The sequence below is a fragment of the Hyphomonas sp. genome (genome assembly GCF_018402285.1).
GTDB lineage: Bacteria > Pseudomonadota > Alphaproteobacteria > Caulobacterales > Hyphomonadaceae > Hyphomonas.
The window spans coordinates 111,577-166,973 of record NZ_JAGYJH010000006.1; the positions used below are offsets into that span (position 1 = coordinate 111,577).

A 55,397-nucleotide genomic window follows, 5' to 3' on the forward strand; every position below is an offset into this window, starting at 1 on the left:
CGAACCCAGCCTCGTCGTGAACTACACAGTTGATGGCGCGCCGGCTTCGGCGACCTACAGGGGCGGAGCTGAGGCCTTTGAGCAGGCCAAGGCCTTCATGGCGAGCCTGCCGGAGGGTACCAATGCCAGCCTGGCGGCGGTCCCGGCACCGACCTTCGCCTTCCGCCACCTGTCGCTGATCCTGACCTTCCTGTACTTCGGCTACTTCGCAGCCTTGTTCTTCATCGGCCTGACCGAGAAGCCGAAGGCACTTCCAGAATCGATCCATAAATCCGTGCTGAAGCGTAAGCCCAAGGAAATGGGCAACGCAGTGCCGGCTGAGTAAGATGCAAGCTGGGGAAAGAACGAAAATGAAAACCTTCCGCATCCTCGCTGCCGGCCTCGTTGGCCTCGCCTTTGCGGGCCTCGCCCATGCGGCGGGCGGCTCCAAACATCCGCATGGTCCTGAAGCTGGCTGGCCGTTCGAAGGCTTTACCGGCCAGTATGACAAGGCCTCTGTCCAGCGCGGCTATCAGGTTTACAAGCAGGTCTGCGCCAGCTGTCACGGCATGAAGCTGCTGAGCTATCGCAATCTGGGCGAGCCCGACGGCCCGTTCTACGATCCGGCCTTCCCAAATCCGAACGACAACCCGTTCGTGAAGGCGCTTGCGGCCGAAAACGAAGTCATGAACGCCACGCCCAACGATGCCGGCGAATTCGAGTTCCGCCCGGCAGTGCCGGCCGACCGTTTCCGCAGCCCGTTCCCGAATGATGCTGTGGCCCGGGCAGCCAATGGCGGCGCCCTGCCGCCAGACCTTTCGGTGATTGTCAAAGCGCGTCACTACGGCGCCGACTATATCTACAGCCTGATGACCGGATATCCGGATTTCTCACTTTATGAGGACCGGATCATCGAGGAAAATGGCGAGACGATCTATCAGACCGTCATCGACATGGCGAAGTTCGAAAAACTCGGCAGCTACAAGCCCGACCATGGGCCTGCGCACATGATCCAGCCTACCGGTCAGTATTACAACCCTTACATGGCCGGGGACGCGACGCCCAACTTCCTGGGCGATCCGCGTCACACGCCGCCAGGTGGTTTCCTGGCAATGGGGCCGCAGCTGCCAGACGGCCGCGTCGAGTATACCGACGGCACCGAAGCAACGACCTCTCAGATGGCCTATGATGTGGCCCAGTTTCTGGCGTGGTCGGCAGAACCCAAGCTCGAAGCGCGTAAGCGCACGGGCCTTGCCACGATGGTCTTCCTGCTGGTCCTCACAACGCTGCTCTGGTTCTCCTACAAGCAGATCTGGCGCAAGGTTGAGCACTAGTCTCTCCACCGCAGCATGACACCTTCGATAGCCATCCGCAGGGCCGCCCCTTCGGATGGCTTTCTCGTTGAGGGGCTGACCCGCCGCATTTGGACCGGCCGGGTGTTGGCTGAGTCCACCGTCTTCCGCGAAGCACCCGAAACCGACGCCGCTCAGATCACGAAAGGTGGGGCGGTCATACTGGAAATCGACGGCGTGCCTGCAGGTTCCGGCTGTTGGGTCGCCGTGCCCGGCCCGGCGGGGTTGGGACACTGGATGAAAGTCAAACGCATCGGCGTCCTTCCCGCCTTCGCTGGTCAGGGCTTGGGCGCGCTGATCCTGCAAGCTCTCGAAGAAATGGACCGGGAAGAGGCTAAGGCCGGCGCCCAGCTTGCCATCCGCCGCCTGATCGACTTCTGCGCCCGCCTTGGCTACGTCCTTGCAGGAGATGTCGAGCTGACAACCCACAACCCCCTCTCGCCCCCGCCCACCGGCATGCGAAAGTGGTTCAAAAAGACGTAGCAGAGGAGCGCGCATGAGCGGCTGGAAACTCGGGATCATCGGCGGCTCCGGCCTCTATGCGCTGGACGGTCTGGAAGACCGGCGCGAGTTCGAGATGACAACGCCTTGGGGAGCCCCCTCTGACACCCTCGTCTCCGGCCGCACAGGTGAGGTCGAACTGGTGTTTCTCCCCCGCCATGGCAGAGGCCACCGCCTCACGCCCACAGACGTGCCCTACCGCGCCAACATCGCCGCCCTGAAGATGGCTGGTGTTACCGACGTTCTCTCCATCTCCGCCTGCGGCTCGCTGCAGGAGCAATACGCGCCCGGCGATGTCGTGGCCGCCGACCAGTTCATCGATCGGACCGTCTTGCGCGAGAAGACCTTCTTCGGCGCCGGACTGGTCGGCCATGTCTCGATGGCCCATCCCGTCTGCGCCCGCCTTTCGGCGCTCGCGGCAGATGCCATGGAAGCGGCCGGCGGCACGGTTCATCGCGGCGGCACCTACCTCGCCATGGAAGGCCCGCAATTCTCCTCGCTCGCCGAAAGCCGGCTTTACCGCCAATGGGGCTGCGACGTGATCGGTATGACCAACATGCCCGAAGCCAAGCTTGCACGGGAAGCCGAGCTTCCCTACGCCACCCTGGCCATGGTCACCGATTATGACTGCTGGCGGGCCGATACAGAGGCCGTCACGGTCACCAATGTGCTCGAAATCATGGCGCAGAATACCGCGCTTGCCCGCCGTGCCATTCTTCAACTCGCCCATGGCTTAAGTGGAACGCCGCGTACGCCGTCACCGCAGGGCATTGAAACCTGTCTGGATTTTGCCCTCATTACCTCGCCAGACCTACGCGATCCTGTCATGATTGATAAGTTGCAGGCGATTGCAGGGCGCGCGCTCGGCGTTTAGAAGTTGGTAACGTCTGGTGAAAGCCAGGCGCGCGCTGGCCCCTTCCGGGCCCGTCGCAGGGGGACTCAGAATGAGCGAAGCACAATTTCAAACCTTTCTGACCGGCGGCCTGGCCCTGCTGATCGCGCTGATGACGCTGGTGGCGTGGAATCTCTGGCGAATGCGCCAGGAGGCCAGCGCCGGCGCAGCGTCGGCGCTGGGAGGCATCGCCCATGAATTGCGGGTCAACCTGCACCGTATGATCAGTGAGCTCTCGCAGGTCGCTCACCATCCGGGCATCGGACCGGACGTGATCCTCCCTGTGCGCAGTCCCCAGCTCGATGGCGTTACCGGCTCCCTGATCAATGCCAATCGCAACGGCATAGCCGTTATTGGGAATACCTATCAGGAAATCGAGGCCCGCAAGCTTGGCCTGCGGGCAGTCCTCGCTCAGGGCAGGGCGCCTGAGACCGAGCTGGACGACGCCATGGACGCTGCGATCAACGGCATTGCCGCGCTCTATATCTGGGAAGTCCACAAAGGCGCTCTGCCCGCCGAGATCGGCCGGGTGCGCAGCTGGTCGGTGCGTGAATGGATGAAGGACAAGAATTTCCGGGCGGAAGCTTTCCCGGGCATGCATCTGCGCGACGAAGTCGTCGAGCGGCTGCGCCTCTATGGTCTTGAGCTGACCCCGCGGCCGCTGACGCATACCGCGTGGGAGTACTACTCCATGCAGTATGATCGCCACGCCGATGAGCAAGGCCCGCTCGGACGCCGCCGCGTGGAGAAGGAAAAGCCCGAAGGCAAGGGCGGCCTCTTCGGCTTTGGCCGCAAGAAGGAAAAAAATGCTGCCGAGGCGGAACCGCCTGAACCCGAAGAAACCGCTGTCACGGCCTCTTACGAGGAAGATAATGCTCAGGAGACGCTCCCTCCGGGCAATGAATACGCCGCTGCGGACGGTTCCGAAGAGGTGGCAGCTTATGACGCGGCCAAAGAGACCGATGAAGCCAATGACGGTGCCGGCGTCGATGAGGCCGGCGATGACATTCGCGATGAAGAAGGCCCCGCCAATGACCCAAACGATCCTTCGCGTACCAACTAGACTTTCTGCGGCCCTTTTTGGCGCCGCCTTTCTCGTCCTGGCAGCGTGCGCATCATCCGGTGTCAGCCCGGCGGCGGAGGCTGCCGAAGAAGCCGCGATCCTGTCCCTGCTCGAGGCCCAGGATGTTGCTTGGAACGCGGGCGATATTGAAGGCTTCATGGCCGGTTACTGGCGCTCGCCGAACCTGCGCTTTGCTTCGGGCGGCAACATCACCCGCGGCTGGGATAAGACACTCGCCCGATACAAGGCCCGGTATGGCACAAGCTCAGAGATGGGCACGCTGACGACGTCAGATCATGAGATCGAGATCCTGTCCGCCGACGCCGCGATCGCTCATGGCAAATGGCACCTCGACTGGAAAGGAGAGCAGCCCTGGGGTCTCTATACTCTCGTCCTGCGCAAGGTGGACGGTGCGTGGGTGATTGTGTCTGACACGACCACATCTGCCGAGTAGATACTCCGAAAAGCGGAAGCCCCGCCTGGATTTCAGGTCCAGACGGGGCCCACAACCGGGGTATTCCCCGGCCGCCCTTTACCGAGCGGGCAGAAGAACAGTATCGATGGCGTGGATCACGCCGTTCGAAGCTTCGATGTCGGACAACGTCACTGCCGCGTTGTTTACCCGGACGCCGGATATCGGATCAGAGGCATCGATGGCGAGCGGACCGTTGAGGGTCTGCGCCGTCAGTTTCTGGTCTCCGATATCTGCGGTTGTCAGCTTTTGCCCGGAAATAACATGCATCCTGAGCAGACTGATCAACTGGTCCCGGTTCTCCGGCTTCAGGAGAGAGTCAACGGCCCCCGCAGGCATTTTTGCAAACGCGGCATCTGTCGGCGCGAACACAGTGAAGGGACCAGCCCCCTTGAGTTCTTCCTGCAGACCCGCAGAGTCAGCCGCTTCCAGAAGTGTGGCGAATGCGCCGGTCCGCTCTGCAGCTTCCAGCAGATCGCCGTCATCCTGCGCTGAAGAATACTGAGCTATCGGGATCAACGGACCTGCAAGCGATCCGCCAGCATATGCTGGCATCGAGACCATCAAGACAGCCATCGCGGCTGAAATACACATCTTCATATCTTTTTCCTTTCACGCAAACAGCGGGCCCTGTTTCAGGCCGGTGTATGAAACGGACGGAGAGAGGGCGGGATGGTTCCCGAACCTGTCCGGGCTTTAATCTGCGTTGTCAGCCTGCAGGCAGAAGCAGAGTGTCGATTGCCAGGACGACACCGTTCGAGGCCCGGATGTCCCGACCATCGACAACCATCGCATTTACCCAGACTACGGCAGAGGGATCCGTGCCATCAATTGCTGACCATTGGCCTTCTCGGCTATGATGGCTTCATCGGCGACAACTTGCATCCTGAGCAGAGCAATCAGCTCCGCCCGATTTTCAGGGCGCGTCAGGGTTTCCATGACGCCTGCGGTCAGCTTGGCAAAGGCCTCATCTGTTGGCGCAAAAGCAGTGTATTTGCCCGGCTGTCGCAGCCGTCGTCTGCGCCGGCCGCTTCCACAGCTGGGAGGAAAGTCGAGAATTTTCCTGCTCCAACGGCTTTGCCGAGCAGGGTATCAGAAGTATTCGGATCAAGGGCGGCTAAGGCGCCGGACTGCCCAAGGCCAAACCCGGCAGTGACCGTTCCGGTTGAATCTGTTTCTGCCGGTGCTGGCAGGGCGATCAATAAGGCTGCACTGGTGGCAGCGAAAAATGATTTCATCCTCAATTCCTCCGACATGCCTCATCCGGGCTCGTTCTGTCTGAGGTGAAAACGGCGCGGCGTGGGAACCGTTCCCGAGGTCTCAAAGACCCTCCATGGAGGCGATGGGGCCTCGCCGGGTTGCAAAAAATGCCCGGGCGCAAAGGCCCGGGCAAAGTCAGGGGTAGGATGGAGGGGTATTGAGGCGCTGCGCGATCAGCTTGCGGGCAGAAGCACCGTGTCGATCACGTGAATGATGCCATTGGAGGCCCTGATGTCTGCCGTGATAACGGTCGCGCCATTGACGCGGACGCCGTCGGTTCCATCGATCGAAACCGTGCCATTGAGTGTTTCGGCGTCCAGCATTTTCCCGGCGAGGTCGTTGGACTTAACTTTACCTGCGATCACGTGCAGCTTCAGGATGCCTGCGAGCGCGTCCCTGTTCTCTGGCAGAAGAAGCGACTCAACCGTGCCGGCCGGAAGTTTGGCAAAGGCTTCGTCGGTGGGCGCGAACACGGTCAGCGGACCTTCGCCCTTCAGAGCGTCAACCAGGCCAGCGGCCTCGGCAGCTGCCAGCAGCGTCGAGAAGCTTCCCGCGGCGGCTGCGGTTTCAACGATGTCGGAGGTAGGCTTAACGTAGTCGCCCTTTGCGGATTCAGCCTTTTCGGCTTTCTCACTCTTGTCGCCATGATGGCCGGCTGTGGCGGGCAGGGCGATCAGAAGCGCGGCAGCGGCCGCGGTAACGAGCATTTTCATGAGTCTGTCCTGTCTGTCTGAACATGCGCTGCCAGTATGGGCAGCTGATATCCTCTACGACATGAAATACGATATGGTTTGTATCATGACCGATCTTTAATGAACCGGTGCCCGGAACCACAGAAGCATCTGTCCGTAATCACGGGACATTTCACGGGCTTGTCAGAAACGCTCTCTGTCCAAAGCCCGCAATTGGCTGTTATAACTTGGTTTGCTCATGAGCCTTTGGATGACACTCCTCGAAAGTGGCCGGCGCCTGTTCGACCATGGACCTGACCCCGATCCGGCGCCGGGCCCTGAAGCCTGCGCGCCTGATGCCAATGATGTCGGGTTCACGGCAGCCGTTGTCGGCCTTGGCGCCAAGATGGCGATGGCTGACGGCCAGGTCACCGACCGGGAGATCATGGTGTTCGCCCGCGTCTTCCGTGCCCCGCCCGAGGAGGCAGAGAACGTCCGGCGGGTGTTCAATCTCGCCCGCCAGACAGTGAAGGGCTACGAATCCTATGCCCGGCGCATCGGGCGGCGCTACAGCCACCGACCATGCCTGCTGGAGGGCGTTCTCGATGGCCTCTTCCAGATCGCGGGGGCAGACGGCGTCGTAACCCAGCCGGAGCTGCAATACCTGCGCACGGTATCTGAAGCCTTCGGTTTCAGCGAGGCGACGTTCCGGCGCATTCGCGCCAGCCATCTCGGCCCAGACCGGGACGACCCCTACCACGTGCTCGGCGTGGCCCATGATGCAGAGTTCACAGACATCCGCCTGGCCTACCGGCGCCTGATGGCGGACCATCATCCTGACCGGATCGTACAGATGGGGGCTCCGCGGGAGTTTGAAGGCAGCCTCCATGCCAAGGCGGCGGCGATAACGGCTGCCTACGCCAAGATCCGCGCCGAGCGCGGCCTGCTGGTGCGTCAGGATTAAGCCCCTTTGCGGCAAATGGTGCGAAGATTGCCTTGCCTGCGTTGACGCTCCGCCATCATCGCGCCATCTTAATGGGTGAAAGTGATCCTCATGGTACAGACACGCGCCCCTTCCGATCCGATGACCAGCCTGATCTCCGCCCTTCGCGGGGCGGTTGCCCTGACCGCACAATTGCTCGCCGGCTTGATGCTGGTGCTGGTGGCAGGCCTCGTTGCTCTGGTCACCGCGATTGCCGGGATCACGCTCGCGGCAGCGGCCATCGCGATGCGCCTTTCTGCGTCGCGCAAGATGCGCCCGGCAAACAGCCCGGCGGTAACTGAAGTTGGCATTACCCTTGAAGCCCGCCCAACGCCGCGCGGCTGGACGGTAGAATAGTAAAAACAGATTGACACAACAAGGTGTCAATGAATTATCAGCATCGAAGCGTTCCGGAGAACGTTCTGATGAACGACCAGGCTGAACAGGTAATACTTGTAGATGAGGCGGACAGGGCTTTCAGCCCTGGCGGTAAGCTGCAAACTCACGAGCAAGGCCTCCTGCATCGAGCGTTCTCGGTATTCGTTTTCAATCACGCGGGAGAATGCCTGATCCAGAAGCGGGCATCGGGCAAATATCACTCCGCCGGCAAATGGGCCAACAGTTGCTGTGGCCATCCAAGGCCAGGCGAACCCACAGGCAAGGCTGCTGCGCGGCGGCTCACAGAGGAAACCGGACTTAAGGTGCCGCTCGTCTATGGTTTCAAGAGCAGGTATATCGCCAAGCTCGACAATCAGATGATTGAAAATGAGATCCCGCATCTGTTCTTTGGCCGCAGTTCTCAATCCCCCAGCCCAACCCTGAAGAAATCGAAGAGATAGAGTGGGTTACGCTCGAGGAACTTGAGCGGGATGCCCGCCTGAGACCGGATAGGTACGCTATCTGGCTACGCCACTATATGGATCGGCATTCGGTCGCGCTCCGTCTCTGGAGAGACCGGACTTTATTGGCCGCCTGATTCTTGGCGGCAAGACGGAATGAGCTATCTTCCCTCATAACAGGGTAAGAAAAGGAGGAACTAAATGCGCCAAACATTGCGTACACTGGCAGTCCCGGTACTGGGCGGCCTGGCAATCATTCTCGCTGCTTGTGGCGGGTCTGACACAAGCGCCCCGGCACCGGCACCTGCGACTGCGCCGGAAGAAGCAGCTCCCGCAGAGCCTGCGCCCGCAGAAACGCCACCTGCCGAACCGGCAGCAGAGGTCACAGCTGAGCCGACCGAAGCCTCAGCTCCGGCTGATCCGGCTGCTACAGGCTATGCGGCCTATACCGGCGATCCGGCGAAAGGAAAGCGTGTGTTCGCGCAGTGCATGACCTGCCATGCCGTGCAGGAAGGCCGGAACAATGTCGGCCCGTCGCTGTATCAGATTGTCGGCCGGGAATCGGGCACCATTCCCGGGTTCAAATATTCTTCAGCCAACGCCGAATCCAATGTCGTCTGGACCGAGGAAAATCTGTTTGAATACCTTGAAAATCCGCAGGCATACATTCCTGGCACCATCATGGTGTTTCCGGGTTTGCGCAATCCGCAGGACCGCGCAGACGTGATTGCCTATCTCAAGAACCCCACCTGATCACCTGAAACGCTCAATGAGCGCAAATTAAAGCCGCCTGATCCTGTCAGGCGGCTTTTATTGTATTCGAAGTTGACATACGCTGGTGTCAACCTGTGTTGATGCGAGGCCTGCTTGTGACTTTATTTCCCTTTGCGGCCATCGTGGGCCAGCAGGACCTGAAGGACGCGCTCATGATGGCCGCCATCGAGCCTTCCATCGGGGGCGTGCTGGCGCTGGGTGACCGGGGTACGGGGAAGTCCACCGCGATCCGTGCGCTGGCCGAACTACTGCCGGAAATCGACATAGTGAAGGGGTGCCGGTTCAACTGCGCGCCGGACTCGAGCGCCGGAATGTGCGAGGCATGTTCAAAGCCCGGAAGGCGCGCGACGCGGCGGGTCACGGCGCCGGTAGTGGACTTGCCTCTGGGCGCGACAGAAGACCGTGTGACCGGCGCTCTGGATCTTGAGCGCGCGCTTGCGCATGGTGAGAAGCAGTTTGAGCCTGGCCTTCTCGCGCGTGCTCACAGGGGCTTTCTTTACATCGACGAAGTCAATCTGCTCGATGACCATCTCGTGGACCTGCTCCTGGATGTCGCGGCCTCCGGTGAGAATGTTGTCGAACGCGAAGGGCTCAGCATCCGGCATCCTTCCCGCTTTGTGCTGGTAGGCAGCGGAAATCCTGAGGAGGGGGACCTGCGCCCTCAGCTACTGGACCGGTTTGGTCTTTGTGTAGACGTGCGCACGACATCGGAAATGAAAGAACGTATCGAGATTGTCCGGCGCCGCGATGCGTATGAGCGCAACCCGGATAACTTTATCGAAGTCTGGGCGGATGCAACGGGCGAGCTTCGGGAGCAGATCACCCGGGCGCGCGCCCTAATGGGTTGCATAGAAGTGCCCGAAGCGATCCTGGAAAAGGCTGTCGAGCTTTGTTGCAAACTCGGGGCGGACGGTCTGCGGGGAGAGTTGACGCTGCTGCGCGCAGCCCGGGCGCGGGCGGCGCTCGATGGGGCAGAAACTGTTTCGGAGGAAATGCTGAAGTCGGTGGCCGTTTCCGCGCTGCGCCACAGGTTGCGGAAGGATCCGCTGGACGACACGGATGCTTCGGTGCGTGTCGAACGCGCGATGGCGGAAGTTCTTGTCTCATGATACTGCCCGGCCACCTCGATGAAGCAAAAGGACTATGCCGGGAAACACTTGCCTCACTGCAAACAGAAGCTGCCCGCAAGGCTGACCTTATGCTGGCGCTGGCCTCGCTGCTGCCGTCGCGAACTGGCGGCCTCATCGTCGATGGGGCCTCTCCAGATGCGGCGGCGCAACTCAGCCAAAAGCTTTCCGGCTGGACAAGCACCAAAGCCCGCGCCAGGCGCCTGCCGGTTGGTATATCGGATGACGGGCTTTCTGGCGGCCTGGACCTGGCGGCGACGCTTGCGGCAGGGCGCCCGATAACACAGACAGGTATACTTTCTGCCGCAGACGGAGGATGTATCGTCATTCCGATGGCGGAGCGATTACCGCGGCGAACGGCTGCCCAGATTTCGCGCGCCGTGGATTGTGCTGGCATTTCGATTGAACGCGAAGGCATTTCGCTGAGCGCGCCAGCGCGGTTTGTCCTCCTCCTTCTCTCGGACACAGCTGATGAGAGCGAAAGCGTTCCTGATATTCTGGCGACACGCATTGCCTTCCGGCTGCAAGGTGCGTTCCTTCCGCCGCTGTGGGTGTCAACGATCGATGATGTCAGCCTTGGCAAAGCCCGGCAGGCTCTGGTGAATGTGGAATTGCCGGAGCGCTGCATCGAGGCGATGGCAACAGCCTGCGATACGCTGGGCATTTCCGATCTGCGTGTTCTGGACTTTGCCTGTGCCAGCATGCGGGGCATTGCCGCGCTTGCGGGTGCGTCCTGCGTGCAGGACGAACACGCTCAGCTTGCCGCAAGCCTCGTCCTCGGTCCTCGCGTAATGATGGTTGCCGATCCAGAAGACAGGGAACCGCCACCACCACCACCAGAAGCCGACCAGAAAGACAATGGCGGCGACGATCAACCGATGGATGATCTGGCAGAAATCATGATCTCCGCCGCCCGCTATGCGGCGCAAATTGATGCAGACGTGAAAAGACAAAAGAATCGCAGACGGATCAAAGGTGAGGTGGCGAGCGGAAAGTCCGGCGACATGATCGATTCATGGCAACGCGGATCTCGGATAGACGCCCGCGCCGGTGATCCTCGGCGGCAGGGACGGTTGGACCTCATCGCCACTTTGCGTGCCGCAGCGCCCTGGCAAAAGATCAGGCCCCGCAGGGAAGGGGGCGCAACGATTTCGATCCGGGCGACCGACTTCCGTCTGAAACGTTTCCGGCACAGATCCGAAGCTGTCGTCATTTTCGCGGTTGACGCTTCGGGATCTGCCGCCATGAACCGTCTCGCAGAAGCCAAGGGCGCCATCGAGTTTCTTTTGAGCGGTTGTTATGCGCGCCGCGAATCCGTAGCGGTTTTGGCTTTTCGCCGTCAGTCTGCTGAAGTCCTGCTTCCACCGACCCGGTCATTAACGCGTGTCAAGCGATCCCTTGCGGGCCTCCCCGGGGGCGGGGGGACACCCCTCGCTGCAGGTATTTCGGCGGCGCAGATTTTGAGCGAACAGGAACTGCGCCGCCGGCGAAGCCCCTACATCGTTTTTCTGTCTGATGGACAGGCCAATGTGGGGCTCGACGGCGCCAGTGGCCGCGAGGGCGCCTCGGCGGATGCCAACCGGATGGCGCGCCGCCTGAAAGGAGCGCATCTGCCCATTCTCTTTCTTGATACGTCGCGACGTCCCAATGCAGATGCCCGGCGGCTGAGCGAGGAAATGGGAGCGCTCTACCGCCCTCTGCCATTTGCGGACGGAAAGTCAGTTTCCGACACAGTCCGAAACGTATTGCTGAGTTGAGGGGAATGATATGACCCGATCTCTTGACTGGCTGAAAGAGGGGCCTGGCTGGCCTAATCGGGCGTTCAGCCGGTTTGTGGACGCCGGTAGCTGCCGGTGGCATGTCCAGCAGGCGGGCGCGGGGCCAAAGGTGCTTCTTATTCATGGGACCGGCGCCTCAACACATTCCTGGGCGGGTCTTTTCCCGGCGCTTGCCGGCAGTTGCGATGTCCTGGCCGCAGATCTGCCCGGGCACGCTTTCACCCGATCTGCCTCACCCGCAAACAGTTCACTTCCCGGAATGGCGGCTTCTCTTAAGGAGTTGCTCAGCCACACCGGCTTCCACCCCGATCATATCGTAGGGCATTCTGCAGGCGCCGCGATCGCCATTCGCCTTGCCGCAACAATGAACAGGCCGCCCAGAGCCATAGTGGGTCTCAATGGCGCTTTGCGGCCACTGCCCGGGATTGCCGGTCTGGCCGGGCCGATGATTGCGAAAGCCGTAACCATCAGCCCACTGATGGTATCTGCAATCTCAAGGAGCGCGCGTGATCAGGAGAGAGTCGCCCGCCTGATCCGGTCAACCGGGTCTGAGCCGTCAAGTCCGTATCTTGAAATCTATACGCGCCTGTTCGCCTCACCCTACCACGTGCGCGGCGCGATGCGCATGATGGCAAACTGGGACGTGTCGAGGATAGAATCAGACATCGACCGCGCCAATTGCCCGCTCGTGTTGATCACAGGTGATCGCGATCACGCAGTTTCCCCGACAGAAGCTGTGGCCTTGGCGCGCCGCGCGTCAAATGTTCAGCACGTTCCGCTTCGGGGTCTGGGACATCTCGCCCATGAGGAAGACCCCGAATTGCTTGCTGCCAAGATTCTCGCTGTTTTGGAGAGCTGCGACAGCAAACGGATGAAAGCGCACGTATGATCACTCTGCCCGAAAGCCACGGACAACGCTTTCATCTCAGCAATGAAGTGCATGCCCGCCCGCCGGAACCCCTCAGCGGGTCCGTGAAGCTGTCCTGCATCGCCCTTACGACGGGCTGGCCGTATTCGGACAAGGATCAGGAAGTTGTCGCGGAACTGACCCGCCGCTATGGCGCGACACCGCCCGGTCCGGGCGTCAAGCATTACAGTGTCGATTTGAAGGATTTTCGCCTGATCTGGGAGCGGCATACGGAGTTTACCCGATATACCTTCATTGTGCCGGCCAGAAACGGCGACGCGTTTTCGCCTTCAGCGATCAGCGCCGCACCAGCCGACTGGATCAAGTCTCTGCCGGGAGAGTTGATTGTTGCGACACATGCCGCGCTCCTTCCGGGCGATGGCGACATCCCGGCGACCGGCGCCCTTTCCGAGCAGTATTTCAGCTCGAATGCACTGATCGGCGCAGCCATTGCAGGGGACGCAGGCATCACCATCACTGATTTTCGTTTGCATGCAGACGGGTTCTCCAGGTTTCTGCTTCTGAACAGGACAATGACCCCCTGGCATGCGGGCCGTATCGTGCAGCGCCTTCTGGAGATCGAAACCTATCGCATCATGGCCCTGCTGGCTTTGCCGGTTGCGCAATCACTTGTTCCGAAACTCTCGGCCTGGGAGGCAGAACTCTCCGAAATCACCGAAGCCATGACACTGGCCGGTGTGGACGATGAAGCCAAACTCCTCAACCGTCTTACGGCCCTGGAAGCGGCGATCGAGAAAAGCCACACACAGACCCAGTTCAGGTTTGGCGCCGCCGCCGCCTATTACGCTCTCGTGCAGCGCCGGATCGGCGAACTGAGGGAAGAGCGCCTGACGGACATGCAGACGTTTCACGAGTTTACCGAGCGCCGGCTCGCTCCAGCAATGGAAACCTGCATTTCCATATCGCGCCGCCAGTCTGCACTTTCGGAGCGCGTCGACCGCGCCGCTCAGCTTCTCTCGGCCAAGGTGGACAAGGCCCTGCAGCTGCAGAACCGCCAGATCCTCGAAAGCATGAACACCCGCGCAGAACTACAGTTGCGGCTTCAACAGACCGTTGAGGGTCTCTCGGTGGCGGCGATTACTTATTACATGGTTGGAGTTGTTGGCTACTTCGCGGGCGGGCTGGCGGCGATCGGGATTGATGTTGATCCGAAGTTCGCGATGGGGCTCGCCGTACCTGTGGCGCTGGGTCTGGCGGTTTATGGCGTCTGGCGCACACGCAAGGAACTGGCTGGACATCGCGGCGCATCAGTAAGCAAGCCCTCGGGTTCTTCGTAATGGTTGGGCGCTTCAGCCGGAGAGACTATGTCTCAGGACGGGGGCGCCGGCGATGGGTAGGGGGTTAAGACGATCAATTTGGGAATGCGCTAATGAGAAGTGATGATACTGGCATAGGTTCTGCGGCGGCTCCGGAGGTCAATTCTGGGCGGCCACATGCTGTTGTCATTGGATCTGGTTTTGGTGGGCTGGCTTCAGCGATACGGCTTGCCGCCCGGGGCTACAGGGTCACCGTGCTTGAAAAGCTCGATGCGCCAGGTGGCAGGGCCTATACATTTCACCAGGATGGTTTCGTGTTTGATGCAGGCCCTACGATCCTGACAGCACCGCATTTGTTCCGGGAGCTCTGGGAGATCTGCGGTCGCAAATTTGAGGATGACATCGACCTCAGGCCAATCGATCCTTTCTATCGAATCCGGTTCAATGATGGCACTGCTTTTGAGGCGTGTGCGGATGAGGAACGGACGCGCGCTCAAATTGCCCGTCTGTGTCCAGAAGATCTGGAGGGGTATGAGCGTTTTAAAAAGGCCAGCGAAGAGATCTTTGCCGCAGCGTACACGCGCCTTGCCGAGGAGCCCTTTCATCGCCTGTCGACCCTTGTCAAGGCTGCGCCCGACATGATCCGCCTTGGGGGGATGCGTTCAGTCTACGCAAAGGTATCCGACTATTTCTCAGATGAAAGGCTCCGGATAGCTTTTTCCTTCCACCCTCTTTTCATTGGAGGCAATCCTTTTGCGGCGACCTCTTATTATTGTCTGATCTCGCATCTTGAACGTAAATGGGGCGTTCACTATGCGATCGGGGGCACAGGCGCGCTGGTGCGTGGTCTTGTGAAGCTGATAACTGAGCAGGGGAGCAAGCTGCGCTTCAACAGCGAGGTCGATGAGATTCTGACGCGGGAAGGCCATGTCGTCGGCATACGACTTATCAGCGGGGAAATCGTTTCCTGCGATCTCGTTGTATCAAACGCTGAAACAGGCTGGACGTATTCCAGGCTGCTTCGCAATACACCGCGCCGGGTCTGGACTGACCGAAAGGTTGCGGCAGCTGATTACTCGATGAGCTTGTTTGTCTGGTATTTCGGAACAAATCGCAGGTATGAGGACTGTCCCCATCACACGATTGTCCTGGGGCCGCGCTATGAAGGGCTGCTAAAGGATATTTTCAGGCGCAAGGTTCTGGCAGATGATTTCAGCCTGTACCTGCACAGGCCGACGGCCAGTGATCCATCATTGGCGCCAGAGGGTTGCGACAGTTTCTATGTCCTTTCGCCGGTGCCGAATCTCGACTCGCAGACTGACTGGGCCGTCAGTGCCGAGGAGTACCGAAACCAGATTGCAACCAGACTTGAGGAAGTCATGCTACCTGGGTTGAGGGACTCCATCGTGACTGAGCGGCTGATGACACCTGTCGATTTCAGGGAACGCCTTTTGTCCACAAAGGGGGCTGCTTTTGGCTTTGAGCCAAAACTTCTGCAAAGCGCGTGGTTCCGTCCGCATAATGTCAGTTCTGATGTGAAAGGGCTCTACCTTACAGGTGCAGGCACACATCCTGGCGCTGGTGTTCCAAGTGTTCTTTCCTCAGCAAAGGTTGTCGACAGGCTGGTTCCTGATGCGGCCGGATGGTGCCGGCAGGGTGCAGTTTCCTGATTCCAGGATAAACTACTCCAGGTCTTCAAGAAGCCTGGCCGCAGCCAGTCGGCCCGAGAGGGTTGCCATCGGCACGCCGGGGCCGGGATGGGCAGAGCCTCCGGCAAGGTAGAGGCCTGGTATGGATGTCCTGCTTCCGGGGCGGGCGAAGCTCGCCATCGGACCATGATTTGCAAGCCCGTAAAGGGCGCCTCCCGTGGCCGGGAACAGGCTGTTGAAGCCTTGTGGTCCGGTCATTACTGCCTTATCGGCATTGGCCTCAAGGATCAGGCCATGGCGCTTCAACTGATCATGCAGTTTGTCTGATGCAGACAGCCGGTCCTGTATTTCGGCTGAGTGAATATCACCATCGGCCGGCGCGTTGATCAGAAGGAGAAGACGTTCTTCGCCCTCTGGCGTTGTCTCTTGGAGGCGATCTTGTGCGCAGATATAGACTGTCGGGAAGGGTGTGATCTCCCGGCGCCGGAACACCGCATCAAATTCATCAGCATAGTCATCCCCGAAGAGGACGTTGTGATAGGCAAGTGGCCATCCGGTGGTCCTGGCGCGCAGACACCAAGTCACAGCTGACAGGGACCGCTGGCGGGCAGGTACGGTGCGTATCGGTGGTTTGTCGTTCTTTTCAAAAAGGCCTGATCCAAGTGCGGATACATCACCATTGAACACTATTGCGTCAGCCTCCAGTTCTTCGCCTGATTTCAGCCGGACGGCGCTGACCCGCCCTGCTCGAAGGCGGATGGCGTCGACTTCCTCTCCAAAACGAAACTGAGCACCGCCTGCTTCTGCAAGGTTTCGGATGGCGGTGGCGAGGGATTTCATTCCCTTCGGCAGAAGCCAGACGCCGTCCTGTTCGACATGGGCAATCAGCATCAAGGTGGCGGGCGCCCTGAAGGGAGATGAACCGACATAGGTGGCATAGCGCCCGAAAAGCTGTCTCAGCCTTGGGTCCTTGAAGTGATGCGATACCCTTGACCAGTATGTCTCGAAAGGACGTGTGCGCCAAAGCGCGGTCAGGCTGCCGATCCGATGCAGAAGCGCGATCGGCGACGGTTTCTGAGCCGACATGAAGCTGTCCTTCAGTGTCGTGTAGATTTGGCGGCACTCAGTCATGAAGGCAAGGTATCCGGCTGCCTCCTGCGGGCCCGCAAAGCTGCGAATCGCTTCGGCAGAGGCCATGATATCCGTATGAAGATCAAGACAGGTTCCATCCGGCCAGGAGTGCCGGGCCAGAAGGGGTGCCCGGATCATCTTCAGCGCGCAGGCGAAATCCTGCCCGCCCCGGGCAAAAAGTTCTTCAAACACCCAGCGCATTGTGAACACGGTAGGGCCTGCATCGATCAGGTGGGCCCCCACTTGCACCTGACGCATCTTGCCTCCTTCGCAGGCCTCCTTTTCGATAACGGTGACATCCATGCCCGAGTGGGCAAGGTCGCTCGCCGCGGCAAGACCGGCTGCTCCCGCGCCGATCACCAGTACGCGCCGCCGGACCATCAATTCCGGGCTCGCGACCGGGAACTGCGGATGTGCGCCGTGACGGCTCTCTGATGGTAGAGAATAAGGCCGAGCCCCACCGCAAGAGGCAGGGACCACAACAAGGGAGACAGAGCCAATTCGGGCATCAAGCGTACTGCCCCAAAAGCAAAAAAAGCAGTGTACACGGATATACCGGTTCCCACGAGTGCCTTGATATGTTCCGTCAGCCATTCAGTCTGAGACGGATTACTTCGGAGCATGAACCAGAGATTGGTGGCAACGGTGGCCAGTCCGATGGTCGACATCCCCATCATCATGAATTGCCCCAGGACAAGGCCCTGCACCGCGCAGTTTATACTAGCGACCATCAGGATGATCTGAGACGCAAGGTGTGGCGCGGATCGGTTTCTGGCATGTCTCATGCGGTTTGCGATGCAGGCTTGGCCATATATGGCCAGGTTCAGGGTCAGGGCTGCCAAGTACAGCATCATCCATCCGAATATACCGCGAATCATATCCTGGTCTTTGAAGACTGTATGCATTTGAAGGTGAGGGTGCGTGGCGGTCGGAAATGCCAGCGTCATGGTTGCCATCATCGCTGCCAGGCTGGCTGTAGCGAGCATCAGGATCACGAATAAGCGTCCTGATATCCTGTGCAGACGCCCCCCCTTGCGTGCGACCACTGGAAGCCAGAAACATATCAGGCCAGGTGCGCCGGTGATGATATGGAGAGCAATAAGCGTTTCGAAGGCATGGTGAATAGGCATGGATATGCTATATGTCCGGCATATGGTTGGAACACAGGCGTAGGCGTTGTCTGGCAGAAAGATCCGTGACAGCGATCCGCCGCGTCCTCGGCCTCTCTGGCCTGTCGCCGCACTCCTGCGGACGCTTTGGCAGGGGGAGGGTAATCTTCTGTCCCTCTTGCCGGCATCGGCTTACCGCGTGGCGTCCGGACCGCTTGGATACTCTCGCCGCTCGATAATCCTCTTCAATGATCCGATTTCCGTGCGCCAGATCCTGGAAGACCGTGAGGCTGTTTTTCCCAAGAGTGATCTCATGGTTGGGGCGCTTGAGGCGTTGATTGGAGAGTCCATCTTTGTCAGCGATGGTGAGAAGTGGCGCCGGCAGCGCGCCATGATCGACCCGGCCTTTTCCCATATGCGACTTTCTCTTGCCTTCAGGGCAATGAGGGGGGCGCTGATGGATCATGAGCGCCACCTCGACGGGCTGGCTCGATCGGGAGAACCTTTTTCCCTTGACCTTGCATTGAGCCATCTGACTGCAGACATTATTTGCAGGACAGTTTTTTCCGTGTCTCTGGATTCGTCGGTTGCCCGGGACGTTTTCCACGATTTCCTCGTATTCGAGCGCCATGTGGCCCAGGTAGGGATACTCCGCCTTATAGTGGATCCGGCCTGGAAAAAGGTTCCTCAGAAGCCGGACGTTCTTGCTGCCTGTACCCGGATCCGCGGGCATCTGGGAGCGCTTATTGACCGGCATGACGGCTCTGATGACATTGCTGCTGCGGTCATGGCTGCGCGCGATAAGCAGACCGATAAAGGGTTCAGCCGGGAGGAACTCATCGACCAGCTGGGTGTGTTCTTTCTTGCCGGTCACGAGACGACGGCCAGCGCGCTGACCTGGGCCTTCTATATTCTCGCCACGCGTCCTGATATCATGCAGCGGCTGCGAGCGGAGACCGAAAAGGTTACTGAAGGGGGCGATGTGGCCTTCGAGCACACGCGCCGAATGCCCTATGCGCGCGCGGTTTTTCAAGAGACATTGCGGCTTTATCCGCCGATAACCTTCATTCCGCGGGTAGCTTTGCGAGAGACGTTCATCGGCGGGCGCCGGATAAGGCGGGGGGCCCTTGTCATGATCGCACCCTGGACGCTGCACAGGCACAAGGTCCACTGGCGCCATCCCGATCGTTTTGATCCTGAGCGTTTCCTCCCGGGCGGCGACTTTGAACGTTCCCCGGGAGCTTTCATCCCGTTTGGTGCCGGACCGCACACCTGTGTCGGGGCAGGCTTTGCGACGGCAGAAGCCATACTTATCCTGGCAAGCCTGGCGCGGCGTTTCGATTTCGATGTCAGCCGTGCAGGTCCAGTCCGCCCGGTTGCGAGGCTCACGACACGGCCCGCGCGCGAAATAATGTGCACCCTTGCCCGGCATCATAGCTGATCTTTGGCGCCGTTACTGTCGGCCGGGCCCATCTCGGTCCAGACGATGTCGCGGGTTGCTGCCGTTCCCAGCGATGTGCCCGTCAGGGCCTGGCGCAGGACCGGCCAGGAAAGCGGCGTAAAAAGCAGGAAGGGCAAGGGATCTGAAACCCGGAACAGGACGTCCTTAGATGTCAGGAAGGCTTTCAGGCGACGATAAAATTCGCCCGGTCTGAACACTGATCCGTAGACTTGGAGAAGGGCTGTATGTGCCTCCTGAAAGCGGCGGCTGGGGCGCAGCTCTACCTCGTTGCTTTGTTCGGGAAACATCACAAGCCTGGCCAGCGCGTCAGGATCTGCGAAGTGTATGCCGCTGGTGAGGCGCGGGTTGCACTCGATTGCCTGTGCGATGCCATTTTCATCCTCAATGAAGTCGAAGGAGATAAAGCCGGAATAATTCTCGGCCTCGACGAAGTGTTCTACCCAGCGCTGGGCATGGGGGCAGTCATCGACGCGTTCAAAGCAGACGCTGACGGTCCCGGAATGGATAAGTCCGGTATAAAGAACCGTCCTAAGAACCTTTCCATTGCGGGCGATGGTAAAGGAACTGACGTGCCGCCCGGGAAGTCGGGTCTGCACGATCATGCCCGGTGCGCGGTCGGCCGTCGTCAGGGGGCTTGCCTGACGCCTGAGGGAAATGCCGATGCCGGAGCAACCATGCTGTGGCTTAACGATATAGTCACTCCGCAGCGCCAGCGCGTCAGCCTCCGGTGTATGGCCTTCAAATGTTTCCGGAACGGCGAGGCCAAGCCGGGCCGCTTGGCGATTGAATAAAAGCTTGTCGTGCAGGCGAACAATCTGCTGGTGATCCGGGCCAAATATCACGCAATTTTCCGGCAGGCGTGATGCCAGCCTGGTTACATGCAGCGCTTCTTCGGATACTGGAACGAGTATATCGACCTTCTCGGCTCTGATGATTTTCTCAACTGCGTCAAGATAGGCTACAGGATCGGTGTTGGGCGCCGGGACCCGGAAGCAGCGCTCCACGCTCCTTGAGGCCCGGCACACATGCAGGGCGAAGGGTTCGGCGATAAGGACCCGTGCCCCGAGGCCGCCCAAAGCACGAGCCAGTTCGAGTGCCTTTGGCAGACGGCCGAGTGTCAGAAGAACTGTCTTGGTCACCCTGTTACACCGAGCGTCAAATGAAATAGACACTTTTTGTGTAAAGCAAAAAGTGCACTGAATCCAGATGGCCTGAAAGCTTCCTGGCCTGTCAGAGTAGTCCGCAAGCTATTTTGACGGAGTTCGTCAGGAACAGCTTGCGGACTTCTGGATGGACAGGCAATAGTGTCATCCCATGTGGACAGAACTGTCTTTATCCTCTGATCTTGCCCCGCCGTCCAAGTTTGACTTGGCCGAATCTGCCCGTCTGATCCGGGAAGGCTCAAAGAGCTTTCATGCGGCGTCCCTGATCCTTCCGTCGGAGGTTCGCCAGGCAGCGCGCGCCCTCTACGCCTTTTGCCGGGTCGCCGATGATCGGATCGATGAAGGCCGGGATCCGCATGCGGCCCTTTCCAGCCTTCGCCGCCGGCTTGCTTCAGCCTATTCGAGGCGGCCGGAGGACAGCCCCGTTGACCGGATGTTTGCCTGGGTCGTGAGTGAGTACGCCATTCCGCGCGCCATCCCCGAGGCTCTGCTTGAGGGGTTTGCCTGGGACGCGGACGGACGCGTCTACCAGTCATTCGACGATCTGAAGGCCTACGCCGTCCGGGTTGCCGGAACAGTCGGCGTCATGATGGCACTGGTCATGGGCGAGCGGCGGCCTGACGCGCTCGCCCGGGCCATCGATCTCGGCATTGGCATGCAGCTGACCAACATCGCGCGCGATGTCGGCGAGGACGCCGCCGCCGGGCGGTGCTACCTGCCGGAAGACTGGCTTCAGGAGGCCGGTGTCTCCCGCGCCGACCTGTTTTCGGTTTCCGGCCCGGACCGCCAGATCCGCTCGCTTGTTCAAAGGACGCTGCAAGAAGCTGAAGGCTTTTATGTCTCGGGCTTTGCCGGAATAGACTATCTGCGCCCCGATTGCCGCACGGCAATCCGCGCAGCCGGCCTGATTTACAAGGACATTGGCCGCGTGATCGAGGCCAATGCGTTCGATTCGATCACCCGCCGCGCCGCTGTTTCGGCGGGCCGCAAACTCTTTCTTGCGTCACGCGCGGCGTGGCCGCAGCAGGCCGGGGCCCATCATTCCGAAGCGGAACCATCAGCACAATTCCTGTTGCAGGCGGTGGCCAGCCGCCCGCTCCCCGAGCTGCCTGGCGCTTCGTCTCCGGCAGGCTGGGCGTGGGTCATGGACCTTTTCCTGCAGATGGAGCGCCGGCGGGATGCCGGCTCCGTGATGGAATAGCTTGGGCAGCCTGATGCCGGAGTTTCATGCCCTCTTTCTGCTCGAGCTTGTCCTTTTCAGCGGCGCCGCATTGGCCTGGGGCTTCTGGGAACTCTGGCAGACAGACAAGGCCATCAAGAAAACCAAGGAAGAAGAAGAGGCAGAGCGGCGCGCCGACGGTCCGGTTTGACGCGCCAGCTCAGGCGCGTCTCGGCATCCGGAACGGCAGCATCAACTTGACCAGCGCCTTGCGCAGCCGGTCTCCGTCGAGGCTTTCATGAACCCCGGAAGCCCATTGCCCATCGATCCGTGAGCTGATGGTGGACCGGCTGTAAAACGGTGTGTCTTCAAGGGTTTTGCCCAGCTGGACAGGCGCAGTGTCCAGCGGGCAAGTGCGCCGCCGGATCCCGAAGATACGTGTGGCGGGCAGCTCGATGGCAGGCAGGGTATGCCCGGTTTCTAGGGTCCCGTCCTTCAGGAACCGGAGGGCATGGCTGGTCTGTAGCCCGTCGCGGGAGTCGGTAGTGTAGCTGATGGCAGTCGTCCCGTTCTTCTGATGCATCCGGGACCAGTCCCAGTAGCCGAAAGCCTCCTCAAGCGGGCTGTCGCCAAAGTTCATATCGAAATAACCTGTTCCCCGCCAGGAGAGGCCAGGCTGGTCAAACACCACCTCGACATCTGCGAGCGGCGCGACCGGGCGCCAATGATGCGATTCGCCGGCGTCAATTGCGAACAGACGGTCATTTATCGTCCGGGGCACCAGGCGCACCTTGCCCCTGACGGGGAAGGGGATCGGCATGCCGGTTTCGCGGATGCTGATGGTGAGGCCGTTGGCGTCCCAGCTGATGTCGCTCGGCCCGATCCCGATTTCATCCGGCGCGACCCGGACGCTGCGGCGGCCGCGTTCCGTCATCGCCCAGCGCTGGCCCTGACTGCCGTAGAGGGCGACATTCAGGGCGCAATGGTTGAGCGGATCGGTGCGGCCGGACCAGGCATAATAGGGAGAAAAGACGCTGCCGATGAAGGCGATCAGTGTCAGGGCATACTCGCCGTCATCACTGATGGCGTCGATGTACCACCAGGCATAGCCCCTCGGCGCGACGGGGCGGTCGAACAGGCCGTTTCTGGTTTTTTCAACGTTCGCCATTGGGCTCGTCATTCGCAACTCCTTAAGCGTCAATATAAATTGACACATAGATATGACTAGTTACTATGACACATGGAGGCCGCTCATGGATACAGATGCTTTGATCGAGTGGGTGCTCGAGCGTTCGGTTAACTTCGCATCCGAAGGTGAGGCGCCGCCCTTGCTGGTCAGGGCGATCCACCATGCGGTTTTTCCCGGTGGCGCAAGGGTGCGGCCAAGGCTCTGTGTCGCTGTCGCAGCCGCGTGTGGCGAGCCGGAATGTCTACCGATTGCTGCGGCGGCCGGGGCTGCCATCGAGCTCATGCATTGCGCTTCGCTGGTTCATGATGATTTGCCAGCGTTTGATGCGGCGGAGTTGCGCAGGGGTAACCCTTCCGTGCACGCGGCATTCGGTGAGCCGATCGCCATCCTTGCCGGCGACGCGCTGATTGTGATGGCGTTCGAGACCCTGCTCCGGGAAGTGGCCAGCGCGCCGGCAACCTGCATGCGCCTCAGCCGTGTCCTTGCCGAGACAACCGGCTCCCCTCGGGGAATTGTTGCCGGACAGGCGTGGGAAAGCGAGGCGATCATCAACCTGAGCGCCTATCATCAGGCCAAGACCGCCGCGCTTTTTGTGGCCGCCACTATGTCAGGCGCTGCGTCGGCCGGTATGGACCCGGCAAGATGGCGCGCACTCGGCATTCGCCTGGGCGAAGCGTATCAGATTGCCGATGATCTGCGCGATGTGCTGCTCGGGGAAGAGGCTCTTGGCAAGCCGTCCGGGCAGGACGCTGCGCACAGCCGCCCAAGCGCTGTTGAAGCGTTTGGCCTCGAAGGTGCGTTCAAAATTTTCAGTCACGCCGTCGAGGCTGCTGCTGCGGCGGTGCCCGACTGCAATGGCGCGCCGTTCCTGAAGCAAATCGTGGCGGCGCAGGCGGCCCGACTTGTTCCCAAGAGCCTGATGCAGCGCGTGGCCTGAAGGTCCGCTGCGCGCCAAGGAGGCCGGGATGAGCGTTTCAGACCGGCTCGCTGCCTGGAAAAACCGGTTGATCGCAAACCCTGCCTTTCAGGCGTTTGCCATCGCCAATCCTTTAACGCGGCCAATTGCCAACCGAAAAGCCGCCGAGAGTTTCGATCTCGTTGCGGGCTTTGTTTATTCCCAGATACTCTCCGGCGCCGTTGACACAGGCCTTATCCAGCGCGCAGCTGACGGGCCGGTGTCGGCGGCAGAATTCGCAATATCCTCCGGGATAGGACTAGCCGGTGCGGAACGCCTGATGCTCGCCGCGACATCCCTGAACGTGCTGCGCCGCCAGACAGACGGGCGGTTCGCCCTTGGAGAGACCGGCGCCGCGCTGCTGGGAAATCCGTCCGTCTTTGCCATGATCCGTCATCATCAGGTGCTCTACAAGGACCTTGAGAACGTCACGGATCGCCTTCGGTTGCGGACACCGGAAACCGGACTCGGACGGTTCTGGGCTTATGGCGCGGGCGCAGACCCGGAAGAGGCAGGAGCCTATTCGCGTTTGATGGCAGAGACTCAGGTGCTCGTTGCCGAGGAAGTCATCCGGGTTGCCGGCCTCAGTCGCAGCAGGGTGCTCATGGATGTTGGTGGCGGCCATGGCGTATTTCTCGAAAGGGCCGGTATGCGCCATCCGAAACTTGCCTTGCGCCTTGCAGATCTCCCGCCTGTCGCCGAGCAGGCGCGCCAGCGGCTCGCGGCCAGCCCGCTCGCTGACCGCCTGGAGACGTATGGGCTCGATTTTCATACCGACCTGCTCCCCCAGGGCGCTGATACCATCACGCTGATCCGGGTGCTGCATGATCATGATGACCCGCCAGCTGCACGTCTCCTGAGCAATATCCGGCAGGCTTTGCCCCCCAAAGGCAGGCTGGTGCTCGCCGAGCCAATGGCCAATACGCCGGGCGCGGCAAAGATGGGGGACGCTTATTTCGGCATGTATCTCTGGGCCATGGGCCGGGGCCGTCCCCGCTCGTTTGACGAGATCAGCCAAATGCTGCGCGCTGCCGGCTTCACGCGGATTATCCGGAAGCCGACCCGCGCGCCACTTCTGACCTGCGCCCTTGAGGCCAGTTGACCTCTTTGAGGATGTGTCTTCCCCAAGGCGACGTAAATAAAGATTGACACTAGAACATGTCAACATAAAGTGACACTTATGGAAACGGGCATACTCGAGTCATACGGGATCAGTCCCACTCAGCCCGCATCGGCAGCGTCTGTCGGCGCGCAGGTGGCCCCCCCCGGATTCGCTGACGCCGTGCTATTCGATGGAAAGCGGACTGTCCGTCTTGACCGCCTTGCACTCAACGCGCCGCAGCAGGGCGACGTTGCCGTTGAGATTCTCTGGTCCGGTATTAGTACCGGTACGGAACGATTGATCTGGTCGGGCGACATGCCGCCCTTTCCGGGCCTCTCCTATCCACTTGTGCCTGGCTACGAAGCCGTTGGCAGGATCATCTATTCTCCTGAAGCGCCGTCGCGCCTTGGCGAGATTGTTTTTGTTCCAGGTGCGCGCTGTTTCCGCGATGCAGGCGGGATATTCGGTGGCGCAGCGTCCCATCTGATCGTTGCGGGCAGCCGGGCGCACCCGCTTCATCTGGAAGACCCCCGGGAAGGGGTTCTTCTGGCATTGGCGGCGACGGCGTATCATGCCGTGGCCGGGAGCAATCTTCCCGAACTCATCATTGGCCACGGCGTACTTGGGCGCCTTGCGGCAAGGGTTGTCATCGCCCTTGGCGGCACGTCGCCCGTCGTGTGGGAAACCAATTCCGCGCGCCGGGATGCCTCTGACTACAGCGTCATCGCGCCGGAAGAAGATACCCGCCGCAACTACATGTCTGTGTGCGATCTGAGCGGCGACGCGCTCATCATCGACAAGGCGTTGCCCCACTGCGCGCGCGGCGCCGAGATCGTGCTGGCCGGGTTCTATTCCGAGCGGCCGTCCTTCGCATTTCCGGCAGCGTTTATGAAAGAGATGCGACTTCGAATCGCTGCTGAATGGCAGCCTGAAGATGTCGTGGCGGTCGGGGAGCTCATCGCTACCGAGCGCCTTTCCCTCCGGGGCCTGATTACGCACCAGTTTACAGCGGGCGACGCAGGGGAGGCTTATCGCGTTGCGTTCTCCGATCCAGCTTGCCTCAAGATGATTATTGATTGGGATGGTTTAAATGGCTGACGATATCCGGTTCACGCGCCGCAATTCTTCGGACGAGTATGCAGATGCCCTGCGCGCAGAGGCAGCAATCGAGCCCGACAGTGTCGCGTCCGGCCCTGTCCGCAAGGAAACCCAGATCATCGCAATCTATGGCAAAGGCGGCATCGGCAAGAGTTTCACGCTCGCCAATCTCAGCTGCATGATGGCTGAGCAGGGTAAGCGCGTGCTGCTCATCGGCTGCGATCCGAAATCCGACACAACCTCGCTCCTGTTTGGTGGCAAGGCTTGCCCGACCATTATCGAGACGTCGTCAAAGAAGAAACTCGCCGGCGAGGAAGTGGCCATCGGTGATGTCTGCTTCAAGCGTAACGGCGTCTTCGCGATGGAGCTCGGCGGCCCTGAAGTGGGCCGGGGTTGCGGCGGCCGCGGGATCATTCACGGCTTCGAGCTGCTTGAAAAGCTCGGCTTCCATGACTGGGATTTTGACTATGTTCTCCTTGATTTCCTCGGGGATGTCGTGTGCGGCGGCTTCGGCCTGCCGATTGCCCGGGACATGTGCCAGAAAGTGATCGTCGTCGGATCGAACGATCTTCAGTCCCTTTATGTCGCCAACAATGTCTGCTCCGCAGTCGAATATTTCCGCAAGATGGGCGGTAATGTCGGCGTGGCCGGAATGGTCATCAACCGGGATGATGGGACGGGTGAGGCGGCCGCCTTTGCGCAGGCCGTGGGCATACCCGTGCTCGCCACCATCCCCGCGAACGAAGACATTCGCCGCAAGTCGGCAAACTACCAGATTGTCGGCACGGCTTCTTCGCCTTGGGGCGCGCTTTTTTCCGAGCTCGCAGAGAACATCGCAGCGTCCGTGCCTAATCGTCCGACGCCGCTGGTGCAGGACGGCTTGCTGTCGCTCTTTTCTTCCAAGGATACGGGCGGCGACATCGTGCTGGAGCCTGCGACGTTTGCCGACATGTGCGGGGTTGAGCACGTCGAAAAGCGTTCCCTCGAAGTCGTCTACGAGGAGATTTGATCTCGATGACCGGCCCGCGCGTTACGCTTCTGGAAAATCGCACCCGCCGGGCAGCCCCCGCCGCGAGCCACGCAGAGGCGCCTGCGCCAGTGGCAGAAGCATCTGGTTGCCATGCTGGCAAGGACGAACTGAGGAAAGCGGCTGCTGCAGCTGGCAACAGTGAACTGCTCGACGGCTATGCCCGGGATTATCCCCAGGGACCGCACGACCAGCCTCAAAGCATGTGCCCGGCCTTCGGTTCACTGCGCGTAGGCTTGCGGATGCGCCGGACTGCGACAATCCTTTCGGGCTCAGCCTGCTGTGTTTATGGCCTGACTTTCACTTCCCATTTCTATGGCGCTAAGCGCTCGGTCGGCTATGTGCCCTTCAATTCGGAGACGCTGGTCACCGGAAAGCTCTTTGAAGACATCAAGGAAGCGGTCGAGAAAACAGCCGATCCGGAAAAATACGACACGATCGTCATTACAAACCTCTGTGTGCCAACAGCCTCGGGTGTGCCGCTTCGCCTTCTGCCGGATGAGATCAATGGCGTCCGCATCATCGGGATAGATGTTCCAGGCTTTGGTGTTCCCACTCATGCCGAAGCCAAAGACGTACTGGCCGCTGCCATGCTGTCTTATGCCCGGAAAGAAGCTGAAGCCGGTCCAGTCCGCCGGGCTGCGGGCGATACTGCCGACCTTCCGAAAGTGACGCTGCTGGGAGAAATGTTTCCCGTCGATCCGGTTATGATCGGCCGGATGCTTGAGCCACTTGGCCTCGCGGCGGGCGCCGTAGTGCCCACCCGGGAATGGCGGGAGCTCTACACGGCTCTGGATGGCGCTGTCGTTGCCGCCGTCCACCCTTTCTACACCGCGTCAGTTCGGGAATTTGAAGCTGCCGGCCGCCCGGTTGTTGGGTCCGCGCCGGTTGGCGCTGAAGGTACGGATGCCTGGCTGAAAGCAATCGGTGAAGCCGCCAATGTGCCGGCAGACCGGATTGATGCGGCCCGCAACCAGTTCGGCCGTATCATTACCAGCGCCCTTCTGGCCAAGCCAATCCGGGGACGGATTACCCTATCGGGGTATGAGGGCTCAGAGCTGCTCGTCGCGCGCCTCCTGATCGAAAGCGGCGCAGATGTCCGCTATGTCGGAACGGCCTTGCCGCGCACCCGCTGGTCGGACCCTGACCGGGAATGGCTGGAAGCCAAGGGCGTACATGTCCAGTTCCGGGCGTCGCTGGAGCAGGATCTCGCCGCATTCCGGGAATTCCGCCCGGATCTCGCGATCGGCACAACACCCGTCGTTCAGAAAGCCAAAGAGGCAGCAACGCCAGCGCTCTACTTCACCAACCTCATTTCGGCCCGCCCCCTTATGGGGCCAGCTGGCGCCGGATCGTTGGCAGATGTCGTCAACTCCGCGATTGCCGGCCAGGCACGGTTTGACGAGATGAAGGCCTTCTTTGAAGGCGTAGGCTCAGGTGACACTGCCGGCGTCTGGCAGGGCCAGCCCGATACGCATGACGAGTTCCGCATCCATCAGACCCGCAAGCTCGCCGCGCGGGCCCGCCAGGCAGCAAATCTGGAGGCACCCACAGGATGCTGATCCAGGATCATGACAGAGCAGGCGGTTATTGGGGCGCGGTGTATGTGTTCACCGCAATCAAAGGCCTGCAGGTCGTCATCGACGGGCCTGTCGGTTGCGAAAATCTCCCCGTTACCTCCGTTCTTCATTATACGGATGCTCTGCCGCCGCATGAGTTGCCAATCGTTGTTACCGGACTTGGTGAAGAAGAACTGGGTCAGCATGGCACAGAGGCAGCGATGAAGCGCGCCCGGGCCGCACTTGATCCGGCTTTGCCTGCGGTTGTGGTCACAGGCTCTATCGCCGAGATGATCGGCGGGGGCGTGACGCCGGAAGGCTCCAACATCCAGCGCTTCCTCCCGCGCACGATCGATGAAGACCAGTGGCAGAGCGCTGACCGGGCGCTCCTGTGGCTCTGGACGGAGTTTGCGCAGACCAAAGGGCGCAATCCCCGCAAACCAGACAGGAAAGAGGGCGCCAGGCCCCGCGTCAATATCATTGGCCCGTCCTACGGCATGTTCAACCTTGCTTCAGATCTCGCGGAAATCCGACGGCTCGTCGAAGGCATCGGGGCAGAGATAAACCTCGTCTTTCCGCTAGGCTCGCATGTGTCGGAAATCCGCGGTCTTCTGAATGCAGACGTCAATATCTGCATGTACCGGGAGTTTGGCCGCGCGCTGTGTGAAGCGCTTGAAACGCCTTATCTGCAGGCGCCCGTCGGGCTGCATTCGACGACACGTTTCCTGCGCGCATTGGGAGAGTTGACAGGTCTTGACCCTGAGCCGTTCATCGAGGCGGAAAAGCACTCGACCCTGAAGCCTCTCTGGGACCTCTGGCGCTCGGTCACCCAGGATTTCTTTGCCACGGCAAGCTTCGGCATCGTGGCCAATGAAACCCACGCAAAAGGCATCCGGAACTTCCTCGAAAATGATCTCGGCGTCAGCTGCGCGTTTGGGTTTACCCGTTCAGCCGGCCAGAAAACCGATAACGACCAGGTGCGTGCCGCGATCCACGCCTCGCCACCACTCGTCGTCTTCGGCAGCTACAATGAACGCATGTACCTGCAGGAAGTGGGCGCCAAGTCGATCTGGATACCGGCCTCGTTTCCGGGTGCGCTGATAAGGCGGCATCCTGGAACTCCCTTCATGGGGTACTCTGGGGCGACCTATATCGTTCAGGAATATTGCAACGCCCTGTTCGATGCGCTGTTCCATATCCTTCCGCTCGGCACCGCGCTTGATGTCACAGATGCCACACCTGCGCGGACCATGACTGCGCAGGTCAGCTGGGACAGCCGGGCCAGCGAGGTTCTTGATCACTATCTTGAGCGTCAATCCGTCCTGACGCGGATTTCAGCGGCCAAGAGAATCCGGGATCACGTCGAGACCGTGGCCGCAAAGGAAGCGCAAGGCCGTGTCACGGCCGAGCTTGTAACGCGGTCGGTATTGGAAATTGAAAGAGGCAGAGCGGCCTGAAAAAGCCGCCTGAAACTCAGGGAGGAAGTGAACATGATGGAAATTCGAAGTGCAGAGATAATGAACTGGCGGGAGCGCGACAAGCGCAGCATGGCCGTCATGAAGCGCCTCATGTTCCCGGTTTTCCTGGTAACCGCATTGGCCGGAAGAGCATTCTCCGACAGTTCGGGAAAGGCCCGGCGCAGGGGCCAGTCAGTCGTTGCGGAAGCATCAGACCTGACCCACAGCGTCGTGCCATGGTTTTACGTGTTCCGCTAGCGGATGAATAGCGGAGTGCAATTCAAGAGCTTTTGGCAATCCGATAATTCGGGCGCCAATTGGGCCGTAGCAGGTTGCTGCTGCGGTCATTGACCTAGGACCATGAACGGAGATTGTGAATGGCCGAAAATACAAATGAGAGGACTGGGTCGCTGACAGGGTTGACAGCATCTGAGGCCCAGGAGTTCCACAAGATCTTCGTGATGAGTTTCATACTCTTTACGCTGATCGCTATTGTGGCTCACGCCCTGGTCTGGTCATGGCGACCCTGGATCCCCGGACCCGGTGGTTATGCCATGATTGAAGATGGGCTGAGACTTGCGACATCATTCGTAAGTCTCAAAGGATAGGAGGACTGAGACATGTGGAGATTATGGCTCCTTTTCGATCCCCGGCGCGTGCTGGTGGCTCTATCTGCTTTTCTATTCGTGCTTGCACTGCTGATCCACTTCATTCTGCTCAGCTCACCCCGCTTCAACTGGCTCGGCACTGCGCCGACAGCTGTTGCGGAGCTGACAGTCGAAGCCCCGATTCAGCAAGTCTGATAGCGTTCCGGGCGGGTGGGCTGTCCATCCGCCCGGAATACCTTGCAATTTGAATTGGGGCGTTGAAGTCCGCAGCAGCATAGCGGACGGCGCCGGAGGATGGAGCTGCAACATGGCGCTACTAAATTTTGAACGAAAGTACCGAATCCGGGGAGGGACGCTGATCGGCGGAGATCTTTTTGATTTCTGGATCGGGCCTTTCTATGTCGGGTTCTTCGGCGTAACCGCCGCCTTCTTTGCTTTCCTTGGCACGGCTCTGATCTTTCTCGGCGCCTCAATGGAGAATACCTGGAATCCCTGGCTAATCAGCATTGATCCGCCGCCCATAGAGTATGGGTTGCAGCTTGCTCCGATGGCGGACGGGGGTATCTGGCAGATCGTCACGATCTGCGCGATCGGGGCCTTTGTATCCTGGGCGCTTCGGGAAGTCGAAATATCTCGAAAGCTCGGTATGGGATTGCATGTTCCTATTGCCTTCGGGGTTGCGATATTTGCGTATGTCACGCTCGTCGTGATCCGGCCGTTCCTCATGGGCGCCTGGGGTCATGGATTTCCCTATGGCATCATGAGCCATCTCGATTGGGTGTCCAACACAGGCTACGCTTACGGCAACTTCCACTACAATCCCGCCCATATGGTGGCGATCACCTTCTTCTTCACAACCACACTTGCGCTGGCGCTGCATGGCGGGCTCGTCCTGTCGGCAACCAACCCCGGCCGCGGGAAAACCGTGAAAACCCCTGAGCACGAGAACGCTTTCTTCCGCGATTTCATCGGCTATTCGGTGGGCACGCTCGGCATCCACCGCGTCGGTCTCTTCCTGGCCCTCTCGGCGGGGATATGGAGCGCAATCTGCATCGTCATTTCCGGCCCCTTCTATGAAGGCTCCTGGATCGACTGGTGGAATGCGTGGAAAAACTTCCCGATCTGGCGCATGTAAAGGTCCAGTCCGATGACAGACTATCAGAATATCTTCACTCAAACGCAGGTCCGGGGTCATATCGACTACGGGGTCGTCGAAGGCCCCGGGGACGAGCCCCGCTACCACATTACATCCACAAGCCACCTCATGGGGCGGATCGGAGATGCCCAGATCGGGCCGATCTATCTCGGCTGGTCGGGTATTGCCTCGCTCATCTGCGGGTTCATCGCGATCGAAATCATCGGCCTCAACATGTGGGCCAGTGTCGGATGGGACCCGATCAAGTTCTTCGGCCAGCTACCCTGGCTGTCGCTTGATCAGCCGCTCCCGGAGCATGGCCTGTCACTATTCATGCCGCTAAATGAAGGCGGGTGGTGGCTGATGGCCGGCTTCTTCCTGACATCCTCCATTATTCTCTGGTGGGTGAGATCCTACAGGCGCGCGATCCAGCTTGGGCTTGGCACGCATATCTGCTGGGGCTTTGCTGCCGCGATCTGGCTTTATCTCGTCTGCGGGTTCATCCGTCCCGTGATGATGGGAAGTTGGTCTGAGGCGGTACCCTTCGGAATATTCTCTCACCTCGACTGGACCAACAATCTGTCGCTGCTCTACGGGAACTTCTTCTACAATCCCTTCCACATGCTCTCGATTGCGTTCCTCTATGGGTCTGCGCTTCTCTTCGCGATGCATGGGGCGACCATTCTTGCGGTTGGCCGGTATGGCGGCGAGCGTGAGATCGAGCAGATCACGGACCGCGGTACAGCATCGGAGCGCGCAGCCTTGTTCTGGCGCTGGACAATGGGCTTCAATGCATCGATGGAGTCGATCCACCGCTGGGCCTGGTGGTTTGCCATCCTCTGTCCGATCACGGGCGGGATTGGCGTGCTGCTCACGGGTACGGTTGTCGACAACTGGTTCCTGTGGGGCGCGGAGAACGGCTTCGCGCGATTCTGAAAGTAGCTGGAGCCTCCCAGCTACCCCCAAACTCAAGCCAGGTCCGTTCAGGGCCTGGCTTTTTTTATCCGGGTCCAGACGGAGATGATCAGGAACAGATGAGTGAACAGGCTTCCCAGAAGGGGCAGGGCGGTCATTCCGCTTTCGCCGCCCTCGAGCGCCAGCCTGAGCGCAGTCATCAACAGCGCTCCGCTCGCAAGGAACCAGAATGCCGGCAAGATCCAGTCACCCGCGCCTGCGCGGCGCAGGAGCAGCGCAATGATCAGAAACTCTCCGCCCACGGCGAGGATGATCAAGTCAATCAGGGCGGGGGTAATGATCATGGAAGTGTCCCGAAAGGCCCATTGAGCTCAACGACCTTGTAATTGAGCCAGCCGGCAAAGCTAACCCAGCAAAGGTAGGGAACCAGGAGAGCCGCCGCCATCGGTGACCGCCGTCCGAGCAGGACGATCAGACAGACGACGGAGATCCAGAGAGCGATCAGTTCCGCCATCGCCCAGTCCGGACGCCGGAGCGTAAAGAACACGCCGCTCCAGCCGACATTCAGCAGGGCATTTATGAAGAACAATGACAGGAGCCAGGCACGCCCCGCAGAGGTCTGCATCGTGCGCCAGCCTGCAGTCCCGGCCAGAACGGCAAGGGCGTAAATGATGGCCCAGGCCGGGCCGAACACCCAGTCCGGTGGATTGAGGGCGGACTTCTCCAGCCCGCGATACCACGCATCGATCTTAGTCATCGAGCCGCCCGCAAAGGCCGTCAGTAGGGCCGTCCCCGCGGCGATCAAAAGGGGTTTGCGGGCTCCTCTCGCCGATCCTGTCACGTTTCTTTGGGCTGTCGCGGTGACAGGCCAAGCAGGTGGGCGGTGTCCTTCAGGAAGATCCGCAGGTGTGCCATATGGTCGGGCTTGCCGAGCCGCTTGTTGAGATAGGCGTCCCAGGTCAAGCGTTGCACATCGCGGTCATTGCACATCGCCACAAAGCCTTCGCGGCGCTTGTCGGAGCGGTACCAGAAATGTTGCATGATGCCGAGGATCATGAAGACCTGGCCGTGTGCCTTCATGTAACGCTTGCGGGTGCCGGCAAGCTTCCTTGCATCCCCCGTGGCGAGGAACTCCTTCACCGAGATAGCCGCTTCCTGCCCGCCCAGCATAGCATAATAGATGCCTTCGCCTGACGCCGGCGCCACGCATCCCGCCGCATCACCAGCAAGAATGACATCGCGGCCATTATCCCACTTCTTGAGTGGTTTGAGCGGTATCGGCGCGCCTTCCTTGCGGATCAGCTCGGCATCCTGAAGCCCGGTTTCCTTGCGCAGCACACGGATGGCGTCGCGCAGGGAGAAGCCCTTCTGAGCGCTGCCCACGCCGACGCTCGCCGTATCGCCATGCGGGAAAACCCAGGCATAGAAGTCAGGCGACAGATGCCCCTGATAGTATATCTCGCATCGATCAGGGTCGAAGTCTTTCCCGGCAGCAGGCGAACGAATGATTTCATGATAGGCGAAGACACAGCGCGTCTCGCCGCCGCCCTTGATCGTCTGCGCTGCCACGCGAGAGCGGGCGCCGTCGGCGCCGATGACGCAGCGCGCCCTGACACGCACGGGGGCGCCTGCGCCTTTGGGCTCGTACTCCACGATGGCGGTGCCGTCTTCGTCCCGCAGGAACTGCGTGAAAAAGCCGTCGCGGCGCTCGGCGCCTGCTCGCACGGCGCGTTCCCGCAGCCATTCGTCGAAATGTTCCCGGTCGACCATGCCAACTGTGCCGCCTTGAACGATCATGTCCACGGTGCGGCCGGAGGGGGCAATCATCCGGGCACTGCTCGCGCGCGCTACAAGAAGATCGGCGGGAATGTCAAAGTCCTCAATGAGGCGCGGAGGGATTGCGCCGCCACACGGCTTGATGCGGCCGGACTTGTCCAGAAGAAGGACCTTCTTCCCGGCAAGGGCTAGTTCATGCGCGGCGGTAGCTCCCGAAGGCCCGCCGCCCACGACAACAGCGTCATAGGTGCGGGATGTCTCAACCAGGTTCAGACTCATGACTTTGTTCCTTCAGTCAGCAGAAACTCTCCCGCCGGGAGGATCGGCAATCGAGTGGTGGTCTCTCCCTCCGGCCGGGAGATGCGCGTGACGAGCCATGCGGCGACCACAAACAGCAGTCCTTCGACGGCAAAGACGATCGAGAAGGACGCCGCCGCGTCGGCAAAGACGAGGCGGGCAATATCCAGTGAGACCGCCCCGGCAAGTCCGCCAATGCCAAAGGCAATGGCCTGGGAGGCGCCCCAAAGTCCCATGCGCGTGCCTTCCCGGGAAGCGCGTCCGCTGCTGGCAAGCGTCATCATTGATCCGATTGCCGACACCGCAAAGACACCATTGGACACACCCAGAGCTAGAATATTCGGCACAAGCGGCCAGTTTGCGCCGAGCGCCTGCGTGCCAGCAGCAAGCGCAAGCAGGCTCGCTGCGGAGGCCAGGCAGCCGCCTATCGTCCAGGCTCTCATGAAGCCCGGCCTTGATTTGCCCACGAGCGTGCCAGCAAGAGCGACCGCGATCATGCCGATCAGTGTGCCAACATTCTGGACGCCGGCGAGTTGAGTGGAAGCGCCGGCACTGTACCCGTGCACGATGCCTGCAAAGGGCTCCAGGATCAGGTCCTGCGCGCTGTAGGCAAGCATCGAGACAAAGACGAAGATTGTAAACCGGCGGGCTTCAGTTTCCGCCCATATCTCTGCTATCGCTGCCCTGAATTCAATGTTGGGGGCGTCCTCGGCCGGGGAGTGCGCGCGCGCTGTTCTTCGCTTTTCAAGCCCCATGAGCGCGAGCGCCGTGATCGTCACGGAAATCAGACCGGTGCCAGCCGTCACAAGGATAAGACGCTCAAAGCTGAATGGCTTGAGCAGTTGTCCGCCAATGCCTGCCGTCAGGATGAACCCCACGATCATCATGATCCACACGATGGCGGCTGCCGCTGCCTTGCGCTCTGGCGGCGTACGAATTGCGAGCAGCGCGAGCAAATTGGTACCTGCCGCGCCGACACCGCCTCCGATGAGGACGAACGCCAGAAAGGACAGGCCAAGACCAGCCACAAGGTTGGCCTGCATGATTGCGCCCGCCAGAGAGGCCAGGACGGCGCCGCTGGCCAGTACCGCCATCCCGCCAAGGATCCAGGGTGTCTGCCGCCCGCCGGCATCGGCGCCAAAGCCCCATCGTGGACGCGAAAGCTGGACGGCGTAGTGAAGCCCGACAAGCATCCCCGGTATCGCGGCGGCAAGGCCGAGTTCGACAACCATCACCCGGTTCAGTGTCGACGTCATCAGGATCACAATGGCGCCAAGGGAAGACTGGATCAGCCCCAGCCGGACAATGCCGAGCCAGCCGATCAGCGGCGCGCTATGTGAAGCGGTCATGGCGCGCTCCACGGGGAGATCGCCAGCGCGCTGACAAGCATCCCGAGGACGTAGAGCGTAACCCCTGTGGAACTGTACCAGATGGCCTTGCCGCGCGGGTCAGCCAGCAGCGCGCCCATCAGCCAGATCTGGATTCCCAGGAGCCCGGTTACAATCCCGGCATGGATCGGCTTTCCGAGGAAGATCAGCATTAGGATCACCGCCATCTGCGGCAGCGCCATCACGATGCAGGCAAGCCGCGCCGCCCGGTCCGGGCCGAGCTGGACCGGTAGGGAGCGGACCCCCATTTTCTGGTCGCCCTCGATGGATTTGAAATCATTCAGGGTCATGATCCCGTGCGCGCCGATCGAATAGCTGATGGCCAGGAAGAAGATGAGCCCGTTGGGAAGGCCGCCCAGCATGACAGCCGCGCCGGTCAGCCAGGCAATGCCTTCATAGGAAAATCCGACTGCCGCATTGCCCCACCAGCCATTCAGTTTCAGCCTGAGGGGAGGGGCGCTGTAGGCCCAGGCGAGGAATACGGCCGCGACTGTCGCGATAAAGGCCCAGAAGCCGAGCGCGAGCCCCAGCAGCAGCGAGAGCGCTGACCATATGATGGCGAGGTAAAGGCCCCACTGGCCGGGAATCCGGCCCGACGGGATGGGGCGTCCAGGCTCGTTGATGGCATCCACATGCCGGTCGTACCAGTCATTCACGGCCTGGCTTGAGGCGCAGACCATGGGCCCGGCCAGCAACATGCCGCCCAGCAATAAATGCAGATTTCCTAGGAGTGGCTGCCCGCTTGAAACCGCGCCGCACATATACGCCCACATCGCGGCAAACCAGGTGACAGGTTTGAACAGCTCTAGGACTGCAGCAGGTTGCGGCAGACGGTGACCAACAGCAGACGCAGGCATCCTGACCATGAAAAATCGTAAGATTGACACGCATAAGTGTCAACTCAATTAGACAACTTTTAGGTCGGATTATTCCTTATCTTCGAAACCGAACCGGTTCAGTTTCGAGTAAAGCCCCTGGCGGCTGAGGCCAAGGATTTCCGCGGCCGATGCGCGGTTGTCATCGGTCAGCCGAAGGGCTGCCTCTATGCAGAGCCGCTCAATCAAGGCCGTGGAGTCACGGACGATATCTTTCAGCGGCATCCGGCCGACAAGGCTCGTGAGATGCTCAACGGATTTAGGCAGCTCTTCGCGGATGGGCGGCTCAGTGCTCAGTCGGCGGCCGACATTACGGATCGAAAATCCGTACAGCGCGCGGCCATCCTCGCCCGAGTTCACACCCGACACTTCGACGTCCTCTTCGCTGCCAAACCGGTCACGGATGATCGTCGCGAAATTGCGCGCCGACCCATTGGTCCGAATCGCGGAGATAAGCACATTCAGGTCAGTCGTGGACCGTCCGAGGAAGTCTGAAAGGCGGGCTCCGGATATGGCAGACCGGCTCATCAATTGAGTCATGCCGATGAACGCCTTATTGGCCGTAACGATCCTGAGATCGCCATCTGCAACCACAAATCCGTCGGGAAGTTCTTCCAGAATGCTGAGCAGCGGTGCGCCAGCCATCTCGGGCACCACCGCATTATTTTTGCGGTCGAGAATTCGGCAAATCACGCGCACGTCGCGCCCCTGGCGAAAGGCGTCGGCGAGTACTTTCAGTTTCTCGCCCTTGCGTCCCGTCACGGTATTGCAGCTCGACTGGCCGTTCGCCGCAGCCTGGGCGATCATCCGCTCCAGCGCGCGCGCGCTGGAAGGATCAAAGAGGCTCGTCATAATGCCTTGGGCGATGTCGTCGAGATTCATCTGAAGCTGGACCGCTGCCGCCGGATTGGCGTCTTCGACCTTCAGCTGGTCTGCGTCGACAATCAGAATAGCTTCGCTCACTGCCTGGAAAATCGTGCGGTACCGCGCTTCGGCTTGCCGCATCAGGCCGTAATCATGCTCAAGTTCCTGCTGAACTTTCAGCAGGCGCTGCTGCAATTCGGCGGCCGTGCGCAGATCCCGCCCAAGTGCGATCATCCGGTTGCTTTGTTTCGTAGCGACCGTGCGATAGGCAATCGGCAGTTCCTTCGCGCCTGCGGTCGGATGGTTCACATGCCGGGCAGGCTGCGACGCCAGGGAACCGGCCCCGTTGAGCAAGGCGGAAATCTTGGGCCGGCTCTCGACCGTCACGGTCTCGGCCCATTCCTTACCGATCCAGCCTTCGACCACGCCTGACCTGCGCAGATCTTCCAGCGACACGGCAGCGTCTCTGATTCGTCCGTCTTCAATCACCAGCGTGATGTCGGAAGAATTCACCACCAGAGCGGCAATAGTATCGGCATCCAGGCCCGAAAAGCTGTCTTCGGCGTTTCGAAAAGGCAGTCTGCTTGGGGAGTGGTCCGAGGTGGCTTCCATATCTTTTTCCAGAAGCTGAAATGACGGTTGTGCAAGCCCTTAGCAGTCACCCTTCCTGTTTGCCAACCTATTCCGTGCCAATTCAATTGCAGAAGGGCCGTCCTGTGCGACGAGATCGGCGCCGACCTCGATCGCCAGTTCGGGGTGGTCAGAAAACAGACGTCCGCCAACCATCACAATCGCGGACCGGTTGATGGAGTTGGCCCGGACAATCCTGATCAGGTCTGCTAGCTCGGCCCTGTCGCGATCACATGCGCAGGACAGGCCCACCACATCGAATTGCTCCCTGGCGACGGCAGTGCGCAGCTTGTCCGTGTTGTTTCCCGGTTCGCAGCGCACGACCCATCCGTCTCGGCGGAAACTTTCGGCAACCATCAGCGCGCCGAAGACATGCTGATCGCCCGGCACGCTGCTGACCAGGATTGAATGGGCCGCCTTGTTGGCGCGTGGCGCAGGGGCGCCATTCGACTCGCTGATCTGGTGCAGCACTTCATGTAGCCGGCAAAGCGCAATTGTTACGTCCGTAAAGGTGCAAACGTCTTCATTCCAGTATTCTCCCAGACGGCGCGCCGACCAGGCCAGCAGGTCTACAAAGATCGATTCTACCGGCGTACCTTTGACGATCAGCGCCTTGGCCAGCGCCGTCGCTTCTGTGGCGCCGCCGGTCAGTACATGCTCCAGGAACAACTCCTTGTCGGCGCCGGAAACCGGATGCGGAAAAAAGCGGGGGAGGGCTCGGCCCGGTGGTACGTTTGCCGCGCCAGGACCAGACGGGGAATGATTTCTGCCTGTATGACGCTGAAGACCTGCTCGGCCTGGAGCGGCTGAGAGCCCTGGCTCTGAGCCCAGAAGTTTATCAGACTTCCAAAGCTTGCTGGTTCCTGCGCGGTGGATTTTCCGGTGGTTGTTTCCCGGTCACGTTCCAAAGACACTCTCGCCTCCCTTTTCCGGACGCGCAGGGCGGCCGTGCGAGGGGCGCCGCAGAACATCCATCAATCTGATCCTCGGCAGATGGTCCGCCTGGATACATTCTTTAAAATTACCGCTCGATCCTGAAAGAACGAGTGCGCTGTGGGAGGAAGCGAAACCCGGCGGGAGGCAGTCTTAAGGCGCGCGCCTGATTTCTTTATCAACGTATCAGTTGGCGCGTATTTTTAGGGTCTGCAGGACTTGATAGTCCCCGACCGGGCGGCGCTCCTGGCAGCCGCTTTTGCTTGGGAGTCACCATCACTCTTAAAGTGCAATCTGTAAAGTGCGAACTTGTAAAAACAAATTGACGTAAACTTGCGTTGACACTTTTCGAGCCCCTGTTATTCTTCGCTCATAAACAAGGAATGGGAGCGGCGGTTTAACACGCCATGTTGGAACGACCCATCAAACCTGGGAGGAGTGCGGCGATCTACACGCGCGAACAACGCCTGCGCCGCGACGCATCTCCCTGGACAATCGTCCAGGCGATCCTTGCGCCAATCCAGTTTCTTGTGTTCCTCGTCAGCGTCGGTCTTGTGGCCTATTACCTAGTAACGGGTGCTGGTTTGGCCCTCGCAACCGCATCGGTTGTGCTGAAGACCTTCTGCCTTTACGCCATCATGGTCACCGGCGCGATCTGGGAGAAGGAGGTCTTCGGGCAGCATCTCTTTGCTCCGGCATTCTTCTGGGAAGATGCCGTGTCGATGATCGTGATTGCTCTGCATACGGCCTATCTGGTCATGCTGCTCGGCCGCATCGGTTCGCCCGAAACTCAGCTCTGGGTCGCGCTGGCCGGTTACGCTGTTTACGTCATCAATGCTGGACAATTCATCTGGAAGTTGCAGTTGGCCCGGCGTGAACCGGCTTCCGGAAGGGAGACGGCATCATGACAACGCTCCTCCCGCGCGCAGGGGTGTCAAAGCCCGGTGAAGTGCCTGCCTCCGCGCCCATTCTGCGCGAGCGCGGGCAGCGGGAAGTGTTCTGCGGGCTGACCTCTATCATGTGGCTGCACCGCAAGATTCAGGACGCCTTTTTCCTCATCGTCGGCTCGCGCACCTGTGCCCATCTCATGCAGTCGGCCGCCGGGGTGATGATCTTCGCCGAGCCGCGCTTTGCCACGGCAATCATTGAAGAGCGCGACCTTGCCGGCATGGCCGACATGAATGACGAGCTCCAGCGCACGGTCGCCCGGCTGCTTGAGCGCCGGCCAGATATCCGCCTTCTCTTTCTGGTTGGGTCCTGTCCTTCGGAGGTTATTAAGCTCGACCTTGGCCGCGCCGCAGAACGCCTCTCGCAGGTCCATGCGCCCCACGTGCGTATCCTCAACTATTCCGGCAGCGGCATCGAGACAACCTTCACGCAAGGCGAAGACGCCTGTCTTGCCTCCCTTGTCCCCGGCTTGCCGGAAGCGGCACCGGAGGCGCCCTCCCTGCTTGTTGTCGGCGCGCTGGCGGATGTCGTGGAAGACCAGTTCGCAAGACTGTTCGAACAGCTTGGAATCGCCAATGTCGGTTTCCTTCCGGGGCGCAAGTCCGGCGAGATGCCTTCGGTTGGCCCCAACACTAGGTTTATGCTCGCCCAGCCCTGGCTGAAGGATACCGCGCGCGCTCTGGAAGGTCGCGGGGCAGTTCATTTGCCTGCGCCGTTCCCGCTGGGCGCAGAAGGAACAACCGCCTGGCTCAAGGCCGCAGCAGACGCCTGGGGCATCTCGCCCGCCCGCTTTGCCTCGGTTACCGACATGCCGCGCGCCCGCGCCACGCGCAGCCTGCAGCGTTATCTTCCGGAGCTGTCGGGCAAGTCGCTGTTCTGCTTCCCCGATTCCCAGATCGAGATCCCGCTTGCGCGCTTTCTGTCCCGGGAAGTCGGTATGACGCTCTGTGAAGTCGGCACGCCCTATCTTCACAGCGCCCACATGCGCCCGGAACTCGATCTCCTGGGCCCGGATGTCCAGATCAGCGAAGGGCAGGACGTTGACCGCCAGCTTGATCGCTGCCGTGCCGTGCGCCCGGATGTGTCCGTATGCGGAATGGGTCTCGCCAATCCGCTGGAGCGGGAAGGGCTGACCACCAAATGGTCCATTGAACTCGTTTTTACACCCATTCAGGGCTACGATCAGGCCGGTGACCTCGCCGAGCTGATCGCCCGTCCCCTGATGCGGAAGGGGAGGCTTGCCGTCTGATGCAGCTCACAGTCTGGACTTATGAGGGCCCGCCCCATATCGGCGCCATGCGTGTAGCCACCGCCATGACAGGCCTGCACTACATCCTGCACGCCCCGCAGGGCGACACATATGCCGACCTGCTCTTCACCATGATCGAGCGCCGCGGCCAGCGCCCGCCGGTCACCTACACTACATTCGAGGCCCGCGATCTTGGTTCGGATACGGCCGAGATTTTCAAGCGTGCCGCCCGTGACGCTGTCGAGCGCTTCAGGCCCGAAGCCATCATTGTCGGGGCGTCCTGCACCGCAGAACTGATCCAGGATGATCCTGGCGGGCTTGCCCGCACGCTTGGCCTTGATGTGCCTGTCATTCCGCTGGAGCTGCCATCTTACTCCAAGAAGGAAAACTGGGGCGCTTCGGAAACGTTCTACCGTCTGGTGAGAGGGCTTGCCCGCCCGTCGCTGCGGCAGAAAAAATCCGGCGGGGCGCGTCCGGTCTGCAACATTCTCGGGCCAACCGCCCTCGGCTTCCGCCACCGGGATGATGTGCGCGAAATCACTGGGCTCCTGGCTCATTGCGGCGTTGATGTGAACATCGTCGCCCCGCTCGGCGCCACGCCATCAGACCTGCAATTCTTGCCAGCGGCTGATTTCAACGTCGTGCTCTATCCTGAAATCGCTGAAGCCGCTGCGCGGCATCTCGAAAAGGAATTCGGCCAGCCCTACACGCGCGCAATCCCGATCGGGGTCGGCGCGACACAGGATTTTGTCGCCGAAGTCTGCGAACTCGCCGGCATCCCGATGCCGGACCTTTCCGGCTATATGAGCAATCTTCCCTGGTGGTCACGCTCGGTGGATTCCAACTATCTTACCGGCAAGCGCGTATTCGTCTTCGGCGACGCGACCCATGCTATCGCCGCGGCCCGCGTCGCCTCAGAAGAGCTCGCCTTCACGGTTGTCGGCCTTGGCACCTATAGCCGTGAATTTGCCCGCCCGGTGCGCGAAGCGGCTACAGACTACGGCATCGAAGCCCTCATCACCGATGACTATCTGGAAGTCGAGGCCGCCATCACGGCGCTGCAGCCCGAACTGATCCTCGGCACGCAGATGGAACGCCACATCGCAAAACGCCTCGGCATTCCGTGCGCGGTCATTTCCGCGCCGGTCCATGTTCAGGATTTCCCGGCCCGCTACGCGCCGCAGATGGGATTTGAAGGCGCCAATGTCCTCTTTGACACCTGGGTGCACCCGCTCCTGATGGGACTGGAGGAACATCTCCTCGGCATGTTCCGGGAAGACTTCGAATTTCATGACGAAGCCGGCGCCTCCCATCTCGGCAGTCATGCAGCGATGCCCGAAGAAGCGCCGGTGGCGACAACAGAAAGTGCCACCCCCAGCCTCGTCTGGACGCATGACGCTGAAAACGAGCTGAAGAAAATCCCGTTCTTCGTGCGCGGCAAGGCCCGGCGTAACACCGAAGCCTTCGCCCGCGACCAGCTCCTCGACACGGTCACCCTCGACACCCTCTATGATGCAAAGGCGCGCTATGGTCGTTAAGAGCATCTCCAGGGATCAGACACCCGTCCGGGTCGTGATCATTTCGCTGGACTCCCATCTCGGCGGGGCGATCTCGCGCGCAGAGCAGGTGCTCCGGCGCCAGTTGCCGGGGTTGAAACTTTCCTTCCACGCCGCCTCCGAATGGGACCGAAAACCCGCCGCCCTTCAGGCCGCCAGGGATGACATTGCCTCGGCCGATGTGATCCTCGCCTCGATGCTTTTCCTGGAAGACCATATCCGGGCCATCATGCCCGCCCTCCTGGCTCGCCGGGCGGCGTGCGATGCAATTGTCGGCTGCATGTCTGCGTCCGAAGTGGTCCAGCTGACGCGCCTTGACCGGTTTGACATGTCAAAGCCGGCCTCGGGCCCGATCGCCCTTATGAAGCGTCTGCGCGGTTCGGGCGACAAGGCGAAGGCCGGCGAGAAACAGCTGCGTACACTGCGGCGCCTGCCGAAAATCCTGCGCTTCATTCCGGGCGTTGCCCAGGATGTGCGGTCCTATTTCCTGACGATGCAATACTGGCTCGCCGGGTCTGAAAACAACATCGTCAATGTGGTCCGTTATCTCGTTGACCGCTACGCTGCCGGCCCCCGCGCGCATCTGCGCGGCACGCTCAGCCCTCAGTCCCCTGAGGAATATCCCGAAACCGGTCTCTATCATCCCGGTATCTCTCCGCGCATTACCGACAAGCTTGAGGCGCTGCCCCGCGCCCGGGCAGGGCAGCCCACCATCGGCCTTCTGGTCATGCGCTCCTACATCACCTCGGGCGACACGGCCCATTATGACGGCGTCATCGCCGCCATGGAGGCAAGAGGCCTGCGCGTCATCCCCGCCTTCGCCAGCGGTCTCGATGCTCGCAGCGCCAGTGCGCCGCTATTTCATGAAGGCAGACCGGCCGGCGATTGATGCCCTGGTCTCGCTGACCGGCTTCTCCCTTGTCGGCGGCCCGGCCTTCAATGACGCAGACGCCGCCGTTGACATGCTAAAGACGCTCGACGTTCCCTATGTGTGCGCGCTCGCGTCGGAGTTTCAGTCCCTGTCCGATTGGGGTGCCAATCCGAAAGGGCTCACTCCGGTCGAGGCTACCATGATGGTTGCCCTCCCGGAGCTTGACGGCGCCACCGGCTCTATCGTCGTCGGAGGGCGCGCAGACCACGGCACGCAATGCTTCGGCTGCGACCGGAAATGCCAGTTCCAGGAGAACGGCCGCCGGATGCAGGCCTGCCCTGAGCGGGCAGACATGCTGGCTGCCCGGGTCGCCAAGCTCGCGGGCCTGAAGAACAAATCCGCCGCCGAACGCCGCGTCGCCATCACCCTGTTCAATTTCCCCCCCAATTCCGGCGCGGCCGGCTCGGCGGCGCATCTTGCGGTCTTTGAGTCCCTTCACAACCTCCTCGGCGAACTCTCCCGGGATGGCTACAAGCTGGACGTTCCCGAAAGCGTCGATACCTTGCGCGACATGCTCCTGCAGGGCAACCGCGAACGGTTTGGAACCGACGCCAATGTCGCCGTCCAGATCCCGGTCAGCGACCATGTCCGGCGTGAGACGCGCCTTGCCGAGATCGAGGCCCAATGGGGCCCAGCCCCTGGCCGTCAGCTCACGGACGGCCGCTCACTGCTCGTCATGGGGGTCCAGCTCGGCAATGTCTTCATCGGGCTCCAGCCGGGCTTTGGCTATGAGGGCGACCCGATGCGCCTTCTGTTCGAGAAAAGCTTTGCCCCGACACATGCCTTCGCCGCCTATTATTCCTGGCTGCGCGAAGGTTTCGGCGCTGACGCCGTCATCCATTTCGGAACCCATGGCGCGCTGGAGTTCATGCCCGGCAAACAAGCCGGCCTCTCGGGCAACTGCTGGCCGGATTATCTCATTGGTGATCTGCCCAACATCTACTTCTACGCCGCCAACAACCCGTCCGAAGCTGCCATCGCCAAGCGGCGCGGCAACGCCACCATCGTGAGCTATCTTACGCCCCCCGTCGCCGAAGCCGGCCTCTACAAGGGCCTCGCTGACCTCTCCGACACGATCAGCCGCTGGCGCCATCTGAGCCCTGATCAGGCCGCCCAGCGCGATGATCTCGAAGAACTGATCTTCAGCCTCGCCGGCGAACTCGAGCTCCTGCCGGAAGCTGCGTGTGACGCTGCCGCCAGAATCGAAAGCATCCGCACCCGGTTGATGGAAATCGAAGGCTCGCTCATCCCAGAAGGCATGCACATCGCCGGCCGCGCGCCTGATGCCGCTGCGATGGAAGGCTTGCTGGCCGCGATGCCCGAAGGGGAGGGGGAGGCAGTCCTGCCGCCCGCCGCCCTCCGCGCACTCGCAGAAGGCGTCCAGCCCGCCGCTATCGCCCAGCGCCTCGGCATGGATGCGGCCCATCCCGGTCTCGTCCGCCTTGCGCGCGCCCGCCGCCTGATGGCGGAAGATCACGAATTGCCAGCGCTCCTGCATGCCCTCGACGCGGGCTACATCGCGCCTGTCCCGGGCGGTGATCTCATCCGCACGCCGGAAATCCTGCCCGCCGGGCGCAATATCCACGGCTTTGATCCCTTCCGCCTGCCGAGTGCCTTTGCCCTTGCCGACGGCCGCCGCCAGGCAGACCGCCTGCTTGCACGCCACGTGTCAGACACCGGCCGTCTCCCCGCCGCGATGGCAATGGTCCTCTGGGGCACCGACAATCTGAAAAGCGAAGGCGCCCAGATTGCCCAGGCCCTCGCGCTCATGGGCGCGGCCCCTCGGTTTGACTCCTATGGCCGCCTTTGCGGCGCAGAGCTCGTCCCGCTTGAAGCGCTCGGCCGCCCACGGATTGATGTCATGGTCACGCTTTCCGGCATCTTCCGCGATCTCCTGCCGCTGCAGATCCGGATGCTTGCCGAAGCTGCCCTCGCCGCAGCCAGCGCTGATGAGCCTCCTGAGCAAAACTTCATCCGCCGCCATGCGCTCGCCTGCCAGGGCCGTTACGGCGTCGATCTGGAAACGGCCGCCCTGCGCGTCTTCTCCAATGCCGAAGGCGCCTATGGCGCAAACGTCAACCTGCTCGTCTCCTCCGGTGCCTGGGACAAGGAAGACGAACTCGCCGACACCTATTCCCACCGCAAATGTTTTGCCTATGGCCGCAACGGCGTTCCCACCGCCCAGCCGGACATTTTCAAGAGCCTGCTGGAAGACGTTGAACTCGCCTATCAGAACCTCGAATCGGTCGAGACGGGCCTTACCACCATCGACCATTATTTCGACACGCTCGGAGGTATCAGCCGGGCCGCCGCCAAGGCGCGCGGTGAAGAGCTGAAAGTCTATGTCGGCGACCAGACGCGCGGCGACGGCATCGTCCGTACGCTGGCAGAGCAAGTCTCCCTCGAAACCCGCACCCGCACGCTGAACCCGAAATGGTATGAAGGCATGCTCCGGCATGGCTATGAAGGCGTGCGCCAGATCGAATCCCAGGTCACCAACACGATGGGCTGGTCGGCCACGACCGGCCAGGTGGCCCCCTGGGTCTATCAGGAAATGACCGAGACCTTCGTTCTCGATGAGGCTCTCCGCCGCCGGTTGATGGACCTCAACCCCGCCGCTACCGCGAAAGTAGCCGGCCGCCTGATTGAGGCGTCCGAACGCAATTACTGGTCGCCAGACCCCGAAACCCTTGCCGCCCTTCGCGCGGCGAGCGCCGAGATTGAAGACCGCCTTGAAGGCGTATTCACCCCCCAAGGAGCTGCCGCATGACCTCACTCACCCTCAACCGGCCCGGTTCTCGCCATCAGGATGGCGAGGGAAGCGTGCAGGTAAAGCTCGATGCCCGCTTCGATACAGGCCAGGCAAAGATCTTCGCCGTCTATGGCAAGGGCGGTATCGGCAAGTCCACAACCTCGTCCAATCTCTCGGCGGCCTTTTCCAAGATCGGAAAGCGCGTCCTGCAGATCGGGTGTGATCCCAAGCATGACTCCACCTTCACCCTCACCAAGAAGCTGATGCCCACGGTGATCGATGTCCTGGAATCGGTTGAGTTCCATTCCGAGGAGCTGCGCACCGAGGACTTCGTCTTTGAAGGCTATAACGGCGTGATGTGCGTCGAGGCCGGAGGCCCGCCTGCGGGCACAGGCTGTGGCGGCTATGTTGTCGGGCAGACCGTGAAACTTCTGAAAGAACACCGTCTCCTGGAAGACACCGATGTGGTCATCTTCGATGTGCTCGGCGACGTCGTTTGCGGAGGGTTTGCTTCACCGCTCCAGTATGCCGAGCGCGGCCTGATCGTGACAGCAAATGACTTCGACTCGATCTTCGCCATGAACCGGATCATGGCCGCCATCCGCGCCAAGTCGCAAAACTATTCGGTGCGCCTCGGCGGTGTCATCGCCAACCGCAGCAAGGCAACCGACGAGATCGATCGCTATTGCGACGCCACCGGTATGCGCCGCATTGCCCACTTCCCGGATCTCGATGTGATCCGCCGTTCGCGCCTCAAGAAATCCACCATCTTTGAGATGGACGCCTCGCCCGAACTCGTCGCCGTGCAGGAAGAATATCTTCGCCTCGCCGCCGCCCTCTGGCTCGGCAGCGACCCGGTTGACGCTGTCCCGATGAAGGACCGCGAAATCTTTGACTTCCTGGGGTTCGATTGATGGAGACCACCTATCAAAACCGGCGCACGGAGCTACAGGCTTATTTCGGCGACACCGCCGCCGCCGCCTGGGAGAAGCTCACTTCAACGGCCCCTGTCAGCGGCATCCGCGCCGCCGTCCGCGCCGGGCGCGACGCGATGCATGAGACAGTCCTCTCATGGCTGCCAGACGACCTCACCGGCCGCAGCGTCCTTGATGCCGGCTGCGGCACCGGCACCTTCTCGGTCGCCGCTGCAGGCCGTGGCGCAGAAGTCCTCGCCATCGACATCGCCGGCCCGCTCGTCGAAATCGCAGCAAATCGCCTCACCGATCCTCAGCTGATCCCTCGCATCACCTGGCGGGTAGGGGACATGACCCATCCCGATCTCGGCGTCTTCGATCATGCCGTGGCGGTGGATTCCATCATCCACTATGAAGAAGCCGATATGGAAGCGATGGTCTCGCGCATCCTGCCGCGCATCCGCCGCAGCCTGATCCTCACCCACGCCCCGCGCACCGCGCTGCTCACCGCAATGCACACCGCCGGCAAGCTTTTCCCTCGCGCCGACCGCGCGCCCGCCATCATCCCGGTCTCGGGCGCCAGCCTTGCCCGCCGCATCGAGGCCGCTTCCGGCGGCGCTTTCCGCGTTTCGCGCCGCAAGCGGATCAGTTCAGGTTTCTATTTCTCCGAAGCGATGGAGATCGTGCGCGCATGAGGCCCGAACGCCGCCCCGTATCAGAGGTCTGGACGGCGCTTGGCAGCCGCTTCCTGCCCTTTGCGGATGCAGCGAGCGATACGCTTCCGCTTAGCCGGCTGCTGCGCCTCTCCCTGTTCCAGGTCTCGGTCGGCATGGCAATGGTGCTGCTCACTGGCACGCTCAACCGCGTCATGATCGTCGAGCTTGGGATGCCTGCATGGCTCGTCGCGCTGATGGTCGCCCTGCCGCTCGTCTTTGCGCCGCTGCGTGCGCTGATCGGTCACCGCTCGGACACGCACAAATCCGTCCTCGGCTGGCGGCGCGGCCCGTTCATCTGGTTCGGCTCAATGTTCCAGTTCGGTGGCCTCGCCCTGATGCCCTTCGCGCTGATCCTCTTGTCGGGCGACACAACCGGCCCTGCCTGGGTTGGCCCGGCGGGCGCCGCACTTGCCTTCCTCCTCGTCGGCGCGGGCATCCACATCACCCAGACCGCCGGCCTCGCCCTCGCCAGCGATCTGGCCACGGAAGAAACACGCCCCCGCGTCGTTGCGCTCCTCTACATCATGCTGCTCTTCGGCATGCTGGTCAGCTCCCTTGTCTTTGGCTGGCTGCTGCATGATTTCAACACCATGATCCTGATCCAGGTGATCCAGGGCGCCGGCGTCGTGACGATGGCGCTCAACCTGATCGCCCTCTGGAAACAGGAAACGCAGAACCGCGCGCTGACAGATCCCGCCCGCGAGCGTCCTGCCTTTGGCGACACCTGGCGCCGACTGGTTGCCGACGCCACCACCGCTCGCCTTCTCGCCGCCTCCGGCCTCGGCGTTGCCGCCTTCAGCATGCAGGACGTTCTGCTAGAGCCTTACGGCGCCGAAATGCTCGCTATGACCGTGTCGGAAACTACCCGGCTGACGGCCCTTTGGGCGCTGGGCGCGCTGCTGGGCTTTGCCCTATGTTCGCGCCAGCTCAGCCGGGGAGGGGAGCCCCACCGGCTCGCCGGCCTTGGCGCGGTTGCCGGCATCGCCGCCTTCGTCCTCATCATCCTGGCAGAGCCTGCCGGCGTGATGGGTGTCTTCCTGCTAGGCGCCTTCCTTATCGGCTTTGGCGGCGGTCTCTTTTCTGTCGGTACGCTGACAGCCATGATGGCAGTCGCCCGCCGCCATGAAAGCGGGATTGCGCTGGGCGCCTGGGGCGCGGTTACGGCAACCGCAACCGGCGTCGCCGTTTCGCTGGGCGGCGCGCTGCGCGACATTATCAACCGTCTGGGTACGGAGGGGCATCTGGGCCTCGCCTTCTCCGGACCGGCCGCGGGTTACACCACGGTCTATGTGCTCGAAATTCTCCTCCTGTTTGCAACCCTCGCTGTGGTCGGGCCGCTCGCCCGCCACTCTCTGACAAGTTCCAACCCCCAAGCCACAAAGTTTGGTCTGGCAGCCTATCCAGGCTGACCCTACCATTGAAGGAGACCAGTCATGATGTTCCGTGGTGAATTCGTAAATGGCGTAGATCTCGTGGACGTCTGCCTATGGGCCTTCACGATCTTCTTTTTCATCCTGATCTATTACCTGCTCCGCGAAGGTGCGCGGGAAGGCTACCCGCTGGAAGAAGACACCACCGGCCGCTCAGAAGGCGCGGGCATTTTCTTTTTCCCACCCAAGAAAACCTTCAATCTGCCCAACGGTCGCGGCTCGATCGAAATGAGCTATGGCCCGGCCGATACCCGCGCCCACGCGATGCGCCGCACAGCCCCGTGGCCGGGTGCGCCGATGGAGCCCGATGGCGATCCGATGACTTCGGCCGTCGGTCCCGGCTCCTATGCCCAGCGCCTCGACGAGCCAGACCTCAACTGGGATGGATCCAACCGGATCGTGCCTTATCGTCTTCATCCGGAATATACTGTTTCGGGCAAGGACCTTGATCCGCGCGGGCTTCCCGTTGTTGGTCTCGACCGCGTCACCGCCGGAACGGTAACGGACCTCTGGGTCGACCGGGCTGAAGCCATCATCCGCTATTTTGAAGTCACGCTGACAGGGACGGGCGCGCGCGTCCTGCTGCCAGTGCCATTCTGCAACATCTCGAAAAGCCGCCGCCGCATTGAGGTGGATGCCATCAAGGCCGTTCACTTCGTGGACGTCCCCAAACTGCGCAACCCCGACCAGATCACCCGTCTGGAAGAAGATATGGTCAGCGCCTATTACGGGGCCGGCACGCTCTATGCCACGCCCGAGCGTCTGGAGCCCCTGCTATGATCGGTTTTCATGATGAAGAAGACGGGGGAGGCGAGCCCGTTCGCGGCTTCCCCCAGCGCCTGCCCGAGGGCGAGCGCCTGCTCTGGCAGGGCAGCCCGGACATTGCCGCTTTCGCCGTCCATGTCTTTCATATCCGCTTTGTCTTCGCCTATTTCCTGGCCGTTGGCGCCTGGCGCGCCACGAATGCGGCCTCTTCTGGATCGCCCGAGTTGATTGGCGGCTTACTGATGAGCGCGCTCACCGGGCTCGCCATCGGCGGAGGGCTGATCCTCCTGCTGGCCTGGGCCATGGCCCGCTCGACGATCTATTCGATCACCTCGCGCCGCGTGGTGCTGCGCTACGGCGTCGCCATCCGCAAATATGTGAACCTGCCCTTTGAGAAGATTGCCTCGGCGGACTTCCAGCGTCATGGCCCTGTCAAGGGGGATGTCCAGCTTGTCCTCTCGGCGTCCGGCGGCCTCAGCTATCTGCGCCTCTGGCCCCATGCCCGGCCGCTGCGGTTTGCCCGCCCGCGTCCTGTCCTGCGGTGCCTGAAGGATGTCACCTCGGTTTCCCGCATCCTTGCCGGCGCCATTACCGCCTACGCGCCAGACCGGGTCAGCGTCAGCGCGATCCCCGCGCGGGAAACCGCCTCGCCCTCCCTGCCGCCGGCAGCTGCCCCCAGCCTGTCATAAGGAGATTGTCCATGTCCGACCAAGCTGCGCCCTCCGTCCCGCATGATCATGACCACCACCCGCCGCGGGCGTTGCTGATGGCCTGCGCCGCCCTGGTTGTCTTCGCCCTGCTCGGCGTCTCTGTGGTCCGGCTCACCGGCTCGGCCCACACCTCCGACTGGCGCCCCCTGACGGTCGATACGCTCTCCTTCCGGTTTGCCGATGGGGAAGGCGGGGAAATCCTCGCGCTGGACGCAGACACGGGCGCCGTCGTCCACACATGGGCGCCGGAAACCGGCGGCTTCGTGCGCACATCACTGCGCTCCCTCGCGCTGGACCGCGCTCAGAACGGCCTCGGCGCCGGCCCGCCTTTCTCCCTCCACCTGACCGGCAATGGCCGGTTCATTCTGGAAGATCCCGCGACCGGCCAATGGGTTAGCCTCGACGCCTTCGGCAAGGACAACGCTGCCGAATTCGAGCGCCTCTTCGCAGAGGGGAGAGCCGCGCGATGAGCCCCCGCAAGCTGACTGTTCCGTGTACGCTCCGGATCGAGCACACCTTTGACTCCCTTGAGGCGCATGTTGAGCTTGATGGCGGCGTCCAGCCGGGTATCGGCGACCGCGTCTTTGTCCATGGCGCTCCGGTCTCCGTGCCGTTCGGAGAGCGCCTCGTCCTGCGCCGCGTCGCCACGCTCACACGCGCCAATTTTATCGAGCGGGCGCTGACACGCCTGCATGCCATGTTTCTGCTCACCGAACTTTACGAAGTGAGCTTCAGTGATGGGAGGGTCTGACCAATGACCGCAATGGAAGCAACGCTGACCGCCGACGAAATGCGCGCCCTCGAAGCGCCCCCGCGCGCCTTCGACACCAACACGCTCGCCCTCCAGGAAACGATGCTCAGCCCGCGTTTCTATACGACGGACTTTGACGCGATAGACGCGATGGATATCTCCCCCGTCCGCGAAGAGTGGGACGCGCTGATCGCTGAAATGGCGGCCGATCCAAACCGCACCCATTTCAAGCGCACCACTGAGTTCGACAACATCCTCGATACCCTCTCGCCCGAGTTGCGCACCGAGTTTGTGGACTTCCTTGTCAGCTCGCTGACCTCGGAATTTTCCGGCTGCGTCCTCTACCGAGAAATCACTCGCCAGGTCAGCAATCCGGACATGGCCGCCCTCTTCAGATATCTCAGCCGGGATGAAGCCCGCCATGCCGGCTTCATCAACTTCGTCCTCAAGGATTTCGGTATCGGCGTCGATCTCGGCTTCCTGACGCGCAAGAAGAAGTACACCTTCTTCAAACCCAAATATATTCTCTACTCGGTCTATCTCTCCGAGAAGATCGGCTATGCCCGCTACATCACCATCTTCCGCCAGCTCGAGAAGCATCCTGAACTGCGCTTCCACCCGATCTTCAAATGGTTTGAACAATGGTGCAATGACGAGTTCCGCCACGGCGAAGCCTTCGCCCTCATCATGCGCGCAGACCCCACCCTCCTGAAGGGCGGAAACCTTTACTGGATCCGCTTCTTCCTGCTCGCTGTCTACGCCACCATGTATGTCCGCGACCATCGCCGCCCGGCCTTCCATGCGGCCCTTGGCGTTGACCCCACAGAGTATGATTACAAGGTCTTTGAGCTGACGAATGTCATCGCCCGCCAGGTTTTCCCGGTCGAGCTTGACATCGATGCCCCCGAATTCCGAGAAGGCCTCGAGCGCCTGCGCATCATTTCTGACCGGATGGAGGAACTCAAAGGCACCGGTCCCCTCGGCTGGCTCAAGGGAAAAGGCCTCGCCCTCTCGGCGGGTTGGACATTCCTGCGCCTCTACTTCCGCCCGGTGCGGAAAAACACCCTGCCGGAAAAAGTTCGGCTCGAGCCGGTCTGGTAACCGCGCGGATGTCGGACTACCTGCCTCCGGTCCTGTTTGCGGCGCTCGCCTGGTGGCTGAGCACGGGCGCGATCTTTTTCCTGATCGGTCTGCCCCGCCGCACGCATGTCTGGACTGCCTGGGGCGCTACCGCCGTGCTCGCAGGGGCAACCCTTCTTGTCATAGCCCTGCGGGACCAGACCAGCGTGCAGGCAGCCTATCTCGGCTTCGGCGCGGGCCTGATGCTCTGGGCCTGGCATGAGGTGATGTTCCTCACCGGCTTCCTCACCGGCTCCTCGCGTGAAGCCTGTCCTGAGGGCGCCACCGGAACCAGCCGTTTCCGCGCCGCCTTCGCCACCGTATTCCATCACGAGATCGCCATTGCCGCCCATGCCGTCATTCTCGGCGTCATCAGCTGGGGCGCTGCCAACCAGTTTGCCTTCTGGGCCTATCTCATTCTCTGGGCGGCGCGCATCTGCGCCAAGCTCGTCGTCTATTCCGGCGCGCCCAACATCACAGACCAGTTTATGCCACGCCATCTGGACTATCTGAAAACCTATTTCAGCCGCCGCGCGCCAGGCTCGGTCTTTGCCCTGGCCATCGTCGTCATCACCAGCCTCTCGGTCTGGCTCGCGCTCAAGGCCTTCGGCTATCCTCCGGGCAGCTTTGAGTCGGCCGGCTTCCTCCTGCTTACCGCTATTACCGTCCTTGCCCTGATAGAACATTGGGCCCTGGTCCTGCCCCTGCGGGACCCATCACTGTGGGGGTGGGCCATCAAGCCGGCCGTTCACGAACACGCACACAAACACCCAGAAAACAAAGAGAAATGGAGGGGTTGACCCATGGATTTTGAAGCGCATTTCCAAAGTGAGCTCGACGCGCTGCGCCAGGAAGGCAACTACCGCGTCTTCGCCAACATAGAGCGCGAGAAGGGGGCTTTCCCCAAGGCCGTGTTCCGCGGCGAGCGCGGCGAAGAGCCCGTCAAGGTCTGGTGCTCGAATGATTATCTCGGCATGGGCCAGCATCCCGAAGTGCTCTCTGCCATGCATGAGGTTCTCGAAACCTGCGGCGCCGGCGCCGGAGGTACACGGAACATCTCCGGTACCAACCATTACCATGTCCTGCTTGAGCAGGAGCTGGCAGACCTGCACGGCAAGGAAGCCGCGCTCCTCTTCACCTCCGGCTATGTCTCCAACTGGGCCACGCTCGGCACGCTTGGCGCCAAGATCCCCGGCCTCGTTATCCTGTCGGATGCGCTCAACCACGCCTCGATGATCGAAGGCATCCGCCACAGTCGCGCCCCCTGCAAGGTCTTTCGCCACAACGATCCCGAAGACCTCCGCCGCAAGCTCGATGCGCTGGACCCGGACGTGCCCAAGCTCATCGCCTTTGAAAGCGTGTATTCCATGGATGGCGACATCGCTCCGATTGCGGAGTTCTGTGACATCGCTGAGGAATACGGCGCGATGACCTATCTCGATGAAGTCCACGCGGTTGGCCTTTATGGTCCCCGCGGCGGCGGCATTGCCGAGCGGGAAGGCCTGATGGACCGGCTCACCATCATCGAAGGCACGCTCGGCAAGGCGTTTGGCGTCGTCGGCGGATATATCGCCGGCTCGGCCGCGGTGGTCGACTTTGTCCGCAGCTTTGCGTCCGGCTTCATCTTCACCACGGCGCTCCCGCCCCATATCGCGGCCGGCGCCCAGGCATCGATCCGCCATCTGAAGGTATCCAACTGGGAGCGGATGCAGCAGCAGGACCGCGTCCGCAAGGTCCGCCGCCGCCTGCGCGAAATCGGCATCCCGGCGATGGAAAACCCGAGCCATATCGTCCCGGTCATGGTCGGCGATCCGGTCAAGTGCAAGATGATCTCGGACTGGCTGATGGAGCGCTACGGCATCTACGTCCAGCCGATCAACTATCCCACGGTCCCCAAGGGCACAGAGCGCCTGCGCATCACGCCCTCGCCGGTCCACACTGACGCTGACATCGAGGAACTCGTCCAGGCCCTCTCAGAGCTCTGGTCCCACTGCGCCCTCGCCCGCGCCACGGCGTAATCCGTCTGGAAAGCAAGGAAAGCCCGCGCCATGCGCGCGGGCTTTTGTTTGCCTAACGGTCAAACAGCTTCGACACGCTCTCTTCATTCGCAATCCGGCGGATTGCTTCGCCCAGCAGCGGTGAAATCGGCAGCACACGGATATTCTTCGATTTCAGCGCTTCTTCAGACGGCTGGATCGTAT

At 61.2% G+C, this 55,397-nt stretch carries 58 protein-coding genes and 1 pseudogene (2 of these 59 only partly in view); 43 read left to right on the forward strand and 16 right to left on the reverse strand.

Annotation, left to right across the window (positions count from 1 at the left end):
* The 6 genes from KG722_RS12285 to KG722_RS12310 all read left to right on the forward strand — a co-directional run.
* A protein-coding gene (locus tag KG722_RS12285) for a cytochrome b N-terminal domain-containing protein (RefSeq protein ID WP_213272073.1) crosses the window boundary here: on the forward strand, positions 1-325 show its final stretch. Its footprint begins 1,136 nt before the window's first position; only the last 325 of its 1,461 coding nucleotides appear in the window; the start codon falls outside the window, past its left edge; its stop codon occupies positions 323-325.
* Between the two features lie 25 nt (positions 326-350).
* Positions 351-1,313: a cytochrome c1 gene (locus KG722_RS12290; RefSeq protein WP_213272074.1), complete on the forward strand. Its 963-nt coding sequence runs from the start codon at positions 351-353 to the stop codon at positions 1,311-1,313.
* Between the two features lie 15 nt (positions 1,314-1,328).
* The gene (locus KG722_RS12295; RefSeq protein ID WP_213272075.1) at positions 1,329-1,814 is read left to right on the forward strand and encodes a GNAT family N-acetyltransferase; all 486 of its coding nucleotides are present in this window, start codon (positions 1,329-1,331) and stop codon (positions 1,812-1,814) included.
* A 13-nt stretch (positions 1,815-1,827) separates the two neighbouring features.
* A complete protein-coding gene (gene mtnP / locus KG722_RS12300) occupies positions 1,828-2,706 on the forward strand; it encodes an S-methyl-5'-thioadenosine phosphorylase (protein ID WP_213272076.1) in 879 nt (292 codons plus the stop codon).
* Between the two features lie 70 nt (positions 2,707-2,776).
* On the forward strand, positions 2,777-3,787 hold the full coding sequence (locus tag KG722_RS12305; protein ID WP_213272077.1) for a hypothetical protein: 1,011 nt from the start codon (positions 2,777-2,779) through the stop codon (positions 3,785-3,787).
* On the forward strand, positions 3,756-4,241 hold the full coding sequence (locus KG722_RS12310; protein ID WP_213272078.1) for a nuclear transport factor 2 family protein: 486 nt from the start codon (positions 3,756-3,758) through the stop codon (positions 4,239-4,241). The genes KG722_RS12305 and KG722_RS12310 overlap by 32 nt, the downstream gene beginning before the upstream one ends.
* Positions 4,242-4,319: 78 nt before the next feature.
* On the opposite strand, the gene KG722_RS12315 is transcribed toward KG722_RS12310, so the two are convergent.
* From KG722_RS12315 to KG722_RS12325, 4 genes are all read right to left on the reverse strand, one after another.
* The gene (locus KG722_RS12315; RefSeq protein ID WP_213272079.1) at positions 4,320-4,859 is read right to left on the reverse strand and encodes a fasciclin domain-containing protein; all 540 of its coding nucleotides are present in this window, start codon (positions 4,857-4,859) and stop codon (positions 4,320-4,322) included.
* A 204-nt stretch (positions 4,860-5,063) separates the two neighbouring features.
* Complete coding sequence (locus tag KG722_RS15495; protein WP_366910250.1) at positions 5,064-5,318, reverse strand: fasciclin domain-containing protein; 255 nt, start codon at positions 5,316-5,318, stop codon at positions 5,064-5,066.
* Complete coding sequence (locus KG722_RS15220) at positions 5,210-5,497, reverse strand: hypothetical protein (RefSeq protein ID WP_300998491.1); 288 nt, start codon at positions 5,495-5,497, stop codon at positions 5,210-5,212. The genes KG722_RS15495 and KG722_RS15220 overlap by 109 nt, the downstream gene beginning before the upstream one ends.
* 195 nt (positions 5,498-5,692) lie before the next feature.
* Complete coding sequence (locus KG722_RS12325) at positions 5,693-6,232, reverse strand: fasciclin domain-containing protein (protein WP_213272080.1); 540 nt, start codon at positions 6,230-6,232, stop codon at positions 5,693-5,695.
* A 229-nt stretch (positions 6,233-6,461) separates the two neighbouring features.
* Here KG722_RS12325 and KG722_RS12330 point away from each other — a divergent pair, with 229 nt between their 5' ends.
* From KG722_RS12330 to KG722_RS12370, 9 genes are all read left to right on the forward strand, one after another.
* Positions 6,462-7,154 (forward strand): molecular chaperone DjiA, encoded by a 693-nt coding sequence (locus KG722_RS12330; protein WP_300998492.1) that lies wholly within the window; start codon positions 6,462-6,464, stop codon positions 7,152-7,154.
* 90 nt (positions 7,155-7,244) lie between these two features.
* A complete protein-coding gene (locus KG722_RS12335) occupies positions 7,245-7,529 on the forward strand; it encodes a hypothetical protein (RefSeq protein ID WP_213272082.1) in 285 nt (94 codons plus the stop codon).
* Positions 7,530-7,597: 68 nt separating this feature from the next.
* Positions 7,598-8,011: an NUDIX domain-containing protein gene (locus KG722_RS12340; RefSeq protein WP_213272083.1), complete on the forward strand. Its 414-nt coding sequence runs from the start codon at positions 7,598-7,600 to the stop codon at positions 8,009-8,011.
* A gap of 201 nt (positions 8,012-8,212) precedes the next feature.
* Positions 8,213-8,764 (forward strand): cytochrome c family protein, encoded by a 552-nt coding sequence (locus KG722_RS12345; RefSeq protein ID WP_213272084.1) that lies wholly within the window; start codon positions 8,213-8,215, stop codon positions 8,762-8,764.
* 101 nt (positions 8,765-8,865) lie between these two features.
* Positions 8,866-9,894 (forward strand): magnesium chelatase ATPase subunit I, encoded by a 1,029-nt coding sequence (gene bchI / locus KG722_RS12350; RefSeq protein ID WP_300998493.1) that lies wholly within the window; start codon positions 8,866-8,868, stop codon positions 9,892-9,894.
* 350 nt (positions 9,895-10,244) lie between these two features.
* Positions 10,245-11,669, forward strand: coding sequence for a VWA domain-containing protein (locus KG722_RS12355; RefSeq protein WP_213272086.1), 1,425 nt, complete (start codon positions 10,245-10,247; stop codon positions 11,667-11,669).
* 10 nt (positions 11,670-11,679) lie between these two features.
* Positions 11,680-12,579, forward strand: coding sequence for an alpha/beta fold hydrolase BchO (bchO, locus tag KG722_RS12360; protein WP_213272087.1), 900 nt, complete (start codon positions 11,680-11,682; stop codon positions 12,577-12,579).
* Entirely contained in the window at positions 12,576-13,895 is a 1,320-nt protein-coding gene (locus tag KG722_RS12365) for a DUF3422 family protein (RefSeq protein WP_213272088.1), read from the forward strand. The genes bchO and KG722_RS12365 overlap by 4 nt, the downstream gene beginning before the upstream one ends.
* A 92-nt stretch (positions 13,896-13,987) precedes the next feature.
* Positions 13,988-15,544, forward strand: coding sequence for a phytoene desaturase (locus tag KG722_RS12370; RefSeq protein WP_213272089.1), 1,557 nt, complete (start codon positions 13,988-13,990; stop codon positions 15,542-15,544).
* Between the two features lie 12 nt (positions 15,545-15,556).
* On the opposite strand, the gene crtD is transcribed toward KG722_RS12370, so the two are convergent.
* Together crtD and KG722_RS12380 are read right to left on the reverse strand one after the other, a co-directional pair.
* Positions 15,557-17,035 (reverse strand): 1-hydroxycarotenoid 3,4-desaturase CrtD, encoded by a 1,479-nt coding sequence (crtD, locus tag KG722_RS12375; RefSeq protein WP_213272090.1) that lies wholly within the window; start codon positions 17,033-17,035, stop codon positions 15,557-15,559.
* A complete protein-coding gene (locus KG722_RS12380; protein ID WP_366910251.1) occupies positions 17,035-17,640 on the reverse strand; it encodes a hypothetical protein in 606 nt (201 codons plus the stop codon). The genes crtD and KG722_RS12380 overlap by 1 nt, the downstream gene beginning before the upstream one ends.
* Before the next feature lie 190 nt (positions 17,641-17,830).
* On the opposite strand from KG722_RS12380, the gene KG722_RS12385 reads away from it, so the two are divergent.
* Positions 17,831-19,204 (forward strand): cytochrome P450, encoded by a 1,374-nt coding sequence (locus KG722_RS12385; RefSeq protein WP_366910239.1) that lies wholly within the window; start codon positions 17,831-17,833, stop codon positions 19,202-19,204.
* Here the strand turns inward: KG722_RS12385 and KG722_RS12390 are convergent.
* Positions 19,195-20,364, reverse strand: coding sequence for an ATP-grasp domain-containing protein (locus KG722_RS12390; RefSeq protein ID WP_213272093.1), 1,170 nt, complete (start codon positions 20,362-20,364; stop codon positions 19,195-19,197). The genes KG722_RS12385 and KG722_RS12390 overlap by 10 nt on opposite strands.
* A gap of 175 nt (positions 20,365-20,539) precedes the next feature.
* Here KG722_RS12390 and KG722_RS12395 point away from each other — a divergent pair, with 175 nt between their 5' ends.
* Positions 20,540-21,589 (forward strand): phytoene/squalene synthase family protein, encoded by a 1,050-nt coding sequence (locus KG722_RS12395; RefSeq protein WP_213272094.1) that lies wholly within the window; start codon positions 20,540-20,542, stop codon positions 21,587-21,589.
* Between the two features lie 13 nt (positions 21,590-21,602).
* Positions 21,603-21,758 (forward strand): hypothetical protein, encoded by a 156-nt coding sequence (locus tag KG722_RS12400; RefSeq protein WP_213272095.1) that lies wholly within the window; start codon positions 21,603-21,605, stop codon positions 21,756-21,758.
* Between the two features lie 9 nt (positions 21,759-21,767).
* Here the strand turns inward: KG722_RS12400 and KG722_RS12405 are convergent, their stop codons facing one another.
* Positions 21,768-22,727, reverse strand: coding sequence for a carotenoid 1,2-hydratase (locus KG722_RS12405; protein WP_213272096.1), 960 nt, complete (start codon positions 22,725-22,727; stop codon positions 21,768-21,770).
* A 73-nt stretch (positions 22,728-22,800) separates the two neighbouring features.
* Between KG722_RS12405 and KG722_RS12410 the strand changes: the two genes are divergently transcribed.
* The 11 genes from KG722_RS12410 (at position 22,801) to pufM (ending at position 32,613) form a co-directional block, all read left to right on the forward strand.
* Positions 22,801-23,673, forward strand: a complete 873-nt coding sequence (locus KG722_RS12410) for a polyprenyl synthetase family protein (protein WP_213272097.1) — start codon at positions 22,801-22,803, stop codon at positions 23,671-23,673.
* A gap of 28 nt (positions 23,674-23,701) precedes the next feature.
* Positions 23,702-24,793, forward strand: coding sequence for a methyltransferase (locus KG722_RS12415; protein ID WP_213272098.1), 1,092 nt, complete (start codon positions 23,702-23,704; stop codon positions 24,791-24,793).
* A gap of 180 nt (positions 24,794-24,973) precedes the next feature.
* A complete protein-coding gene (bchC, locus tag KG722_RS12420; RefSeq protein WP_213272099.1) occupies positions 24,974-25,891 on the forward strand; it encodes a chlorophyll synthesis pathway protein BchC in 918 nt (305 codons plus the stop codon).
* A complete protein-coding gene (locus tag KG722_RS12425; protein WP_213272100.1) occupies positions 25,884-26,900 on the forward strand; it encodes a chlorophyllide a reductase iron protein subunit X in 1,017 nt (338 codons plus the stop codon). The genes bchC and KG722_RS12425 overlap by 8 nt, the downstream gene beginning before the upstream one ends.
* Positions 26,901-26,905: 5 nt before the next feature.
* Entirely contained in the window at positions 26,906-28,480 is a 1,575-nt protein-coding gene (gene bchY / locus KG722_RS12430) for a chlorophyllide a reductase subunit Y (RefSeq protein ID WP_213272101.1), read from the forward strand.
* On the forward strand, positions 28,474-29,934 hold the full coding sequence (gene bchZ / locus KG722_RS12435) for a chlorophyllide a reductase subunit Z (protein ID WP_213272102.1): 1,461 nt from the start codon (positions 28,474-28,476) through the stop codon (positions 29,932-29,934). Before bchY ends, bchZ begins: the two co-directional genes overlap by 7 nt.
* 33 nt (positions 29,935-29,967) lie before the next feature.
* Positions 29,968-30,192: a hypothetical protein gene (locus KG722_RS12440; RefSeq protein ID WP_213272103.1), complete on the forward strand. Its 225-nt coding sequence runs from the start codon at positions 29,968-29,970 to the stop codon at positions 30,190-30,192.
* Positions 30,193-30,311: 119 nt separating this feature from the next.
* On the forward strand, positions 30,312-30,542 hold the full coding sequence (pufB, locus tag KG722_RS15500; protein WP_213272104.1) for a light-harvesting antenna LH1, beta subunit: 231 nt from the start codon (positions 30,312-30,314) through the stop codon (positions 30,540-30,542).
* Positions 30,543-30,554: 12 nt separating this feature from the next.
* Entirely contained in the window at positions 30,555-30,737 is a 183-nt protein-coding gene (gene pufA, locus KG722_RS12450) for a light-harvesting antenna LH1, alpha subunit (protein ID WP_213272105.1), read from the forward strand.
* A gap of 112 nt (positions 30,738-30,849) precedes the next feature.
* Positions 30,850-31,677 carry a photosynthetic reaction center subunit L gene (gene pufL, locus KG722_RS12455; protein WP_213272106.1) on the forward strand — a complete coding sequence of 276 codons (828 nt, stop codon included), beginning with the start codon at positions 30,850-30,852 and terminating at the stop codon, positions 31,675-31,677.
* A 12-nt stretch (positions 31,678-31,689) separates the two neighbouring features.
* Positions 31,690-32,613: a photosynthetic reaction center subunit M gene (gene pufM, locus KG722_RS12460; protein ID WP_213272107.1), complete on the forward strand. Its 924-nt coding sequence runs from the start codon at positions 31,690-31,692 to the stop codon at positions 32,611-32,613.
* A gap of 47 nt (positions 32,614-32,660) precedes the next feature.
* Here the strand turns inward: pufM and KG722_RS12465 are convergent, their stop codons facing one another.
* From KG722_RS12465 to KG722_RS12495, 7 genes are all read right to left on the reverse strand, one after another.
* On the reverse strand, positions 32,661-32,936 hold the full coding sequence (locus KG722_RS12465) for a hypothetical protein (protein ID WP_213272108.1): 276 nt from the start codon (positions 32,934-32,936) through the stop codon (positions 32,661-32,663).
* Complete coding sequence (locus tag KG722_RS12470) at positions 32,933-33,433, reverse strand: TspO/MBR family protein (protein WP_366910240.1); 501 nt, start codon at positions 33,431-33,433, stop codon at positions 32,933-32,935. Before KG722_RS12470 ends, KG722_RS12465 begins: the two co-directional genes overlap by 4 nt.
* On the reverse strand, positions 33,430-34,647 hold the full coding sequence (locus KG722_RS12475) for a geranylgeranyl diphosphate reductase (RefSeq protein WP_213272110.1): 1,218 nt from the start codon (positions 34,645-34,647) through the stop codon (positions 33,430-33,432). The genes KG722_RS12470 and KG722_RS12475 overlap by 4 nt, the downstream gene beginning before the upstream one ends.
* Entirely contained in the window at positions 34,644-36,014 is a 1,371-nt protein-coding gene (locus KG722_RS12480) for a BCD family MFS transporter (protein ID WP_213272111.1), read from the reverse strand. The genes KG722_RS12475 and KG722_RS12480 overlap by 4 nt, the downstream gene beginning before the upstream one ends.
* Positions 36,011-36,910, reverse strand: a complete 900-nt coding sequence (gene chlG, locus KG722_RS12485; protein WP_300998549.1) for a chlorophyll synthase ChlG — start codon at positions 36,908-36,910, stop codon at positions 36,011-36,013. The genes KG722_RS12480 and chlG overlap by 4 nt, the downstream gene beginning before the upstream one ends.
* Before the next feature lie 69 nt (positions 36,911-36,979).
* Entirely contained in the window at positions 36,980-38,404 is a 1,425-nt protein-coding gene (gene ppsR / locus KG722_RS12490) for a transcriptional regulator PpsR (protein WP_213272113.1), read from the reverse strand.
* 39 nt (positions 38,405-38,443) lie between these two features.
* Positions 38,444-39,091 carry a B12-binding domain-containing protein gene (locus KG722_RS12495; RefSeq protein ID WP_213272114.1) on the reverse strand — a complete coding sequence of 216 codons (648 nt, stop codon included), beginning with the start codon at positions 39,089-39,091 and terminating at the stop codon, positions 38,444-38,446.
* A 671-nt stretch (positions 39,092-39,762) separates the two neighbouring features.
* On the opposite strand from KG722_RS12495, the gene bchF reads away from it, so the two are divergent.
* The 14 genes and pseudogenes from bchF to hemA all read left to right on the forward strand — a co-directional run bounded on the left by bchF (position 39,763) and on the right by hemA (position 55,214).
* Positions 39,763-40,263, forward strand: coding sequence for a 2-vinyl bacteriochlorophyllide hydratase (gene bchF / locus KG722_RS12500; RefSeq protein ID WP_213272115.1), 501 nt, complete (start codon positions 39,763-39,765; stop codon positions 40,261-40,263).
* A complete protein-coding gene (locus KG722_RS12505) occupies positions 40,260-41,552 on the forward strand; it encodes a ferredoxin:protochlorophyllide reductase (ATP-dependent) subunit N (RefSeq protein WP_213272116.1) in 1,293 nt (430 codons plus the stop codon). Before bchF ends, KG722_RS12505 begins: the two co-directional genes overlap by 4 nt.
* Positions 41,552-43,090: a ferredoxin:protochlorophyllide reductase (ATP-dependent) subunit B gene (bchB, locus tag KG722_RS12510; protein ID WP_213272117.1), complete on the forward strand. Its 1,539-nt coding sequence runs from the start codon at positions 41,552-41,554 to the stop codon at positions 43,088-43,090. Before KG722_RS12505 ends, bchB begins: the two co-directional genes overlap by 1 nt.
* Positions 43,080-46,809, forward strand: a pseudogene (locus tag KG722_RS12520) (magnesium chelatase subunit H). Before bchB ends, KG722_RS12520 begins: the two are co-directional and overlap by 11 nt.
* Positions 46,806-47,705 (forward strand): ferredoxin:protochlorophyllide reductase (ATP-dependent) iron-sulfur ATP-binding protein, encoded by a 900-nt coding sequence (bchL, locus tag KG722_RS12525; RefSeq protein ID WP_213272120.1) that lies wholly within the window; start codon positions 46,806-46,808, stop codon positions 47,703-47,705. Before KG722_RS12520 ends, bchL begins: the two are co-directional and overlap by 4 nt.
* The gene (gene bchM, locus KG722_RS12530; protein WP_213272121.1) at positions 47,705-48,400 is read left to right on the forward strand and encodes a magnesium protoporphyrin IX methyltransferase; all 696 of its coding nucleotides are present in this window, start codon (positions 47,705-47,707) and stop codon (positions 48,398-48,400) included. The genes bchL and bchM overlap by 1 nt, the downstream gene beginning before the upstream one ends.
* Positions 48,397-49,830, forward strand: coding sequence for a BCD family MFS transporter (locus KG722_RS12535; RefSeq protein ID WP_213272122.1), 1,434 nt, complete (start codon positions 48,397-48,399; stop codon positions 49,828-49,830). Before bchM ends, KG722_RS12535 begins: the two co-directional genes overlap by 4 nt.
* Before the next feature lie 24 nt (positions 49,831-49,854).
* Entirely contained in the window at positions 49,855-50,631 is a 777-nt protein-coding gene (gene puhA / locus KG722_RS12540; RefSeq protein WP_213272123.1) for a photosynthetic reaction center subunit H, read from the forward strand.
* Positions 50,628-51,305, forward strand: coding sequence for a photosynthetic complex putative assembly protein PuhB (gene puhB / locus KG722_RS12545; protein WP_213272124.1), 678 nt, complete (start codon positions 50,628-50,630; stop codon positions 51,303-51,305). The genes puhA and puhB overlap by 4 nt, the downstream gene beginning before the upstream one ends.
* 11 nt (positions 51,306-51,316) lie before the next feature.
* The gene (gene puhC / locus KG722_RS12550; RefSeq protein ID WP_213272125.1) at positions 51,317-51,796 is read left to right on the forward strand and encodes a photosynthetic complex assembly protein PuhC; all 480 of its coding nucleotides are present in this window, start codon (positions 51,317-51,319) and stop codon (positions 51,794-51,796) included.
* Complete coding sequence (locus tag KG722_RS12555; protein ID WP_213272126.1) at positions 51,793-52,077, forward strand: hypothetical protein; 285 nt, start codon at positions 51,793-51,795, stop codon at positions 52,075-52,077. The genes puhC and KG722_RS12555 overlap by 4 nt, the downstream gene beginning before the upstream one ends.
* A 39-nt stretch (positions 52,078-52,116) precedes the next feature.
* Positions 52,117-53,178, forward strand: coding sequence for a magnesium-protoporphyrin IX monomethyl ester (oxidative) cyclase (acsF, locus tag KG722_RS12560; RefSeq protein WP_366910252.1), 1,062 nt, complete (start codon positions 52,117-52,119; stop codon positions 53,176-53,178).
* Positions 53,179-53,186: 8 nt separating this feature from the next.
* Positions 53,187-53,996 (forward strand): putative photosynthetic complex assembly protein PuhE, encoded by an 810-nt coding sequence (gene puhE / locus KG722_RS12565; protein ID WP_213272128.1) that lies wholly within the window; start codon positions 53,187-53,189, stop codon positions 53,994-53,996.
* A 3-nt stretch (positions 53,997-53,999) separates the two neighbouring features.
* The gene (gene hemA, locus KG722_RS12570) at positions 54,000-55,214 is read left to right on the forward strand and encodes a 5-aminolevulinate synthase (RefSeq protein ID WP_213272129.1); all 1,215 of its coding nucleotides are present in this window, start codon (positions 54,000-54,002) and stop codon (positions 55,212-55,214) included.
* A gap of 52 nt (positions 55,215-55,266) precedes the next feature.
* Here the strand turns inward: hemA and KG722_RS12575 are convergent, their stop codons facing one another.
* Positions 55,267-55,397: the end of a ribose-phosphate pyrophosphokinase gene (locus KG722_RS12575; RefSeq protein ID WP_213272130.1), read on the reverse strand. Its footprint extends 808 nt past the window's final position; the window shows 131 of its 939 coding nt (coding positions 809-939); its start codon lies off the right edge, out of view; it ends in the stop codon at positions 55,267-55,269.

What these genes read in the sequence shown, in the direction of transcription:
- KG722_RS12290 (WP_213272074.1), top strand. Translation starts at nt 351, where the DNA reads ATGAAAACCTTCCGCATCCTCGCTGCCGGCCTCGTTGGCCTCGCCTTT.
- KG722_RS12295 (WP_213272075.1), top strand. Translation starts at nt 1,329, where the DNA reads ATGACACCTTCGATAGCCATCCGCAGGGCCGCCCCTTCGGATGGCTTT.
- mtnP (WP_213272076.1), top strand. Translation starts at nt 1,828, where the DNA reads ATGAGCGGCTGGAAACTCGGGATCATCGGCGGCTCCGGCCTCTATGCG.
- KG722_RS12305 (WP_213272077.1), top strand. Translation starts at nt 2,777, where the DNA reads ATGAGCGAAGCACAATTTCAAACCTTTCTGACCGGCGGCCTGGCCCTG.
- KG722_RS12310 (WP_213272078.1), top strand. Translation starts at nt 3,756, where the DNA reads ATGACCCAAACGATCCTTCGCGTACCAACTAGACTTTCTGCGGCCCTT.
- KG722_RS12315 (WP_213272079.1), bottom strand. Translation starts at nt 4,859, where the DNA reads ATGAAGATGTGTATTTCAGCCGCGATGGCTGTCTTGATGGTCTCGATG.
- KG722_RS15220 (WP_300998491.1), bottom strand. Translation starts at nt 5,497, where the DNA reads ATGAAATCATTTTTCGCTGCCACCAGTGCAGCCTTATTGATCGCCCTG.
- KG722_RS12325 (WP_213272080.1), bottom strand. Translation starts at nt 6,232, where the DNA reads ATGAAAATGCTCGTTACCGCGGCCGCTGCCGCGCTTCTGATCGCCCTG.
- KG722_RS12330 (WP_300998492.1), top strand. Translation starts at nt 6,462, where the DNA reads ATGACACTCCTCGAAAGTGGCCGGCGCCTGTTCGACCATGGACCTGAC.
- KG722_RS12335 (WP_213272082.1), top strand. Translation starts at nt 7,245, where the DNA reads ATGGTACAGACACGCGCCCCTTCCGATCCGATGACCAGCCTGATCTCC.
- KG722_RS12340 (WP_213272083.1), top strand. Translation starts at nt 7,598, where the DNA reads ATGAACGACCAGGCTGAACAGGTAATACTTGTAGATGAGGCGGACAGG.
- KG722_RS12345 (WP_213272084.1), top strand. Translation starts at nt 8,213, where the DNA reads ATGCGCCAAACATTGCGTACACTGGCAGTCCCGGTACTGGGCGGCCTG.
- bchI (WP_300998493.1), top strand. Translation starts at nt 8,866, where the DNA reads ATGCGAGGCCTGCTTGTGACTTTATTTCCCTTTGCGGCCATCGTGGGC.
- KG722_RS12355 (WP_213272086.1), top strand. Translation starts at nt 10,245, where the DNA reads ATGGCGGAGCGATTACCGCGGCGAACGGCTGCCCAGATTTCGCGCGCC.
- bchO (WP_213272087.1), top strand. Translation starts at nt 11,680, where the DNA reads ATGACCCGATCTCTTGACTGGCTGAAAGAGGGGCCTGGCTGGCCTAAT.
- KG722_RS12365 (WP_213272088.1), top strand. Translation starts at nt 12,576, where the DNA reads ATGATCACTCTGCCCGAAAGCCACGGACAACGCTTTCATCTCAGCAAT.
- KG722_RS12370 (WP_213272089.1), top strand. Translation starts at nt 13,988, where the DNA reads ATGAGAAGTGATGATACTGGCATAGGTTCTGCGGCGGCTCCGGAGGTC.
- crtD (WP_213272090.1), bottom strand. Translation starts at nt 17,035, where the DNA reads ATGGTCCGGCGGCGCGTACTGGTGATCGGCGCGGGAGCAGCCGGTCTT.
- KG722_RS12380 (WP_366910251.1), bottom strand. Translation starts at nt 17,640, where the DNA reads ATGCTCGCTACAGCCAGCCTGGCAGCGATGATGGCAACCATGACGCTG.
- KG722_RS12395 (WP_213272094.1), top strand. Translation starts at nt 20,540, where the DNA reads ATGTGGACAGAACTGTCTTTATCCTCTGATCTTGCCCCGCCGTCCAAG.
- KG722_RS12400 (WP_213272095.1), top strand. Translation starts at nt 21,603, where the DNA reads ATGCCGGAGTTTCATGCCCTCTTTCTGCTCGAGCTTGTCCTTTTCAGC.
- KG722_RS12405 (WP_213272096.1), bottom strand. Translation starts at nt 22,727, where the DNA reads ATGACGAGCCCAATGGCGAACGTTGAAAAAACCAGAAACGGCCTGTTC.
- KG722_RS12410 (WP_213272097.1), top strand. Translation starts at nt 22,801, where the DNA reads ATGGATACAGATGCTTTGATCGAGTGGGTGCTCGAGCGTTCGGTTAAC.
- KG722_RS12415 (WP_213272098.1), top strand. Translation starts at nt 23,702, where the DNA reads ATGAGCGTTTCAGACCGGCTCGCTGCCTGGAAAAACCGGTTGATCGCA.
- KG722_RS12425 (WP_213272100.1), top strand. Translation starts at nt 25,884, where the DNA reads ATGGCTGACGATATCCGGTTCACGCGCCGCAATTCTTCGGACGAGTAT.
- bchY (WP_213272101.1), top strand. Translation starts at nt 26,906, where the DNA reads ATGACCGGCCCGCGCGTTACGCTTCTGGAAAATCGCACCCGCCGGGCA.
- bchZ (WP_213272102.1), top strand. Translation starts at nt 28,474, where the DNA reads ATGCTGATCCAGGATCATGACAGAGCAGGCGGTTATTGGGGCGCGGTG.
- KG722_RS12440 (WP_213272103.1), top strand. Translation starts at nt 29,968, where the DNA reads ATGATGGAAATTCGAAGTGCAGAGATAATGAACTGGCGGGAGCGCGAC.
- pufB (WP_213272104.1), top strand. Translation starts at nt 30,312, where the DNA reads ATGGCCGAAAATACAAATGAGAGGACTGGGTCGCTGACAGGGTTGACA.
- pufA (WP_213272105.1), top strand. Translation starts at nt 30,555, where the DNA reads ATGTGGAGATTATGGCTCCTTTTCGATCCCCGGCGCGTGCTGGTGGCT.
- pufL (WP_213272106.1), top strand. Translation starts at nt 30,850, where the DNA reads ATGGCGCTACTAAATTTTGAACGAAAGTACCGAATCCGGGGAGGGACG.
- pufM (WP_213272107.1), top strand. Translation starts at nt 31,690, where the DNA reads ATGACAGACTATCAGAATATCTTCACTCAAACGCAGGTCCGGGGTCAT.
- KG722_RS12465 (WP_213272108.1), bottom strand. Translation starts at nt 32,936, where the DNA reads ATGATCATTACCCCCGCCCTGATTGACTTGATCATCCTCGCCGTGGGC.
- KG722_RS12475 (WP_213272110.1), bottom strand. Translation starts at nt 34,647, where the DNA reads ATGAGTCTGAACCTGGTTGAGACATCCCGCACCTATGACGCTGTTGTC.
- KG722_RS12480 (WP_213272111.1), bottom strand. Translation starts at nt 36,014, where the DNA reads ATGACCGCTTCACATAGCGCGCCGCTGATCGGCTGGCTCGGCATTGTC.
- chlG (WP_300998549.1), bottom strand. Translation starts at nt 36,910, where the DNA reads ATGCCTGCGTCTGCTGTTGGTCACCGTCTGCCGCAACCTGCTGCAGTC.
- ppsR (WP_213272113.1), bottom strand. Translation starts at nt 38,404, where the DNA reads ATGGAAGCCACCTCGGACCACTCCCCAAGCAGACTGCCTTTTCGAAAC.
- bchF (WP_213272115.1), top strand. Translation starts at nt 39,763, where the DNA reads ATGTTGGAACGACCCATCAAACCTGGGAGGAGTGCGGCGATCTACACG.
- KG722_RS12505 (WP_213272116.1), top strand. Translation starts at nt 40,260, where the DNA reads ATGACAACGCTCCTCCCGCGCGCAGGGGTGTCAAAGCCCGGTGAAGTG.
- bchB (WP_213272117.1), top strand. Translation starts at nt 41,552, where the DNA reads ATGCAGCTCACAGTCTGGACTTATGAGGGCCCGCCCCATATCGGCGCC.
- bchL (WP_213272120.1), top strand. Translation starts at nt 46,806, where the DNA reads ATGACCTCACTCACCCTCAACCGGCCCGGTTCTCGCCATCAGGATGGC.
- bchM (WP_213272121.1), top strand. Translation starts at nt 47,705, where the DNA reads ATGGAGACCACCTATCAAAACCGGCGCACGGAGCTACAGGCTTATTTC.
- KG722_RS12535 (WP_213272122.1), top strand. Translation starts at nt 48,397, where the DNA reads ATGAGGCCCGAACGCCGCCCCGTATCAGAGGTCTGGACGGCGCTTGGC.
- puhA (WP_213272123.1), top strand. Translation starts at nt 49,855, where the DNA reads ATGATGTTCCGTGGTGAATTCGTAAATGGCGTAGATCTCGTGGACGTC.
- puhB (WP_213272124.1), top strand. Translation starts at nt 50,628, where the DNA reads ATGATCGGTTTTCATGATGAAGAAGACGGGGGAGGCGAGCCCGTTCGC.
- puhC (WP_213272125.1), top strand. Translation starts at nt 51,317, where the DNA reads ATGTCCGACCAAGCTGCGCCCTCCGTCCCGCATGATCATGACCACCAC.
- KG722_RS12555 (WP_213272126.1), top strand. Translation starts at nt 51,793, where the DNA reads ATGAGCCCCCGCAAGCTGACTGTTCCGTGTACGCTCCGGATCGAGCAC.
- acsF (WP_366910252.1), top strand. Translation starts at nt 52,117, where the DNA reads ATGCGCGCCCTCGAAGCGCCCCCGCGCGCCTTCGACACCAACACGCTC.
- puhE (WP_213272128.1), top strand. Translation starts at nt 53,187, where the DNA reads ATGTCGGACTACCTGCCTCCGGTCCTGTTTGCGGCGCTCGCCTGGTGG.
- hemA (WP_213272129.1), top strand. Translation starts at nt 54,000, where the DNA reads ATGGATTTTGAAGCGCATTTCCAAAGTGAGCTCGACGCGCTGCGCCAG.